Annotated in this window: 57 protein-coding genes and 1 riboswitch (2 of these 58 cut by a window edge); of the genes, 28 read left to right on the top strand and 29 right to left on the bottom strand. The window is 65.6% G+C overall.

Annotated elements, in window-relative coordinates; all coding sequences use genetic code 11:
- From ASF98_RS15615 to ASF98_RS15600, 4 genes are all read right to left on the bottom strand, one after another.
- On the bottom strand, positions 1-120 hold the 5' end (the start) of the coding sequence (locus ASF98_RS15615) for a DUF2087 domain-containing protein (RefSeq protein ID WP_082506878.1). 405 nt of this gene lie to the left of the window's left edge; only the first 120 of its 525 coding nucleotides appear in the window; the start codon lies at positions 118-120; its stop codon lies off the left edge, out of view.
- 81 nt (positions 121-201) lie between these two features.
- Positions 202-600, bottom strand: coding sequence for a nuclear transport factor 2 family protein (locus tag ASF98_RS15610; protein WP_055803459.1), 399 nt, complete (start codon positions 598-600; stop codon positions 202-204).
- 44 nt (positions 601-644) lie between these two features.
- Complete coding sequence (locus ASF98_RS15605) at positions 645-1,754, bottom strand: cytochrome P450 (RefSeq protein ID WP_082506894.1); 1,110 nt, start codon at positions 1,752-1,754, stop codon at positions 645-647.
- A 72-nt stretch (positions 1,755-1,826) separates the two neighbouring features.
- Positions 1,827-2,321 (bottom strand): hypothetical protein, encoded by a 495-nt coding sequence (locus ASF98_RS15600; RefSeq protein WP_156372430.1) that lies wholly within the window; start codon positions 2,319-2,321, stop codon positions 1,827-1,829.
- Between the two features lie 67 nt (positions 2,322-2,388).
- Between ASF98_RS15600 and ASF98_RS15595 the strand changes: the two genes are divergently transcribed.
- Positions 2,389-2,634 (top strand): hypothetical protein, encoded by a 246-nt coding sequence (locus ASF98_RS15595; RefSeq protein ID WP_055803449.1) that lies wholly within the window; start codon positions 2,389-2,391, stop codon positions 2,632-2,634.
- Positions 2,635-2,678: 44 nt separating this feature from the next.
- Here ASF98_RS15595 and ASF98_RS15590 read toward each other — a convergent pair whose 3' ends face one another.
- Positions 2,679-3,389: a maleylpyruvate isomerase family mycothiol-dependent enzyme gene (locus ASF98_RS15590; protein ID WP_055803446.1), complete on the bottom strand. Its 711-nt coding sequence runs from the start codon at positions 3,387-3,389 to the stop codon at positions 2,679-2,681.
- A 372-nt stretch (positions 3,390-3,761) separates the two neighbouring features.
- On the opposite strand from ASF98_RS15590, the gene ASF98_RS15585 reads away from it, so the two are divergent.
- Entirely contained in the window at positions 3,762-4,748 is a 987-nt protein-coding gene (locus ASF98_RS15585) for a dienelactone hydrolase family protein (RefSeq protein WP_055803443.1), read from the top strand.
- Positions 4,741-5,586 (top strand): CPBP family intramembrane glutamic endopeptidase, encoded by an 846-nt coding sequence (locus ASF98_RS15580; RefSeq protein ID WP_082506876.1) that lies wholly within the window; start codon positions 4,741-4,743, stop codon positions 5,584-5,586. The genes ASF98_RS15585 and ASF98_RS15580 overlap by 8 nt, the downstream gene beginning before the upstream one ends.
- On the opposite strand, the gene ASF98_RS15575 is transcribed toward ASF98_RS15580, so the two are convergent.
- Positions 5,482-6,531 (bottom strand): ribonuclease Z, encoded by a 1,050-nt coding sequence (locus ASF98_RS15575; RefSeq protein ID WP_082506893.1) that lies wholly within the window; start codon positions 6,529-6,531, stop codon positions 5,482-5,484. The two genes, ASF98_RS15580 and ASF98_RS15575, sit on opposite strands and share 105 nt — an antisense overlap.
- A gap of 134 nt (positions 6,532-6,665) precedes the next feature.
- On the opposite strand from ASF98_RS15575, the gene ASF98_RS15570 reads away from it, so the two are divergent.
- A complete protein-coding gene (locus ASF98_RS15570; protein ID WP_055803433.1) occupies positions 6,666-7,184 on the top strand; it encodes a DNA alkylation repair protein in 519 nt (172 codons plus the stop codon).
- Here the strand turns inward: ASF98_RS15570 and ASF98_RS15565 are convergent.
- Entirely contained in the window at positions 7,151-7,390 is a 240-nt protein-coding gene (locus ASF98_RS15565) for a hypothetical protein (protein WP_055803430.1), read from the bottom strand. The two genes, ASF98_RS15570 and ASF98_RS15565, sit on opposite strands and share 34 nt — an antisense overlap.
- Positions 7,391-7,430: 40 nt before the next feature.
- Positions 7,431-8,849, bottom strand: a complete 1,419-nt coding sequence (locus ASF98_RS15560) for a polysaccharide deacetylase family protein (RefSeq protein WP_055803427.1) — start codon at positions 8,847-8,849, stop codon at positions 7,431-7,433.
- 379 nt (positions 8,850-9,228) lie between these two features.
- Positions 9,229-9,421, top strand: a riboswitch (cyclic di-AMP (ydaO/yuaA leader).
- Between the two features lie 3 nt (positions 9,422-9,424).
- On the opposite strand from ASF98_RS15560, the gene ASF98_RS15555 reads away from it, so the two are divergent.
- Positions 9,425-10,177 (top strand): NlpC/P60 family protein, encoded by a 753-nt coding sequence (locus ASF98_RS15555; RefSeq protein ID WP_055803424.1) that lies wholly within the window; start codon positions 9,425-9,427, stop codon positions 10,175-10,177.
- A gap of 110 nt (positions 10,178-10,287) precedes the next feature.
- On the opposite strand, the gene ASF98_RS15550 is transcribed toward ASF98_RS15555, so the two are convergent.
- Positions 10,288-10,893 carry a hypothetical protein gene (locus tag ASF98_RS15550; RefSeq protein WP_055803422.1) on the bottom strand — a complete coding sequence of 202 codons (606 nt, stop codon included), beginning with the start codon at positions 10,891-10,893 and terminating at the stop codon, positions 10,288-10,290.
- Between the two features lie 134 nt (positions 10,894-11,027).
- On the opposite strand from ASF98_RS15550, the gene ASF98_RS15545 reads away from it, so the two are divergent.
- Entirely contained in the window at positions 11,028-11,222 is a 195-nt protein-coding gene (locus ASF98_RS15545) for a DUF1918 domain-containing protein (RefSeq protein ID WP_055803420.1), read from the top strand.
- Between the two features lie 79 nt (positions 11,223-11,301).
- On the opposite strand, the gene ASF98_RS15540 is transcribed toward ASF98_RS15545, so the two are convergent.
- On the bottom strand, positions 11,302-11,679 hold the full coding sequence (locus tag ASF98_RS15540; RefSeq protein WP_055803417.1) for a cupin domain-containing protein: 378 nt from the start codon (positions 11,677-11,679) through the stop codon (positions 11,302-11,304).
- Between the two features lie 202 nt (positions 11,680-11,881).
- A complete protein-coding gene (locus ASF98_RS15535) occupies positions 11,882-13,330 on the bottom strand; it encodes a DUF5129 domain-containing protein (RefSeq protein ID WP_055803414.1) in 1,449 nt (482 codons plus the stop codon).
- Positions 13,331-13,443: 113 nt separating this feature from the next.
- On the opposite strand from ASF98_RS15535, the gene ASF98_RS15530 reads away from it, so the two are divergent.
- Together ASF98_RS15530 and ASF98_RS15525 are read left to right on the top strand one after the other, a co-directional pair.
- Positions 13,444-13,908 (top strand): hypothetical protein, encoded by a 465-nt coding sequence (locus ASF98_RS15530; protein WP_055803412.1) that lies wholly within the window; start codon positions 13,444-13,446, stop codon positions 13,906-13,908.
- On the top strand, positions 13,905-15,617 hold the full coding sequence (locus ASF98_RS15525; RefSeq protein ID WP_055803410.1) for a DUF5671 domain-containing protein: 1,713 nt from the start codon (positions 13,905-13,907) through the stop codon (positions 15,615-15,617). Before ASF98_RS15530 ends, ASF98_RS15525 begins: the two co-directional genes overlap by 4 nt.
- A gap of 5 nt (positions 15,618-15,622) precedes the next feature.
- Here the strand turns inward: ASF98_RS15525 and ASF98_RS15520 are convergent, their stop codons facing one another.
- The 7 genes from ASF98_RS15520 to ASF98_RS15490 form a co-directional block, all read right to left on the bottom strand.
- Positions 15,623-17,314: a SulP family inorganic anion transporter gene (locus ASF98_RS15520; RefSeq protein ID WP_055803407.1), complete on the bottom strand. Its 1,692-nt coding sequence runs from the start codon at positions 17,312-17,314 to the stop codon at positions 15,623-15,625.
- A gap of 32 nt (positions 17,315-17,346) precedes the next feature.
- Positions 17,347-18,045 carry an endonuclease/exonuclease/phosphatase family protein gene (locus ASF98_RS15515; RefSeq protein WP_055803404.1) on the bottom strand — a complete coding sequence of 233 codons (699 nt, stop codon included), beginning with the start codon at positions 18,043-18,045 and terminating at the stop codon, positions 17,347-17,349.
- A 179-nt stretch (positions 18,046-18,224) separates the two neighbouring features.
- Positions 18,225-19,808: a carbohydrate-binding domain-containing protein gene (locus ASF98_RS15510; RefSeq protein ID WP_055803402.1), complete on the bottom strand. Its 1,584-nt coding sequence runs from the start codon at positions 19,806-19,808 to the stop codon at positions 18,225-18,227.
- 75 nt (positions 19,809-19,883) lie between these two features.
- On the bottom strand, positions 19,884-20,672 hold the full coding sequence (locus tag ASF98_RS15505; RefSeq protein ID WP_055803399.1) for a polyphosphate polymerase domain-containing protein: 789 nt from the start codon (positions 20,670-20,672) through the stop codon (positions 19,884-19,886).
- Positions 20,669-21,340 (bottom strand): DUF4956 domain-containing protein, encoded by a 672-nt coding sequence (locus tag ASF98_RS15500; protein ID WP_055803397.1) that lies wholly within the window; start codon positions 21,338-21,340, stop codon positions 20,669-20,671. The genes ASF98_RS15505 and ASF98_RS15500 overlap by 4 nt, the downstream gene beginning before the upstream one ends.
- A gap of 75 nt (positions 21,341-21,415) precedes the next feature.
- On the bottom strand, positions 21,416-22,510 hold the full coding sequence (locus ASF98_RS15495) for a bifunctional glycosyltransferase family 2/GtrA family protein (RefSeq protein ID WP_055803395.1): 1,095 nt from the start codon (positions 22,508-22,510) through the stop codon (positions 21,416-21,418).
- 9 nt (positions 22,511-22,519) lie between these two features.
- A complete protein-coding gene (locus ASF98_RS15490; RefSeq protein WP_055803392.1) occupies positions 22,520-23,506 on the bottom strand; it encodes a phosphodiester glycosidase family protein in 987 nt (328 codons plus the stop codon).
- 137 nt (positions 23,507-23,643) lie between these two features.
- On the opposite strand from ASF98_RS15490, the gene ASF98_RS15485 reads away from it, so the two are divergent.
- Entirely contained in the window at positions 23,644-24,447 is an 804-nt protein-coding gene (locus tag ASF98_RS15485) for a thioesterase family protein (RefSeq protein ID WP_055803389.1), read from the top strand.
- A gap of 29 nt (positions 24,448-24,476) precedes the next feature.
- Here the strand turns inward: ASF98_RS15485 and ASF98_RS15480 are convergent, their stop codons facing one another.
- Positions 24,477-24,866, bottom strand: coding sequence for a DUF2177 family protein (locus tag ASF98_RS15480; RefSeq protein ID WP_055803386.1), 390 nt, complete (start codon positions 24,864-24,866; stop codon positions 24,477-24,479).
- 16 nt (positions 24,867-24,882) lie between these two features.
- On the opposite strand from ASF98_RS15480, the gene ASF98_RS15475 reads away from it, so the two are divergent.
- Positions 24,883-25,635 (top strand): lipoate--protein ligase family protein, encoded by a 753-nt coding sequence (locus ASF98_RS15475; protein WP_055803383.1) that lies wholly within the window; start codon positions 24,883-24,885, stop codon positions 25,633-25,635.
- Here ASF98_RS15475 and ASF98_RS15470 read toward each other — a convergent pair.
- Positions 25,632-25,889: a mycoredoxin gene (locus tag ASF98_RS15470; protein ID WP_011692168.1), complete on the bottom strand. Its 258-nt coding sequence runs from the start codon at positions 25,887-25,889 to the stop codon at positions 25,632-25,634. The two genes, ASF98_RS15475 and ASF98_RS15470, sit on opposite strands and share 4 nt — an antisense overlap.
- 170 nt (positions 25,890-26,059) lie before the next feature.
- Between ASF98_RS15470 and ASF98_RS15465 the strand changes: the two genes are divergently transcribed.
- The gene (locus ASF98_RS15465) at positions 26,060-26,806 is read left to right on the top strand and encodes an SOS response-associated peptidase (RefSeq protein WP_082506873.1); all 747 of its coding nucleotides are present in this window, start codon (positions 26,060-26,062) and stop codon (positions 26,804-26,806) included.
- Between the two features lie 48 nt (positions 26,807-26,854).
- Here the strand turns inward: ASF98_RS15465 and ASF98_RS15460 are convergent, their stop codons facing one another.
- Positions 26,855-27,277, bottom strand: coding sequence for a VOC family protein (locus ASF98_RS15460; RefSeq protein WP_055803376.1), 423 nt, complete (start codon positions 27,275-27,277; stop codon positions 26,855-26,857).
- 14 nt (positions 27,278-27,291) lie between these two features.
- Between ASF98_RS15460 and ASF98_RS15455 the strand changes: the two genes are divergently transcribed.
- A complete protein-coding gene (locus ASF98_RS15455) occupies positions 27,292-27,618 on the top strand; it encodes a chorismate mutase (RefSeq protein WP_055803374.1) in 327 nt (108 codons plus the stop codon).
- Positions 27,619-27,656: 38 nt separating this feature from the next.
- Here ASF98_RS15455 and ASF98_RS15450 read toward each other — a convergent pair whose 3' ends face one another.
- Positions 27,657-28,043, bottom strand: coding sequence for a hypothetical protein (locus tag ASF98_RS15450; protein WP_055803370.1), 387 nt, complete (start codon positions 28,041-28,043; stop codon positions 27,657-27,659).
- Between the two features lie 856 nt (positions 28,044-28,899).
- Between ASF98_RS15450 and ASF98_RS15440 the strand changes: the two genes are divergently transcribed.
- The 6 genes from ASF98_RS15440 to pdxS all read left to right on the top strand — a co-directional run bounded on the left by ASF98_RS15440 (position 28,900) and on the right by pdxS (position 37,197).
- Positions 28,900-29,226 carry a DUF6504 family protein gene (locus ASF98_RS15440; protein ID WP_055803364.1) on the top strand — a complete coding sequence of 109 codons (327 nt, stop codon included), beginning with the start codon at positions 28,900-28,902 and terminating at the stop codon, positions 29,224-29,226.
- Positions 29,223-32,723 carry a DNA polymerase III subunit alpha gene (locus ASF98_RS15435; RefSeq protein WP_055803360.1) on the top strand — a complete coding sequence of 1,167 codons (3,501 nt, stop codon included), beginning with the start codon at positions 29,223-29,225 and terminating at the stop codon, positions 32,721-32,723. Before ASF98_RS15440 ends, ASF98_RS15435 begins: the two co-directional genes overlap by 4 nt.
- A 143-nt stretch (positions 32,724-32,866) precedes the next feature.
- Entirely contained in the window at positions 32,867-34,876 is a 2,010-nt protein-coding gene (gene thrS / locus ASF98_RS15430; protein WP_055803357.1) for a threonine--tRNA ligase, read from the top strand.
- Between the two features lie 22 nt (positions 34,877-34,898).
- Positions 34,899-35,489: an HIT family protein gene (locus ASF98_RS15425; protein ID WP_055803721.1), complete on the top strand. Its 591-nt coding sequence runs from the start codon at positions 34,899-34,901 to the stop codon at positions 35,487-35,489.
- Positions 35,482-36,105 carry a phosphatidylinositol phosphate synthase gene (pgsA, locus tag ASF98_RS15420; protein ID WP_055803353.1) on the top strand — a complete coding sequence of 208 codons (624 nt, stop codon included), beginning with the start codon at positions 35,482-35,484 and terminating at the stop codon, positions 36,103-36,105. The genes ASF98_RS15425 and pgsA overlap by 8 nt, the downstream gene beginning before the upstream one ends.
- A 165-nt stretch (positions 36,106-36,270) precedes the next feature.
- Positions 36,271-37,197 (top strand): pyridoxal 5'-phosphate synthase lyase subunit PdxS, encoded by a 927-nt coding sequence (pdxS, locus tag ASF98_RS15415; protein ID WP_011692158.1) that lies wholly within the window; start codon positions 36,271-36,273, stop codon positions 37,195-37,197.
- 145 nt (positions 37,198-37,342) lie between these two features.
- Here pdxS and ASF98_RS15410 read toward each other — a convergent pair whose 3' ends face one another.
- On the bottom strand, positions 37,343-39,355 hold the full coding sequence (locus ASF98_RS15410; RefSeq protein ID WP_055803351.1) for a M3 family metallopeptidase: 2,013 nt from the start codon (positions 39,353-39,355) through the stop codon (positions 37,343-37,345).
- Positions 39,356-39,437: 82 nt separating this feature from the next.
- Between ASF98_RS15410 and ASF98_RS15405 the strand changes: the two genes are divergently transcribed.
- Positions 39,438-40,724, top strand: coding sequence for a CapA family protein (locus ASF98_RS15405; RefSeq protein ID WP_235506038.1), 1,287 nt, complete (start codon positions 39,438-39,440; stop codon positions 40,722-40,724).
- Positions 40,725-41,033: 309 nt separating this feature from the next.
- Here the strand turns inward: ASF98_RS15405 and ASF98_RS15400 are convergent, their stop codons facing one another.
- The 6 genes from ASF98_RS15400 to ASF98_RS15375 all read right to left on the bottom strand — a co-directional run bounded on the left by ASF98_RS15400 (position 41,034) and on the right by ASF98_RS15375 (position 46,261).
- Positions 41,034-41,468, bottom strand: a complete 435-nt coding sequence (locus ASF98_RS15400) for a protein-tyrosine phosphatase family protein (RefSeq protein WP_055803348.1) — start codon at positions 41,466-41,468, stop codon at positions 41,034-41,036.
- A 158-nt stretch (positions 41,469-41,626) separates the two neighbouring features.
- Complete coding sequence (locus tag ASF98_RS15395; RefSeq protein ID WP_156372429.1) at positions 41,627-41,935, bottom strand: hypothetical protein; 309 nt, start codon at positions 41,933-41,935, stop codon at positions 41,627-41,629.
- A 608-nt stretch (positions 41,936-42,543) separates the two neighbouring features.
- Positions 42,544-43,527 carry a S1C family serine protease gene (locus tag ASF98_RS15390; RefSeq protein ID WP_055803343.1) on the bottom strand — a complete coding sequence of 328 codons (984 nt, stop codon included), beginning with the start codon at positions 43,525-43,527 and terminating at the stop codon, positions 42,544-42,546.
- A 110-nt stretch (positions 43,528-43,637) separates the two neighbouring features.
- Positions 43,638-44,147 (bottom strand): NUDIX domain-containing protein, encoded by a 510-nt coding sequence (locus ASF98_RS15385; protein WP_055803340.1) that lies wholly within the window; start codon positions 44,145-44,147, stop codon positions 43,638-43,640.
- A gap of 87 nt (positions 44,148-44,234) precedes the next feature.
- On the bottom strand, positions 44,235-44,975 hold the full coding sequence (locus ASF98_RS15380) for a type 1 glutamine amidotransferase (protein ID WP_055803338.1): 741 nt from the start codon (positions 44,973-44,975) through the stop codon (positions 44,235-44,237).
- Positions 44,972-46,261, bottom strand: a complete 1,290-nt coding sequence (locus ASF98_RS15375) for a Mur ligase family protein (protein ID WP_055803335.1) — start codon at positions 46,259-46,261, stop codon at positions 44,972-44,974. The genes ASF98_RS15380 and ASF98_RS15375 overlap by 4 nt, the downstream gene beginning before the upstream one ends.
- A gap of 90 nt (positions 46,262-46,351) precedes the next feature.
- On the opposite strand from ASF98_RS15375, the gene pdxT reads away from it, so the two are divergent.
- The 9 genes from pdxT to ASF98_RS15330 all read left to right on the top strand — a co-directional run.
- Positions 46,352-47,062, top strand: coding sequence for a pyridoxal 5'-phosphate synthase glutaminase subunit PdxT (gene pdxT, locus ASF98_RS15370; protein ID WP_055803332.1), 711 nt, complete (start codon positions 46,352-46,354; stop codon positions 47,060-47,062).
- Positions 47,063-47,065: 3 nt separating this feature from the next.
- Positions 47,066-47,821 (top strand): YebC/PmpR family DNA-binding transcriptional regulator, encoded by a 756-nt coding sequence (locus ASF98_RS15365; RefSeq protein ID WP_055803328.1) that lies wholly within the window; start codon positions 47,066-47,068, stop codon positions 47,819-47,821.
- Positions 47,822-47,855: 34 nt separating this feature from the next.
- Entirely contained in the window at positions 47,856-48,434 is a 579-nt protein-coding gene (ruvC, locus tag ASF98_RS15360) for a crossover junction endodeoxyribonuclease RuvC (protein ID WP_055803326.1), read from the top strand.
- Positions 48,435-48,526: 92 nt separating this feature from the next.
- Positions 48,527-49,171: a Holliday junction branch migration protein RuvA gene (gene ruvA, locus ASF98_RS15355; RefSeq protein ID WP_055803324.1), complete on the top strand. Its 645-nt coding sequence runs from the start codon at positions 48,527-48,529 to the stop codon at positions 49,169-49,171.
- Complete coding sequence (gene ruvB, locus ASF98_RS15350) at positions 49,164-50,252, top strand: Holliday junction branch migration DNA helicase RuvB (protein WP_055803321.1); 1,089 nt, start codon at positions 49,164-49,166, stop codon at positions 50,250-50,252. Before ruvA ends, ruvB begins: the two co-directional genes overlap by 8 nt.
- A 231-nt stretch (positions 50,253-50,483) precedes the next feature.
- Entirely contained in the window at positions 50,484-50,909 is a 426-nt protein-coding gene (gene yajC, locus ASF98_RS15345; RefSeq protein ID WP_055803716.1) for a preprotein translocase subunit YajC, read from the top strand.
- A 115-nt stretch (positions 50,910-51,024) separates the two neighbouring features.
- Positions 51,025-52,782 carry a protein translocase subunit SecD gene (secD, locus tag ASF98_RS15340; protein ID WP_055803318.1) on the top strand — a complete coding sequence of 586 codons (1,758 nt, stop codon included), beginning with the start codon at positions 51,025-51,027 and terminating at the stop codon, positions 52,780-52,782.
- Positions 52,783-53,805, top strand: coding sequence for a protein translocase subunit SecF (gene secF, locus ASF98_RS15335; RefSeq protein ID WP_055803316.1), 1,023 nt, complete (start codon positions 52,783-52,785; stop codon positions 53,803-53,805).
- 133 nt (positions 53,806-53,938) lie between these two features.
- Positions 53,939-55,916, top strand: partial view of a RelA/SpoT family protein gene (locus ASF98_RS15330; RefSeq protein WP_055803313.1) — the 5' portion only. It continues 416 nt past the right edge of the window; 1,978 of the gene's 2,394 nt are visible here — the first part of the coding sequence; its start codon is at positions 53,939-53,941; its stop codon lies off the right edge, out of view.

Below are 55,916 nucleotides of genomic sequence, written 5' to 3'. Positions count from 1 at the left end.
AGCTTCGGGGAGTTTGGTGCCTAGCACTATCCGGGCGTAAACGGTCCGCGCGTCGTTGTTGGCGAGGGCCGCCATCACTCGCCGCCAGTGCGGTCCGCTATGCCTCGTTCCTCCGGTCACGGCCTTCTCCTCACCCTGTGTGCCGCCAGCGGTGCCCTGTGTGCCGCCAGCGGTCCAAGGCAGCCGAGAAACACATCATCGTCACCCGTTCACGGTGTCGGCGTGCCGATGCGCCACCCTCCACTCGCCGTCCTCGCGGCGATAGATCTGGGTGGCGCGGAGGGTGTAACTGCGTGGCTGACCGTCGACGGAGGTGGAAATATGCTCCAAGCCGGCGGTATAGGCCATGGCGCCGACCACGTCGTAGGCCTGCAGTTCGAAAGTGTAGGACGTGCAGTTGGAGAAGGCTCTCTCGAGGACAGCGAAGGCCTCGTCCACCTCCTGCTGCCCAAACGCATTCCGCCACGCGCCCAGGATGCTCACAGGCTCGTGCCGGGACCAAAGCGCCCGGCGCGGGGCCGAGTCGCCGTTATGGAGGGCCAGTTCCGCCGCATGCAGCGAGGACTTCACCCAGATCAGGAAGTCGTCGGCGTCGCTCATACCTTAGTATGCCTCCGGCCGGGTGCTGATGGCGATCAGCACCCTCAGCCCGCCTCCCACGTCACCGGCAACTCCTTGAGTCCGTAGACGATGGTGCTGTCCATCCGCTCAAGTCGCGTCCCTTCGGTAACCGCCAAGCCGGGCAGCCGCGACAGGATGGCCTCCAGCGCGATTCTGGCTTCAAGCCTGGCAAGAGGGGCGCCAAGGCAAAAGTGAATGCCCTGGCCGAACGCGAGATGCCGGGAAGGGCCACGATCGATGTCGAACTGGTCAGGTTCCGTGAAGTGCCGCTCGTCGCGGTTCGCCGATCCGATCCACGCCACCAGCGGAGCGCCGGCTGAAATCTGAACATCGCCCAAAGCGGTATCGGCAGCAGCGACCCGGTACATGGACTGGACCGGTGAACGGTACCGCAGCACTTCCTCGATCGCCTGCGGCAGCAGCTGCGGCTCGGCGAGGAGCCGTTCGATGGTTCCCGGCACTTCGGTGAAGCAAAGCACAGCGTTGCCGATCAGGTTGGTGGTTGTTTCGTTGCCGGCCACCAGAAGCAGGCTGCAGAAGCCCAGCAATTCGGCCACGCTGAGTTTCTGCCCGTCAATCTCGGCCGAGAGCAAGTTGCTGATCAGGTCGTTTCCGGGCTGCATCCGGCGCTGTTCGATCAGGTCCAGGAAGTACCCGGTCATCTCAACGTTGGTGGCGTGGTGGTCGGCATCCGCCGCCCCGGACCTCGTTTGGCTGACGATGACATCGGACCACTGCTTGAAACGGTCGCGGTCCTCCGGGGGCACACCCATGAGCTCCGCAATGACGATCACCGGCAGCGGGTAGGCCAATCCCTCAATCAGGTCGGCAGTGCCGGCACCAACGATCCCGTCCAGCAACTCGTCCGTCAGGGCTGAGATGCGGGGAGCCAACGCATCCACTGCTTTCGGTGTGAACGCCTGGGTCACCAGCGAGCGCAGTTGCCGGTGCCGGGGCGGATCCGTGGTGATCAGGCTCGCCGCAAACAGCTGGCCTGTCTCCGACGGATCGTCCCCGCCCATCCTTGAGGAGAAGGTGGCATGTTCGGACAGCACCCGCTGTACGTCGTCGTACCGGAAGACATGCCAGCTCCCGGATTGCTGGTCCTGGAAGACGGATGCACTCTCCCTCATCGCCCGGTACTGGGGAAACGGGTCAAGCGATTGCGTAAAGTCCGCTGCAAAGTCCACGGCTGGCCTCTCTGCTCAGCCCGGCAGTCTTTCGGCCCTGGCCGAAGCGTCGGGGCGGGTGGGCCAATGGCCCGTGAGACCCTGAGCATATCCAAGAAGGCCCGGCTCGTCAGTAGCTAAGTGGTCCCATGCTCTCGACGTCCCGGGAGAGCAGCTCAACAGTCCGCACGATCGACGTGCGCCGGCGTACCCCGTCCGCCGTCGGGTGATCACAGCACGCACGTTCGGGACGGCGACCCAGGCGTGGCACAGCGTCACGATGGTCAACAGCAGGTCTTCGGCCGCCGCCTCACTGATGGCCGGGAGCGCGCGGCGGATCTCAGCAGCCTTGTTCGCTGCCAGCAGCGCCCGCCGTTCGGCGTCAATGGGATCGCCGCGCTCCAGCCCTTCCCAGAACGTCAGCCGGGCCAGGCTGGGAAAGCTTGTCGAGAAATCGAAGTACCTCCCCGCGAAGTCGGCAACGGCCTCAGGACCCGAGCCCACCACGGGGAGGTCCTCCAATGCCGTCACGAGCTGCCGCCCGAGTGCGGCAGATGAGACGGACGGGCACCATCATCGACCCCCGGGCCTGGCGTCCATGCACACCAGGGCATTCATCACCTGGGTGGCGATCTTTCCCATGGCGGCGCAGGGAATGTACCTGTTGGGAATCGTCGCGCCGGAATGGCCACCGGTCCTTCGCGCCTTCGTCCTGACCCTGGTGGTGGTCCCCACGGCCGTCTACTTTGCCGTTCCCCGACTGCTGATGGTTCAGGGCCGGGTCAGCAGGGCGGTGCGCAGGCGCAGGCTCCGCCGCGTGGCAAGCCTGCAGTCACGGGTCTGAACCGGCGCACGACGGCGGCTGGTTGCCTTGGGCGCTTGTCCGCCTTACGGCGTAAGAGGCTCCCGCAGAACACGAAGCGCGAGGCCTGCGTCACCGTCGATGGCTGCCGTCTCCTGCAGGCTGGACCGGCCCCAGAGGCCGAGGTACATGTCCGGTAGCGCCGCGGTGACGGATGCCGCAGCGGTGCCGCTGCCCACCGTCCAGCTTCCCGCGCCGGGCACACGAAGGCCGGGCACACGGAACGAAACTGCCTGCTCCTGCGGCCGCATCCGGCCCAGCCTCACTTGGCGCGGGGTGAACATCGCCAGGACCTCGGCAACGCCGTCGATCATGAAGTCCTCGCTCAAAGCCGGCGCCGCCCGTCCGGACGCCTGGCAGGCGTCGATGAGGTGGATGGCGTGCTCGTGCGCCTGGCGCCGGAGCCAGAAGCCTGCCGTACGCGGCGGCGGTCCGAAGTTCCAGCACTGTGCCCCGGGATCCACGGACGTCATCGTCGCGAGGAACGGTTCGGCGCCCTCGATGAACCAGGCGGCCGCACCTGTGGCCGGCGGCGCCGGTTCCTCGACGTATTTCCCGCCACGAACCACCGCGGCCGCCCAGCGTTCGATGGAGCCAAGGTGCCCGAATAGCTGTTCCAGCGTCCACCCTGGGCAGGCCGGTACCGGACGGGACAACACGTCGTCTGGCTGGCGGGCGAGCTCGGTGAGGCGTTCGAGGAAGCGGGCCAGCTCGGCGAGGTAGCGATCGGGCGACATGGCATGAGCCTAACCCGCGGGGCATCTGTTCTCCCCAAGGCAGATGTTGAATCGTCGGAGGTGGACTGCCGGCCTGCGGTGCAGCTGGCGAGCCCTTCCGGCTACAGGACGAAGGTTCATCATGAAGCGCACACGTCTTTCCGCCATCGGCCTCATGGCAGCTGCAGCCCTTGCCCTTGCCGGCTCCGGGTCCACCACGCCATCCGGCTCGACGCCGGCGGGCGGCGCGGACGCGTGGACCGGCTGCTCAACCCGTTCTAGGGCAACGCCCGGAGCCACAGCGCTGCGGTCAATCCTGCGGCAAACCCAGCGGGCCCTTGCCCCAGGATTGACCGCAGGGGAGGATAATTGGCAAACGGCAGGAGGCTCTCCATGACCCAGCAACTCGGCAAATTTGAGAAATACCTGATCGAGGAATTCTTCGACGATTACCGTGCCGGTGCCATGAGCCGGCACACGTTCACGCGACGGGTGGCGTTCATCACCGGGAGCATGGCCGCTGCTGCGGCCGCCATGGCACTGGTGGGCTGCACGCCGCAGGAGCTTCCGCGCAGCACCGATCCGATGCCGACGCCCACCCCGTCCGCGGCGTCGAACGGCACCGGCACAAGCACGGCATCCCCAGGCGCGGTGCCCGGCGCCAAGAGCCCGCTGTCCGTTCCCGAGGGCGCTCCCGGCTTGGTCACCGCAACCGTGCGGTTCCCTGCCGGCGGTACCGACATCAGCGCCTACCTTGCCCGGCCGGAAGGCGGCAAGCCCGGACCCGCCGTGCTCATCTGCCATGAAAACCGCGGGCTGACCCCGCACATCCAGGACGTGGCACGACGCTTCGCCAAAGCAGGCTACGCTGCCCTGGCCCTGGACCTGCTGAGCAGGGAGGGAGGAACGGCGAGCCTGGACCGGGACGCCGTCCCGGGCGCACTGACCCAGGCCGGAGCGAAGCGCCACGTCGGGGACTTCTCGGCAGCCTTCGACTACCTGAACGCACAGGACTTCGTCGATTCCGGGCGGATTGCCATGACGGGCTACTGCTTCGGCGGCGGCATCACCTGGCAGGCGGCGACGGAACTGTCGGGGCTGAAGGCCACCTCGGCGTTTTACGGGCCCGCCCCGGATTTGGAGAAGGTCCCGGCCATCAAACCGGCCGTCCTTGGCGTCTACGCTGAACTTGATGACCGCATCACCGGGGCGATGCCGGCTTTCCGCGATGCCCTTGCCGCCACTGATGTCCGGCACGAGCTGAAGGTGTATCCCGGCGTCGACCATGCGTTCCACAACGACACCGGCGAGCGCTACAACGAGACCCAGGCCACCGCCGCCTGGAACGACACATTGGCCTGGTTTAGCAAGTATGTCTAACCGTTCGCCCGGGGCCGGAACGGGAGCAGGAGCCGGAGTCAGCGTCCGCAGCGGCATGTCGATGAAACTGCTCCCGGCGGCACTGGTGTCGCTCTCCGGCTTTGTCCTGTTCGTCCTGGAACAGAAAATCGCGGGGTACGGCCTCCTGGCGCTGGCCCTCATCACGGCGGGACTGATCGACCGTGCGCTCCTGCGCGACCTGGCCCTGATCGCCGCCGGGCTCGTGGCCATCAGCCTGGTGCCGATCACCACGGACATCAGCACCGAACATATGCTCGTCATGGGCACGGCCATGATCCTCGCGGTCGGCGTTCCTTACACAGTTTCGCGCTTTGTCTACAAGGACCATGCGGTTAAGTTTCCTGTGCTCACCGGCCACCCCTGGACTCGTGCGGAGAAATGGTACCTGGCCGCCGTCGTCGTGATGGGTTACGCGGTGCTTCCGGCGTATATGGTCAACACCGGTGTCTACAGCAATTGGCCCGCGGTGTCCGACCCGGAGGGGATCTTCCGGCTTTTCCTGGGCACCAACGTGCTGGGGATCTGGGATGAGCTCTTCTTTATCTGCACCGTTTTTATCCTCCTGCGCCGGCACCTGCCGCTGGCCCAGGCCAACGTGCTGCAGGCCGTCCTGTTCACGTCCTTCCTCTGGGAACTGGGGTTCCACGCCTGGGCGCCGGTGTTCATCTTTCCCTTCGCCCTGCTCCAGGCGTTCATCTTCACCCGGACAAAGTCACTGTCCTACATCGTGGCCGTGCACCTGCTGTTCGATTTCGTGCTGTTCCTGGTCCTGCTGCATGCCCACAACCGCGCCTGGATCGACATCTTCGTCTACTGACGGTGCAGGGAACGGGCGCGGCGTACCAATCGCGGGCCGAGCCCCGCCCGTACTCCAGGAAGCCCGCTCCCGCCTGGGCAGGGGAATCCTGTCCAGGTCCTCTGCGGCGACGACGGTGGCCCGGCCTGCGCGGGCACCGGCCTGTTCCGCCAACACGCTGACGTCCCCGTACCGGGACGAGAAATGCGTGAGGACCAGCATTCCGGCCCCGGCAGCGGACGCCAGATCGCCGGCCTGCCCGGCGGTGAGGTGAAGATACCGGGAGGCCAGCCCGGCGTCGTCGTCGCTGAACGTTGACTCCGCCACGAGGAGGTCCACGCCTTCGGCGAGCTCCCCGGCGCCGTCGCATTCCGCGGTATCCATCACGAACGCGAAGCTCTGGCCGGGGCGCGGAACGCTCACGTCTTCCAGCCGTACCCCGTGGAGGTTTCCCTCCCGTTGCAGCCGCGTGACGTCTCTTCCCGAGATCCCCGCCGCCGCCAGCCGATCGGGCAGCAGTGTGCGGCCGGCGGGCTCGACTAGCCGGTAGCCGAAAGTCTCAATACGATGCCGCAAGGGCCGCACCTCCAGGCCGGGCGCGATCGGCCCCGGTGCGGAGTGCGGGTGCAGCCGCAGTTCGAGGCCGGGGGAGGCGAGGGACACGAGGGCGCGGACCACCTCGGTGCCGGAGACCGGAAAATGAAGGTCCACCGGGTGCTGCACACCATCGAGCACCATTCGCGACAGTACGCCCGGAAGTCCGAGGCAGTGGTCCCCGTGAACGTGCGTCAGGCAGATCCGCGTCACCTGGCTGGCTGAGACGCCGGCGTGGATCATCTGCCGCTGGGTGCCTTCGCCGGGATCGAAGAGCATGCCCTCGCCGTCCCAGCGAAGCAGGTACCCGTTGTGGTTGCGGTTCCGCGTGGGAACCTGCGACGCGGTGCCGAGAACGACCAGTTCACGCATGGGACCGAGCATCTCACGCCGCAGTACCGGAGGACTACACGACGACGGCATTCCGTTGCGGCTGCTCCAGCTATACCGCACAGAACGCCTTCGGGAGTTCGATCCTCCGCCTGCGGGAACGGCAGAATAGTGGGATGACCGACGCCTGTGACTTCGTGGATGCCTCGCTGCAGCGCGAGAGCTCCTGGCTCCGGGCAGAAGAAGCACAAGCCCGGCTGGGCGACGGGCTTCAGTACTACGGCGCCTCCGTGGGCGCTGTGCGGGGGACCATCCGCGACATGCTGCGCCGCCACCGGGACCTCACACACGATGACATTACCGCGCTCAGCACCGAGCTGTGGTCGGCGCCCGTCTTCGAACGCCGGCTGGCGGCGGTTGTCCTGCTGCAGTCCCGTGTTGCCCTTTTGGACAACTCCGACCTCACCCGGATCGAGGGCTTTGTGCGGGAGGCGCAGCTGGGTGAGCTGGCGGACCCCCTCGCAACCGACGTCGTCCGTCCCTTGCTCGCAGGCCTGGAAGGACAGGCGAGGGTACGGGCGGACGTTGTGCTGGACCGCTGGGCGGGGGCTCCGGATCCGTGGCTGAGGCGGGCAGCCGAGCTGTCGCGGGCGGACGCCCCTCAGCCGCCGGCCCGGCGCTCCACCACCGCGTAGGCCTTGCCCTCCAGGAACTCCCAGTCCGTCACCACCATGAACCCGAGGGCGCTGACGCGGTCGTTGAGGACCAGGACGTCGAAGCCGCCGTCCCGCGGCTCCGCGTCCCACGTCGCCACATGAAGCTCCTTGCCCTCAAGGATCAGGAGCTCGGTATTGACGTCGAAGTCCTCCTGCGGCTGATCGCTCAGCTGGCAGATCGCCACGCAATAGTGTCTCACCTAGTATTCCGCTTCATGCCGGTTCCTACCGCGGGAAGGCGGTGTTGTAGCGGTACATGAAGGCCGCCATGGCCTCCCTGCTCACCGGCTGGACGGGACGGAACGTCTTGGTGCCGTTACTTTCGTCCCAGCCGGTGGAGATGTTCATTGACGCGAGCCAGGTGATCTCCTTGTAGAACTGCGTCTGCGGGCGAAGGTCAGTGAACGGGGAAGCGGCCGGTGCGTTGTAGGCCGGGCTGCTGGCGAAGCGGTACATAAAGGCAGCCATCGCGTCGCGGTTCACTGTCTGCAGCGGCCGGTACGACCTGGCGCCGTTGCCTTCGTCCCAGCCGGTGGAGATACCACTCGACGAGAGCCACGCGATTTCCTTGTAGAACTGGGTCTGTGGCGTGACGTCGACAAATGGGGAGGTGCCGGGTGGTGTAAATGCCGGACTTCCGGCGAGACGGTACATGAATGCTGCCATGGCATCGCGGTTGACGGCGAGCGCCGGACGGTACGTGCTGGTTCCGTTGGCTTCAATCCAGCCGGTGGAAATCCCCTGCGATGCGAGCCAGCTGATCTCCGTGAAAAACTGTGCGTTCGCCGGGACGTCCGTGAACGAGCCCGACGGCGAAGGGGACGGAGAGGGCGATGGAGACGGGGAGGGGGAGGGGGAAGGCGAGGGAGACGGGGAGGGGGAAGGCGACGGGGACGATACCGGGGACTGGCCCAATGCCTGTGCGACTGTGCGGACCGACGTCGTACCGTTTGCTGTCCGCGCGGCAAGCCACGTGACGAATTCCTTGAACAGTGCGGGGCTGATCGACAGGGACGGGTCCGTTCCGTTGGCGATCTCGTGGAAGGTCAGCTGCAGCCAACCGCCGGTTGTCTCGGCGTTGGTGACGGTAGCCTGCAGGTCCGCCAGGCTCCACGTGGCGGCCACCTGGTCCGGAGCCCTGGTGACCATGGGTTCCTGCGGCGGTAGCGTTTCGGCCACAGGGCAGTCGGCGCAGCTGGCAGGAGAGCGTATGTCGCCGAGGCCCCGGGAACTGGCGTAACCGCAGCCGCTGACTGCGGACTGGGCCGTGGCATTCACCGCAGCGAAGGGGTAGGCGAAGTTGCGGACGGTGAAGCCCCAGCCTTCGAGGGTCGACTTGCTGTTGCAGGCCTCCGCGCTCGCGGCCGCTGCGCTGAGCGTTGTCATGTCCGGATGGGTTACGCTGTGGCCGGCGATCTCGTTGCCGTCGGCGGCCAGAGTCTGCAGGTTCGCCCGGGTCAGGAACCCGGACTGGTCCACAAAGGACGTGGTGATGAAGAAGGTTCCCACCAGACCGTGGGCTTTCAGCTCCTGCGCGGCGGCCAGCTGGCTGCCGAGGCCGTCGTCGAACGTCAGGCTGACGATGGTCGGCCCCGCGGCCTTCGATGTGCCGGCGACACCCACCACCGTGCTGACAGCCAGCAACAGCGCTCCCAGGATGGCGACCCAACGCCGGCCGTGCCTACCCCCGGCCGTAGGCTCTGGGTGTTCCGCGACATGACGTGGCTGGTTGTGGACAGAACGATTTGACCAACGCATGATTCCTCCAGGCGTGTGAGTCCCCCCGCAAGAACATGCACGTAGACTACGCCTCGCGGCGTCAATGGAAAACACTCGAATTTGACAAACCGCAGATCCAAGTATATGTGGCGTGCCGCTACCTGCTTGTAGCCGCGCGAGCCGGGCCGCAGCGGTGCCGGGGGAGGGCCCGACGGCCCCGTTACCTTGATGTGACATCCCAACGGTGGCCCGCGTACGGTGGAACGGTGCCCGTTGTCTCAGATACCGGCACTCCCGGGCGGATTGCCTAACCCTGCCGCGGTCCGGGATCCGATCGAAACCATCCGGCAGGGACGGGGAAACCACTTTTGACCGGCAGAGTTCGTGCTGGTCTTCGGGGTGAAGCCGCACGCCATCCGCAACGCGGAAGGGCGCTGCGGCCGGGTGTCTCCCATCCGAATCCGACAGCTAACCTCGCAGGCATCGGGAGAGGTTAATTCATGCTTTCACGCAAACTGCCCGCTCATCATCGGTCAACCGCGCCCACGGGGCGCTCCGGGTCCACATCGGCCGGGGGCCGGAGCAGGGCCGGCCGGCAGGCTGCGGTCATTGCCGCTGCCTCGGGCCTGGTCCTGTCCAGCGGCATGGCGGCCCAGGCCGCTGAAGCCCCGGCGGAACGTGACTCAGCTCCGGCGACGGCCCCCGACATCAATGCCGAAGTGGGTGCCCCGCTCAGCGCTGATTCCCATGTCAGGATCAGCTACGAGCGTCCGGACGTCAGCACCACGCCCGCCCCCGTGGAGGTACCGGTCGAAGAGCCCGTCCCGGCAGTGGCGGCAGCCCCCGCGGCGGCTCCGGCGCCTGCCGCTCCTGCTGTTTCCGTGCAGGTCCAGGCTGCGGTGCCCGCTCCCGCCCCGGCGCCTGTTGCCGGCGGTGTCAACGCCGCCATGGTTTCTGCCGCCTACGCGCAGCTGGGCATCACCCAGGACTGCACCGCCATGGTGGAAAAGGCCCTTGGCTCAGCCGGCATTCCGGTCGGCGACCTGGGACCCATGCAGTTTATGAACTATGGCTCCGTGGTGGGGGAGCCCCAGCCCGGCGACATGGTGGTGCAGTCCGGCCACGTCGGCATCTACATCGGCGACGGCCAGGTGATCAGCGGCGGAATGAACGGCGTAAACGCCACCGTCACGCACCCGCTGTCCTGGCTGACGGCCACCGGCGGCGTGACCTTCGTCCGCGCCGGAGCCTAGCCTCCCCGCCGCCTCCTCAAGCGGGCGAGATGGCCGGCGATCAGCTGTCTTGGGGGCAGCAGGTCGCCGGCCTTCCGCGTATTCGTGGCACAACGGGGCACGCGGGTCCCTCAGGGCGGCGAGATGGTGAGCTGAGCCGTGCTCTCGCCTTCCGCGAATTTGATGCGCAGCAGCGCGTCGCGGGTGTCCGCCGGAAGGGTGAAGCGGACGCCACCCGACTTGCTCGAATCGCCCGCGACCAACTCGTTCAGGCCGGGATCGGGGGAGTAACTGACGCCACCGACGTTCAGCCTGAACGTTGAGTCCCAGAAGTTCAGGTCATACCGGCCGTGGTTGGTGCACCTGAGCGTGAGGGTCAGTGCGATTTTGCCGGACACATCGGGGCGCGCACTGGCGTTGAGAATTTCATATTCGACGTCGGCGGCCCGGTACGTGCGTTCGGCTGGCAGGGCTACCTTCCATTCCGCGCTGTTACCTGTGCCGGACCCGGGGGCGGACGTCGACGCACCAGCGCCCGGCTGTGAGGCGCCGGTGGAAGCGGCCGGGGAACCCATGCCGGAGGCGCTCGCCGTCGAGGCGGCGGGACGGCCGGCGTCGAACATCCCCAGTTGCCCCATCCCGAGCAGCAGCCCCGTCACAGCGGTGATCACAGCTGCTGCAGCGGTCAGCAGGCCGGGCAGCGTAGCCCACCAGTTGTTGGGTTTTTCCTCCGCCATAGCCGTTCCCCCTCGGTCCCGTGCCAAGGTCAGTTCAGTCGTATCCCCGGCCGTACACCCTCGAACTTCCAGTGCGCAACGGCCCTGTTATCCCCGCCCCGAGACTCGTACTCTGGTTCTTGGAGGTGATTGCCATGAAGGCAACCCAGGGAGACCGGATCACTATCCGGGGCAAGACGGTCGGATCGTCGGAGCGGCACGGCCAGATCGTTGAGGTTCACGGCGCTGATGGAGCGCCGCCGTATGTGGTGCGATTCGACGACGGCCATCAAACCACTGTCATCCCCGGCGGGGACTTCGTGATTGACAGGATCCACCCGCAGCAGTGAACCCGCGGTAGTGGCCCCGCAGCCAACCGGCCCGCAGCCAACCGGGCTGTTTCGCGCCCGGTTGCTTCGGCGCGGCCGGTTACTCGGGGGACTTGGCGAACACCGCGGCGCTGACGAACTCCACCCCGGTGAAGGGTTCGTCGCCTTCGACCCACGCGTCATGGCCTGGCGGGATGCTGTAGGAATCATGAGCGGCGATGTTGATCTGGTTGCCGTCAGAGGTCTGGACCACGAGTTTGCCGGAAACGCAAAAACCGACATGGCTGAGCTGGCATGACTCGGTCTTTACGACGGGCTTGATGCACTCGGACCAGCGCCAGCCGGGTTCAAATTTGAATCTTCCGATGGTGTAGGCGTCGACGGATACAAGATCCACTTCCGTCTTATCGGGGCGGCGCTGTTCGTCCGGAGAATTGTGGGACTTAACTGCGAGTTGAGCGACAACATTCGTGGTCATGGCTCTCTCCATCAATCAGAATTGCGGATGGGGCTGTCCGGGCCGCAACGGCGACCGGCCAGCGGAGTCGGCTTGCCAGGCCTGAACCCATGCGGCGAACCGATGTAGCGATCGTCTTACGATGCCCAGCTTCCTCCGATCCCGGATTCTTGTCGAGACCCCATGGCGGAACGCAGCCGGCCGCCCGCCGGCAGCCCTGTGCCTAGAAACTGGACGAACTCCCGGACCCGGAAAAACTGCCGCCACTGGCGCCATAGCCGGTGGTGCTGCCGCCGCCGCGGGCCGAGCTGACGCTGCCCACGCCTGTGCTGAATCCGGTATTGAAGGCCGGGACCGAGAAAAAGTAATACGACGGATAGACCGTGCCCAGGATGCTGGGCTCGTAAGCGCGGCCGTGCTTGGCCTTGGTGCCCGCCTGGGCGTTTTCCATTTCCTCGCGCATCATTTTGGCTTCCCGCTCGTTCTTCGTGAAGCCTGCGATCACTGTGTCCGCGTGGTTCTTCAGCAGTTCGGTCAGGTGCGTCCGGGCATCACGCAACCGGTCCAGGGCAGTTTCGGGGCTGATGGTGCCCTCGGCGAGTTCGGCCGACCAGCGCTCGATGTCACGTTGGCTCTGCTCGCGGAAGGACCGGAGCGCCGCAGCTGTCGCCGAGTCGCCCTCGGCATGGCGCTTGCTGAGCATCTGTTCGATGGCGGCCAGGTCGCTGCGGAACGGCGCCAGCTGCCGGTCCCACGCAGGTGCCCACGCCGATCCGCGGTTCAGCAGGGCGTTGGTGTCGGCTATGACGTCATCGAGCGCATCCAGTTCCGCAGACGCGTCGGCATAATTCCGTGCCAGCTTCAGGTTGGGCCGCCGTCCCATGGCCCGTGGAGTCAGCGCGTGCGCCTGGTTGGACAGCTGGGTGGCCGCGTTGTACTTGGCCAGGAAAGTGCGGTGCTTCTCCAGGACGGTGCTGCCGTACCGTGAGGACTCCGGGATGGTGCCGGCGTTCAGCTCGGTGACTTGTAAGTCCATGCTCACGTTGGCGTAGCTGGCGTCCCCGCGGGCGAGTTCCCGGCGGCTGTCCACCCTGGTCCGCCATCGCACAATCAGCCAGGTGGCGGCGCCAAGGACAGCCGCTGCCACGGCGCTCCAGGCCGTGACCAGGAACGCCGCTGACCGGTACCAGGGCTGGTTGATCAATTCCGCTCCGCGCCGGATGCCGGCGATTGTGCCGTCGGTCCACTGGGCATCCCGCAGTAGATCCTTGGAAGCGTTCTGGATTTCCTCCCGCTGTTCCAGGGACACCTTGCGGTCCTCGCCCATGTACGTGCCCACATGGCGGCCTACCGGATCCAAGGCGAAGATGAAGAGACCATCCGCCCATTTCTGGCCGTCCGTGCTGATCCATTCCGGATGTTCGGCGCGGGCGAAGCGAAGGACTTCCTCGTTGAGGTTGTCCGCCGCCGCACCGCGGTAGGTGAAGACGGCAACGCGGGTGGGTTCGTAGAAGTCGATGGCTTCCACCGCCGGGACCAGCCGGCTGCGGTCCAGCACGCCCGCGCGGTCCTCCACCACGAACTCAACCGGCGGCTCCGCCAGGGCGGCGGCGGCAGAACCGCAGAGCAGGCCGAGCAGGACAAGCAGTACGGCAGCCAGGAGCCTGCGCATGATTCCCTTTTCCCGTGGAGAAACATTTGTCTCCAGCCTTGTTGATGCCCACCACCGGTGATAGGGCCGAAAGTACCGTAGCTAGGGGGTGGGCCGTGCGCCATACTGACCACATGAACGCGGCGGCGGGAAGACCTAACAGGATCCTCGTGGTGATCCTGGCAATTATTGGCGTGCTGGCGGTGGCTGCGCTCGCTGTGGTCTTCTCGCGGGGTGAACCGGCCCTGCTGGATGAGTCCACGCCCCAGGGCGTGGTGCAACGCTACTCTGCAGCTGTCATCGACGGCGATGAGGCGGCGGCCACCGCCTACCTCACGGAAACAGCCCGGACCCAGTGCGTCGACTTTGAGCGGTCGTCCACGGAAAACCTGCGCGTTACCTTGGTGTCCACCACTGAACGGGCGTCGTCCGCGGACGTGAGGGTGCTGATGGTGGTGTCCAACGGGAGCGGACCCTTCGGTAACTCGGAGTACGAAACCGAGGACGTGTTCGATCTCGTCAAAACGGACGGCAAGTGGCTGATCGATTCCGCTCCCTGGCAGCTCCGGGTCTGCACGAACCGTGGAGTGAAGCCGTGACCGCTGCCCAGACGGTGCCTGCGCCCGCAGCCGGATCCGCCCAGCCGACGGTCCGGCGCCTCATCGTTTACACGCTGCTTTTCGCCCTGGTCGTGGTGACCGCCATCGGCCTGAGCGGGCTGTTGGGGAGGCTCCTTGGCGCGGGAACGGTGCTCGTGGCGGGTGACGTGGCAGGCCTGGCGCGCTCGCTCGCGTTCACCCTGATCGGCGGCCCCATGGCAGCTGCGCTCTGGTGGTTCGTGTGGCGGCGGCTCGACGATGCCATTGAGCGGTCGTCCGCGGGCTGGGGGCTGTACCTGACCGGCATGTATGCGGTCTCGCTCATCACGTCGGCCACAGCGCTGCTCAGTGCCCTGGCCGCGGTCATCGGGGGCGAACGGCTGGGCTGGCAGCTATCGCTGTCCAACGGAGTGGTCTGGGCCGCCGTGCTGGCATGGCACCGCTGGATGTGGCGCCATCCGCGGAAGAGCCCCTTGCTGATTCCGGACGTTCCCACGGTTGTGGGGGCGGCTTTCGGGCTCATCATCGGTGCGGGCGGCTCGATCACAGCGCTCGCGAATCTTCTGGACACCGCGATTCAGGGCTTCACCGCGTCCGCGTCCCTCGGGGATCCGTGGTGGAAGCTGGTGCTTCAGGCGCTCGCCTGGGGTCTCGGTGGCGTCGCCATCTGGTGGTGGCACTGGATTCACGACGGCGGACGCCGGCTGACGACTGATTTCGCCGACGTCGCCCTGGTGGTTATTGGAATCCTCGGTGCTGTCCTCCTGACGGTGGGCGGCTTCGGTAGTGTCCTGTTTGTCCTGCTGAGGCTTGCCTTTGACCGCACGGACCCGGTGAGTGAAATCCTGGAGCCGCTCGGCGCGGCGATTGCGGCCGGCGCAGTGGGTTCCCTCGTCTGGGCGTACCACCGGGCCGTCTCCGCAGGACGAATCGGCACCACGCTGCAGGCGGCGAAGCTTGTGACGTCAGGGGTGGGCCTGGCGGCTGCCGCCACCGGAATCGGCATTGTGGTCAACTCAGCGCTCAGCATCGCGGCGACGCCACTGGCCGGCGACGGCATCCGTACCCTGCTGCTCGGCGGAATCAGCGCGCTGGCAGTTGGTGGACCTCTCTGGTGGCTCACCTGGAAACCCGGGGTTCCGCCCGAGCCGACCGAACTCGGACGCCGCGGCCGGCGGGTGTACCTCATCGCCGTGTTCGGCCTGAGCGCGATCGTCGCCGTCATCACCCTCCTGGTGATCGGATACCGGGTCTTCGAATTCCTGCTCGACGACGTCAGCGGCGGAAGCCTGGTGGACCGCACCCGGGCGCCGCTCGGCCTGCTGGTGGCGACGGGGCTCGCTGCCGGATACCACTTCGCGGTCTGGCGTCACGACCGTTCGCTGACTGCTGCTGCCGCGCCCCGGAAGCGTACGGTCAGGAAACTGATCCTGGTGGCCGCGGGAGATCCGGAGCCGCTGGTACGGGTGGCAGCGGAGGTCACCGGTGCGGCTGTCACTGTGTGGAAAAAGGCCGACGCCGGAACCTCCGACGCGGTGGCGTCCGGTACGGCGTCGTCCGGCACTGCTTCGTCCGGCCCCACCGAGGAAGCCGCGGGCGGCTTGTCCGAGCAGCTCGCCCGGGCATTGGAAGGTGTCGCGGCGGACCGTGTCCTGGTGATCACGGGCCCTGGGTCCCGCATCGAAGTGATACCGCTGGGTTTGGACTGACGATCCTAGATTCCGAACGTCCGCTTGTAGGTCCGCACCGCGTTGTTGACCGTGGGGAAGAAGTGGTCCGGGCCGAACCTGCTGCTGACCCCGAACTTGAGCAGGCGGTCCTTGACGGGGCCCTTCAACTCGGCGAAGACCAGGCTGATGCCCTGGCCGGCCAGTTCGTCGTCGAGTTCCACGAGGTCGTCCAAGGCGGTGGTGTCCAGGTCCGTGATGGCCTCCGATGCCACAATGACCCATTTGACCGGTCCCGGGGCGTTCGCAACAAGATGGCGGATGTGCTCCGCAAACACGGCACCGTTGGCGAAGAAGAGCGGGGCGTCAAAGCGGGCGATCACGAGGCCCGGGACACGCTGGCCCTCCGGGTGCCGGCTGAGGTCGTGGTAGCCAGGGACGTCCTCCAGGCTGGCAAGCTCAGTGCGGTACGGATCCCACGCCCGCCGGACGAACGCGATGAGCGACAGCCCGATGGCAATGACGATGCCCTGCAGCACGCCGACGAACGCGACCCCGAGGAACGTGGCAATGAGGAGGGCCGTTTCCATCCGGCTCATCCGGACCAGCCGGAGCATGGTCTTGAAGTCGACCAGCGAGGCTGCAGCCACGATGACGACGGCGGCCAGCGTGGTGGTGGGGAGGAATGCCGTCACCTCGGGCGCCGCCACCATAAAGACCACCACCAGGAGCGCGGCGACGATGCCGCTGAAGGGCGTGCGGGCTCCGGCGTCGAGCGCGATCGGCGTCCGGGAAGAGCTGCCGCAGACCGGAAAGCCGCCGAGCATTCCGCTGGCCACGTTGGCGATCCCCAGTGCCCCCATTTCCTGGTTGCCGCTCGTGTGGATGCCGCGTCGTCCGGCGAGGCTTTTGGACAAAGTGGACGTATCAGCAAATGCGATCAGGGCGATGCCGGCCGCCGGCCCGATTAGCCCGACAACATCGTGCATGGTGATGCCTGCAAGCGCCGGTGCCGGCAGGCCGGGCGGGAGGGCTCCGACCATCGGCATGGCGTCCTTGAGGTCCAGGGCGGCGGCCGCTGCAATGGAGGCTGCCACAGCCAGCAGTACGCCCGGAACCTTCCAGGGAAGGAAACGGCCGGCGACGATGATGGCCACTGTGGCGACCCCGAACAGCAGCGCCACGGGATTGGCGGCTCCACGCAGGACGGCTTCGACGGTCTCCGTCGCCTTCGCCGGCAGCGTGTCGCCGGAGACTGTGATCCCGAGCAGCCTGGGCAGTTGGCTGACCATGATGGCGAGGGCGATGCCATTGAGGTAGCCCACCCGGATCGGCTTGGACAGCAGCCCGGTGATGAAGCCCAGCCTGAAGATCCGGCCGGCGACGAGGAAGATTCCGATCAGGATTGCCAGGACGCCGGCGAGCGCCACGGCATGGGCCGGATCCCGTCCGGCGAGCGGGAGCAGTGCGGCGGCGATCATGGGTGCCAGCGATGAATCAGGTCCCACGATGATCACGCGGGCAGGCCCGAAAACCGCGTAAAACAGCATGGGCACCACCGACGCGTACAGCCCCGTGACCGCGGGCAGCCCTGCCGCTTCGGCGTAGGCCATCCCGGCGGGTATCAGCGCCGCGCTAAGGGCTGCTCCCGCGGCAAGATCGGACTTGAGCCAGGGCAGCTGGTATGTCCGGGCCAGTTGGATGCCCGGAACGGCTTTCAGGATCCAATCGCGGTGCATTGGGGCCTCCCGGGCTGGTGGTCGGCGTCAGGTTACGGTGTGCCCTGGATGGGGCCGTAATCCTGGCCGTATTCGGCCGAGACCAAGATGGGAAGGTGGTCCGAGGCGCCGCGTGGCAGGGTTTCCACGCTTTCGATGTCCAGGCCGAGGGAAGTGGCAAAGTCGAAATGCCCCTTGAAGACCTTGTACCTCGTATAAGTCCGCCGGTCGCTGAGGGAGAGCTCGTACCCGGAGTTCTTCATGTGTTCGTTGAGATTTTTGGTGAAGAACGGGTAGTTGAAGTCACCCACCATGAGCGTCATCAGCCCGCTGCCCATCCCGAGGAGCTCCGCGTGGGCCGCCTTGATCTGCTTGCGGCGCAGAGAATTGGAGGCCGTCAGGGGCGCCGCGTGGAACGAGGCGATCACCAGCTCATGGTCTGTTTCGTTGTCCACCACCCGGGTGCCGATCAGACGCTCATGGGCCGGGGCCAGGACGCGGTCGTGCAATGACTTCTTCAACGCGAAAGTGTTGGTTTCAAAGGCTGTGAAGCGGTCCATCCGGTAGTAGATGGCGAGCCCCAGCCTGTTGCCCTTGGTTGAATCGGCCAGGTGAAGCGGCCCCAGTGTGTCCGGCAGATCCGTGGTGTCGCACTCCTGCAGGCACAAGGCATCTATCCCGAAGTCGCTGGCCAGATCCTGCAGTTCACCGACCGCCGCGTGCTTGCGAAGGTTGTAGCTGATGACTCGTATCAGGGGAATACCTCTTCCGAGCGTAGTAAGGAGAACCGACTCCTGAGTCTAGTCCGTACATGGTGCCGAGCACAGAAGGCCCGCACGGAACGACGCCACGGAAGGGCGGCCGGCGAAAGCGGCCAGGCATGACGGCGGGGGACGCGGCCGCGCCGTCGTCCCCCGCCTGCGTATTGCCTTTAGCGGCCGCCGGGACCGCGTGCGGCGGTGTATTCGCCGGCAGTGACGGTGCCTTGCTCCTGGGCACCGTCAAGTGTTCCTTCTCCGAGGCCGGCAGTGACCTTGGCGGTCCCGCCGGTGTACACCGTGTATTCCTCGCCGGCCGTGATGGCTGCGGAGGAGTAGACCAGCGAAGCTGCCTGCTTGGACGTCACGAACGTCCCCACGACTGCGCCGCTGGAGTCCGCCAGTTGGATGGTGGTGCCGGCCGGAAGGGCCGAGCCGAAGGTGAGCTGGACGCCGGACTGCGCCGAGGACGTCCCCGGGGTGACAGCCATGCCGGAGCTTCCCGCGGCCGCCACCGTTCCGCCGTTGACCACGAGTTCGCCGTTGACGTCCAGTGCGCCGTTGCCATCGTTGGTGGGGCCGTTGACCACGACCGTGCCGCCGGTGATGGTGGCGCTGCCGTTGGAGTCCAGGCCGTCACCCTGCGAATTGATGGTGAGTGAGCCGCCGCTGATTTCCACGGTGTAGTCTCCTGCGGCCATTTCTCCGCCGCCGCCACCCATGCCGCCGCCCATTCCGCCCTGCGAGGTGGTACCCGTGCTGCCCCCGGAAGCGTTGACGCCGTCGTCGTTGGAGGTGACGCTGGCGGTACCGCCCGAGAGCACGATGTGCTGGGCTTCCAGGCCTTCTTCGGACTCTTTCACCGTGGCGGTGCCGGCGGCGATGGAGAGCGTGTTGAAGGCCTTGATGCCGTCGTCGCCGGCACTGACGTTGAGGGTTCCACCGTTGATGAGGACCCAGCCGCGGCCTTCGTCCTCTTCGTTGTCCGACTTGAAGCCGTCGTCGCCGGCCGTCACCTGGTAGGCGCCGTCGAGGAGGACCGCGTAGTCCTTGCCCACGATCCCGTCGTCCTTGGCGTCCACGGTCACATTGCCCGCGGCCAGCACCAGGCCGTCCTTGGCGGAGATGCCGTCGTTGTAGTTGCCGTCCACGGACAGTGAGCCGCTGCCGGCGATGGTGAGGTCGGCCATGGAGTACAGCGCGGCGTTGGGTGCATCGTCGCCCTGGTCGGTGTAGCTGGCGGCGTCGGCCAGGGTGTTGGAGGTGCCCTCTGCCAGGAAGACGATTGCTTCGTTGGCGCTTTGCACCACAAACGGGGATCCGGTGGAGCTGGTCACGTCCGCGCCGTCCAGGATGATGCGCACTACGTCCTCTTCACCGGCGGCAACCACCACCTGCCCGTCCGTCAGCGAACCGCTCAGGCGGTAGGTTCCGGCAGCGCTGATGGTGACGGTATCGCCGTCGACCTTTACCGCGGAGGACGAATCTGATGTAACAGCGCTGGCGCCGTCCGCCAGGGTCACGGCTACTTCGGACGCGGCGTCCCAGGTGAGGTCGTCGGCGTCGTAGTGGGTGTCCGCCGAGAGGGTATCCAGGGAGACGGCCTCGGCCGTTCCGGACGACCCTGACGTTGCTGAGTTGGAAGTGGCGCCGGTGATCGAGGTTCCGGTGGAGGTGGTGCCGGCCGCGGAGCAGCCAGCCAGGCCCACGGCAAGGGCCAGGGCGGTGACGGAGAGGTAAGTGCGGAAGCTTTTCATGGTGTGTGTTCCTTCGGTGAAGTATGTGCGTGAAGCGGGGGGAGGCCGGCGGGGGAAGCCTGCGCGGGAAAGGGTTCAGGCGGCGGGGCGGAGGGCCAGAGTCCGGCGTAGCGTGCGGTTCCAGCGGTTGGCCGGCAGCTCGGGGCAGAGGGCCGCCATTCCTGTGGCGAATTTGGAGATCCTGGAGGGCCGGACGCCGTGGGCCCAGAGGTGCCGGTCCAGCGGACCCGCCGTCGACCCGGACTTGGTCTCCAAAATCACGGCGCCATCCAGGACCCAGGCCTGCTCCCCGGGCCGCTGCCAGGTGACGTCCGTGTCGATGGTTGCCCGGCTGCCGGAGTCCGGCAGGTACAGGGTGGTGCGCTGGTAGCGCGTTTCCAGCACCGGGCCCAGGGGGCTGTCCGGAACGCAGCCCACCGCGGTGGTGAGGGTCTCGCGGACGTAGTCCAGGCCCTCTGCCGTCAGCCGGGCGCGGTCGGTGAGTTCGTAGGGGATGCGTTCCTTGACGGTGGCCTCGCGGGCGCCTTCCGTCTTGACTTCCAGGAAGCTGGTGGCGCTGTCCACATAGGTCCTGGTGCGGACCTTGTAGCGGCGTCGGCGGCCGTAGGCGGCCAGGAGGTAACTGTCCAGCCCGGCCGAGTCGAAATAGACGGAGTCGTACGCGAAGCAGCGGCAGCCGTCCATCTCAAGGACCCGGACATCGGCGTCGAATGTGGTCAGCAGCTCCTGTGCCTGTGCCTCGGGGACCACGTACTTCCGGTCCACGCGGGTCTGCAGTGCGGCCTCCGCGTTCAGCTGGTCCAGCCCGATAGACGGGAGCAGGCGGAGGGAGTCCAGGACGCCGGCCTGCGCCGGGGCGGTCATGCCGCACCGGCCGAGGCATGGACGGGAGCGGAAGCCGGAGCGGAGACGGGGTCGGACAGCTGCGGGACGGTTCCGGGAATGGCCTCCGGGTACGCTGCGGTGAAGGTTGCGGCCGGAAAGGTCGCAGGGACGTAGGCGTAGCGAACATCAACAACCGTCTTGTCGTTGACGAGGTCCAGCTCCTGCACGGTGGCCGAGTGGACCTTGCCGTGGACCACATCTTCGAGCCGGGCGTAGAGTTCCTCGTCAACGGCGATGGCGCGGTCCAGGATCACTATCTGGTGGCGGTACGCGGGCAGGACGCGGGAATGGTCTCCCACGAACATCACCAGCAGGATCATGGCCATCAGCGCCAGTGGCAGCCACACGGGGTCGATGCCGAGGCCGGCGATCAGGCCCAGGGCCAGTGCTGAGAAATAGTAGGCCACCTCGTGCTGCGCCAGTTCGGTGGAGCGCAGCCGGATGATGGACAGGACACCGAAGAGGCCGAGGCCCAGGCCCACGCCGGCGGCCGAGCCGGAGAGTGCGGCCGCAACTGCCATGACGCCGACATTCATGCCGAGGTAGGACACCACCAGGTCGCGGCGCCGGTGCCGGCGGAGGTACAGGGCGAAGGTCAGGATGCTGATGGCGGCCAGGTCGGCGGCGATGAGGATGAGGGGTGTCATGGGATTCTCCGGAATCTGATTGGTGGACTGGTTTTCACGATCCACGCCCAAACTGTGCAGGTGCTGTGACGGAACCTAGGCCGGAATATGAGTGTTTGCCGGGAGTTCATCTGCTGTTTCCGCCGCGGCTTTGCCGTTGACCTTCCCGGCATTCTTCCCGGCAAAGAGGAACCGCTGCTGCACCGCGTAGCTGGTGGCCAGCAGGGCGATTTCGGCAAGGATCTTGGCGGGAAGCATGGCCAGGGACAGCGCTTCAAAGGCGGCGATCAACCCGAAGTTGGCGGCCAGCAGCACCGCGACCAGGGCGAAGTAGCGGACGCCGGTCCGGGCGGCGGGCTTCTCGCGGCCGCGCCGGAACACCAACCGACGGTTGACGGCGAAGTTGACGGCCGAACTTACGGCCCGGGCGCCAACCACCGCCAGGAGCAGGGAGTCGGTGGCCGCGGTGAGGATGAGGAACATCAGGGTGTCCACCAGGAACGCCGTGAAGGAGGACGCCAGGAACTTCAGCAGCGGGGCATAGATCCGGGCGGAGTCCGCCACCGGCCTGAAGTGCGAACCCGCGTTGTGCTCCAGGTACACGGTCGCGATGTCCACGCTGTTGATCGCGTACCCCGCTTGTTTGGCTTCCAGCAGCAGGTTCAGCTCGTACTCGTAGCGCTCGCCGTGGACGGACCGGAGCCAGGGGAGCATCGAGGCGGGGTAGCCGCGGAGGCCCGTCTGGGTGTCGGAAATCCTTTGGCCGGTGGCGAGGGTGAACAGCAGCCGGGTGGCGTTGTTGCCGAACCTGCTGCGGGCCGGGACGTTGCCTGTAAAGCTTCGAGTGCCCAGGACCATGGCCGGTGAGCCGGGTTTCACCGCGGCAGCCACCTTGAGGATGTCCACGATGGTGTGCTGGCCGTCGCTGTCGGCGCAGACCACGTTGCGGCCCGGGAGGTGGTCGGCGATGAAACCGAAGCCGGTCTTGAGCGCGAAGCCCTTTCCCCGGTTGGTGGCGTAGCCGACGACGTGGCACCCGAGTGCCTTGACGCCGTCGAACACGTCCTTGTAGGCGGGACCGCTGCCGTCATCAACCACCACCACCGTGGCCCATGGTTCCGCGTCTCGGATGGAGCGGATCAGGTCGGGCAGCTGCCGGTCAGGCTCGTAAGCCGGGATCAGGATGATCATGTCGGTCTCCTACTGCGCGATGTAGAGGATGTCGGAGGTGCCGCGTTCCTTGTGCTCGCCCAGGGGGTTGTTGACCAGTTCCCCGTTGAAGTACATGGTGGAGGACCCGCCGCCGTCGATGTTGTACGCGGTGGTGGCGCCGAGGCCCTGCATGATTTCCGCCAGCCCGGTCATGGTCACGCCGGCGCTGTAGCCGGGGCTCCGGCCGTCCACCACGACGAAGACGAGGTGGTTTTCGTCGATGATGCCGACGGCGGTGCGGGGCTGTTCGCCCTGGATGGAGTGGTTGCCGAAGTTGGTGTCCACTTCCATGTCCTCGATGCCCGCGGCGACCTCGCCGTCGTTCAACAGGGACGGGCCGAAGGAGAGGGTGTTCCAGACCCCGTCGGCCAGCAGTTGCTCAGCGGTGGTGGCGGTCTCGTCGTAGACCTTGACGGTTCCGTCCCGGTAGAAGGCCAGGCCCTGCCGGGCGCCCTCGTCGCGGAACACCACGCCGTTGCGGATCACGATGCCGGTGTAGCGGAAGCCGTAGTAGTCGCCGTTGATGGCAAACACGGCGTTGTTGGCCTCGGCGATGGCGGACGTGGTCTCGGTGATGTTTTCGCCGAAGCTGTCATTGGCGAACGCCGACTGGAGGGTGGTGGCGTCGTCCAGTACGACGTCGGCAACGTAGTACGTGACGGTGCTGTCGCCGCTGCCGGTGGTCACCGTGGAGATGTTGATGTTGGAACTGCCGGAAACATAGGACGTGTCGGTGGTGACCGCGGCGGTGGTGCCGCTGGATTCGGCGGTGGATTCGGTCGTGGTGTCGGCCGCGGTACTGCTCTGGCTTGCCTGGTAGGCGGAGACCTCCGAGATTTCCACGTGCTGGACTACAAAGCGGTCCAGCGCCCAGGCGGTGGCTCCGCCGGCGGAAAGGGTGAGGGCGACGGCCCCGGCGACGACGGCGCGCCGGATGCGGCCGCCTTTGCGTTTTTCGTTCGTGAGAGGAGTCATGCATTTATTTCTAGGCTTCGGACTTATGCCGGCCATGAGGCCTTGTTATGAGGAAGCTGTGAGGACAAAGGCAAGCTGTGAGCCGTCTAGCGATAGTGTGTTCTGGGATCATCACCAGCCATGCGAAAGGGTCGACGTTGACTGCAGCACTTCCGGAACTCGCCGAGGGGGAGTTCTACTACGAGTCATTGGGCGGCGGGCAGTTCCGTTCCACGATCCACGCCCAGGGTGCCTGGAACGTGCATGAGCAGCACATGGCGCCCGCATCCGGGATCATGGCGGACTGCCTGGAGCGGCATGCCCCGCGGGACGACGTCAGGATGGCGCGCCTGAGCTACGAGATACTGGGACTGATCCCCGGCGGCGATTTTGAGGTCGTCACCACCACCCTCCGCCCGGGCCGCACCATCGAACTGCTGCAGGCCGAACTCGTGGCTGGGGGGCGCGTGGCCATCCGCCTCACCGCGTGGCGGATGATCACGTCCGATACTTCGGCGGTCGCCGCCGTCGAAGATGCCTGCATTCCCGGACCGGAAAAGTGCTCTCCGTACGACGCCGCGAGCGTCTGGCCGGGAGGATACATCCGGTCCCTGGAAATGCGTGTTGCCGACGGACACCGCCCGGGCTCCGGGACAGTCTGGATCCGAACCGCGCACCCGCTGACGGACAAGGCCGACAGTGGCGACCTGGCGCGGCTCATGGGCCTGGTGGACACCGCCAACGGAATAGCGGCGCGGGTACCTCCGGGGAAGGACAGCTACGCGTTCCCCAACCTGGACCTGCAGATCCACATGTACCGGAAACCCGCCGGCGACTGGCTGGGCCTCGACAACGCCGTCTCCTTCGGAGCCGACGGCATCGGACTGACGTCCACGGTGCTCCACGACCTGGACGGGCCCTTCGGCCGGGCAGAGCAGATCCTGACGCTCCGCAAGACGTAGTTTGCCGCGGAACCTGGCTCCTGCGGCCGCTAGTTCTTGTGGAACACCAGCCAGCCGGCCAGGGTGGCCAGGGCAGTCAGCGCTGCGCCCCAGAGGATGTCCACGATGATCAGCTGCAGCGGCCAGGTCTTCAGCGTCGCGGCGTTGGTGAGGTCGTAGGTGGCGTAGGCGAAGGCGCCCAGGGCGGCACCGTAGCCCACCGCGCTAAGCCAGCTGCCGCCGTCGAGCGCGGGTCGCAGGGCGAAGAACACAATGCCGGCAATGTACATCACGTAGAAGACCACCGCGTACCCTAGATTGGGCCGGTCGGCCAGCAGTTCACCAATCTGTCCGCGGTAAAAGGGGTTCATCGTCTTGAGCCAGATTGCGTCAATGACGGCGAAGGCGGCGGCGACGACCAGGAATTGCAGAATGACCATAAGGGAGCTTAGCAAGATGCAGCATACGGCCGGCGCACCCGCCACGCTGACCATTGTCCGGCAGGAGCAGTCGCTGGGCGCGGCGCGTGACCTGGAATTCGGCATTGAGCTGCTGGGCATGGCCAAGACCGGGCGGATCGGCCCGACGCTCAGGCTGTACCGCCCGGCTCCGACGGTCGCCTTTGGCCAGCGCGACGCGCACCTTCCCGGCTTTGAGGCGGCAGCGCAGGCGTGCCGGGAGCTCGGATTTGAGCCGCTGGTCCGGAAGGCGGGCGGCCGGGCTGCGGCCTATCACGAGGGAACGTTGATCGTGGACCATGTGGAGCCCCATGCCGATGCCATCGCCGGCGCCAAGGGGCGCTTTGCCTTTTTCGGCGGGATGCTGGCCGACGCGCTGCGGAACGCCGGAGTCCAGGCCGCCGTCGGCGAAATCCCGGGGGAGTACTGCCCCGGGGAGTTCAGCGTCCACGGCCTGGACCCGGCAGATCCGCTGCACCGGGTCAAACTGATCGGCACCGCCCAGCGGGTGGTGTCGGGTGGCTGGCTGTTCAGCTCGGTGATCGTGGTGGAGAATTCCGCGCCGATCCGCAAGGTCCTCGAAGCCAGCTACGCGGCCCTCGGGCTTGACTGGGACCCGGCCACTGCCGGTGCCGTTGACGACCTCGTCCCCGGGCTGGACGTGGCCGCCATCGAAACTGCGGTCATCAACACCTATGCCGGGTATGCGCAGCTGGACTACGCGGATTTCGCCAGCCTGCGAGCGGGCTAGGCGGCGAGCCGGCTCTTCACTTCGGCTGCCGACGGGTTGGTGGCCGCGGTACCGTCCGGGAAGAGGACGGTGGGTACCGTGCGGTTGCCTCCGTTGAGCTGCTCCACGAGGTCGGCAGTGCCTTCGACTTCTTCGATGTTGATCTCGGTGTAGCCGATGCCCTGGGCGTCCAGCTGCTTCTTCAGACGGTTGCAGTAACCGCACCAGGTAGTCGAAAACATGGTGATGGTGCCGGATTCGGGAGTGAAATCCACAGAGTTCTCCTCAGTATCGTTAGTGCTCGTCGTTATCAAAGCAGCTGTCTTTTCACTCAACGGTAACCCGTCGGCCGGTATTCCCCGGGCGCCGGGGCACCGCACCCCTGTCCTTGCCCCCTCGGGTTACGCCGGGTGACACTGCATCGGGGCGGTGGCATGCTGGTGCCATGTGTGGACGCTATGTGATGGCCAGGGCTGTCGGGGACCTGCTGGCAGAGTTTGACGCCGAACTGGAAGAGGAACTGGTGGTTCCACCGTCGTGGAATGTTGCTCCGACCGCCGATGTGCCCATCGTGCTGGAGCGGCTGGTGGACGGCAGTCCGGTCCGGCAGCTCCATGTGGCCCGGTGGGGGCTCGTGCCGTCCTGGGCCAAGGACCCTTCAATCGGCTCGAAGATGATCAATGCGCGAAGCGAAAGCGTCCTGGAGAAGCCGGCCTTCCGCAAAGCGACCCGGTCCCGGCGCTGCGCGGTGCCGGCCGACGGCTATTACGAATGGAAGGGTGAAGGGCGCGGCAAGCAGCCCTACTATGTGCACCCGAAGGACGGCCGGCCCCTGGTGTTCGCAGGACTCTACGAATGGTGGAAGGACCCGTCCAAGCCCGAGGGCGACCCGCACCGGTGGATGCTGTCCACCTCAATCATGACTACGGACTCGCCGCCCGAAGGCTATGCCGGCGGAATGCTCGCCGAACTCACCGCACTGCACGACAGGGTGCCGCTGCCCATGAACCGCGAGACCATGCAGGCGTGGCTGGATCCGCAGGCGGATGACGCTGCCGGCCTGGTGGATCTGGTTCGTGCGGGTGCGCACGACGTCGCCGAAGGCTGGACCATTGATGCCGTGGGCACCGCCGTCGGGAATGTAAAAAATGACTCGCCCGAGCTCATCCAGCCGGTGGGCAGCCTGTTCTAGCCGGCCACCGGACCCGTGACTCCAGACTGTGGCTCCGGACCTGTGACTCTAGACTGTGACGTTGCCGCCGGCGTCGACGGTCCACGTGGGATTGAAGGCGATTTCCCAGCGGAAGCCGTCGGGATCGGCGAAGTACCCCGTGTAGCCGCCCCATGGCTGGGTTTTCGGCGGCGCCACCACGGTGGCGCCGGACGCCTTTGCTTCCGCCATGACCCGGTCAACGTCCGCCGCGCTGCCCACGTTGTGGCTCAGCGTGACGCAGGGGACCCCGGCGGGGCTGCCCACTGACGCCTCGGCCTGCATCTGGCCTGCGTCCCAGAGGGAAAGAATGAGGCCGTGGTTGGCCTGGATGAAGACCACCTCGCCGGGGACTTCCCGGTGGACCGGCCAGCCCAGGCCGTCCACGTAAAAGGCGCGGGAGGCCTCGACACTGCGGACGCCTAATGAAATGAAGTCGACTCGAGGCTGCATTCTTAGATACTGTCATGCACATGCCCACAAATCACGGACACGACAAAGACGCCCAGGCCGACAGGGAGCAGCTCGCAGCTGTCCGCGTGGCCGTCGATGAAGTTGATGAGCAGATTGTCACCCTGATTGCCCGCCGTGAACGTCTGATCCGGATTTCCGGCACGTTGAAGGGTGATGACGCGGAGGTCAGGGCTCCGGGCCGCGTGGAGAAAGTCATCGAACATGTCCGCGCCGCCGCCGAGAAAAAAGACATCGACCCGGACATTGTGGAGAAGACTTACCGTGCGATGATCACGGCTTTCACCGAGCTTGAGATGAAAGTGCACAACGCCAGCAGCTAGCGGCTCAGAGCGATTCCTCCGTCAGAGCGATTCCTCCGTCAGAGCGATTCCTCCACGGGAACGTTCGCCTGGTATTCCCGGCCGTCGGCGTCGCTGAAGGCTGTCATCAGGTGACCCTTCTCCAGCCCCAGGACCGTGCTCATGGGAAAGTTGCCGGTAATGGTGCTGCCGGAATGCGAAACGCCGCTGAGGTCGAAATTCTCCTCGGTGCCGTCGTGGCTGAAGCAGTAGAAGGACACAGCTTCGCCGTTCATGAACTCGATCCCCATTCTTCGTTGATGGGAATGATCCGGTGTGGCTGCGACGAGGCCAACGACATAGGCGCCCGCCCCGGGGATATTGCCGTCTATATCAAAAGTCGCCACCAAGGTGGAATCCTTGGCGGCGATGGCTACGTGCTTCAGGAGTGCGTCATGGGAGCTCATGGCTCAATCCTGCCCCCCTCGCCCGCGTCCGTCCACCCCTGATTCAGGTTTTGTCAGGGCTCCGGCGCAGACGTGAATCATTAGAAGATACATTCGAATGTTTGCGGCATCGGGGCGCTCGGATCACCCGTCGATCTTCACGTCCAAAGCCGGCGGCGGTACCGTGGGGGCCCATGACTTCTGCGGACCAATTTCTGGCGGCATATGACCGGCAACTCCGGACGGACGCGGAGGCCCAAGGTGCGCTCGCCGTCGAGCGGCCGGGGCTGTTGCTGCTTTGCACCTTCGCGGGCGGCCGGGGTTTCGTGACGTATCGAAATCTCGATGGAGCCGGTTGCCAGGCGATTGACCGGTGGGTGGTGTAAGCGCTCGCGTACTTCCGCGGGGATCCGGCAGTTGTGCGGGTGGAGTGGAAAACCCATGGTCATGACTATGCACCCGGGCTCCATGGCAAGGGTTCGGACGAGAACGCCGAAGCGCTCCTCCGTCGCGTGGCGCGGCCAAGGGATATGCCGTGCAGTCACCGCGGCCCGCGCTCAGTCCGCAGTGAAGCTGGGCAAGAAACTCATCCACAGTGATTCGACCGGATACTCGCGGCCGATCCTGGAGCGCTACGGGTTTCTCCGGGTGTCAACAACCACCCCGTACTGCTGGCGGCGCTGAAGCCCGGCTGTCCGGCAAAGCTCCCCGCTTCGGCTTCGAGAAGGCCTGTATAGGTTTTGTCCCGGCTCCGGCGTAGACTTGATTATTCGAAGATATATTCGAAAGAATTGTTTCGAACGAATCATTTCAGATTTCCCCTGCGCCGTTGCGCCCACGCGTGGCGGTCGGGGGAGTGCACTTCCGGGAGGCGCCGATGGGCTTGTTCAGCGAGGGTGTCGACGTCGTCTGCACACCCGCCGGCCAGCCATCGACGCTCACCTGGGCTGGTCGCCATTACACGGTTTGCGCAGAGCCCGTGCGCTGGTTTGAGCGCAGGCAGTGGTGGGCCGAAGAAACCCGCGCACCACTGGGAACCGGCCCGGGACTGGTGGACCACGAGATCTGGCGCGTCCAGGTCCGGCCCGCTGATGTGGAGGCGGCGCCGGATGAAGCCCTCACCCTCGACCTGACCAGGAGCATCGGCAGCGGCCGGTGGAGGCTGCTTAAGATCCACGATGCCCTGAGGCCGCGATCAGCATGAGCTTCACCCATCTTCACGTTTCCACCGCCTTCAGCGCCCACTATGGGGTGTCCTGGCCGGATGAGCTTGCCCAGGCGGCCGCCGCGGACGGCGCCACCGCGCTTGCCTGCACTGACAGGAACGGCCTGTACGGCACTGTCAAACACCTCAAAGCCTGCATGGCGGCGGGACTGGATCCCGTCGTCGGGGTTGACCTTGCGGTCTATGACGACGACGGCGACCTCCGCACCCAGCTCGCGGGCCGCGTCGTTGTACTTGCCCACGGACACAACAAAGGTGCCGGCTACCGGGCCCTCTGCCGCCTGATTTCAGATGCCCATGCCCGTACGTCAGGCAAGGCCGGGGGAGTAGTGCCCGTTGCGGTGACCCGCGCCGAAATCGCTTCCCGGGCACTGCACCCGGAAACACTGGAACCGGTGCTGACTGTGCTGGTGGGGCCGGATTCAGACGTTGGCAGGGCAATGAGCGGCCGCCGGTACCTTCGCCCCCGCACGTTGTTCAAACAATGGCTGGACAGCATGCCGAAGGGAACCGTGGCAGCAGAAGTGGTGTCCCACCTCAGCGCTCCCGGGGAGCCGCTGAGCACTGCCCATGCCGTGCGCATGCTCAAGCTTGCTGCCGAGCACGGGGTTCCGGCCGTCCTGACCAACGCCGTGCGGTATTGCGCGGAAGACGGGGCTGCAACGGCGGATGTGCTGGATTCTGCCCGCACCTTGAAATCCCTGACCGAACTGACTGAGGAGCCGTTGCTTCAGCCCAACGGCCGGGGGTGGCTGAAGACCTCCGCCCAAATGCTCGAACTCGGCAAGGAGGTCATCCATGCCGCGGGCTACGGCGCCACCGACCTCACCAGGTTGCTCGGCCAAACCGAGGCGCTCGCGGACCGCTGCCGGATGGACCCGGTCGCGGACATGGGGTGGAAGCAGCCGGTGGTTCCCGAAGCTTCGGTCATCGGCATTGATGGCGATCCGCTGGTTGAGCTGACCAGGCGCTGCGAGGCCGGCATCAGCCGGCGGTTCCCGGGGATATCAGGGCGGGCCGAGGCGGAAATGCGGGCACGGCTGGAGCACGAACTGAGGATCATCGCCAACCTTGGCTTCGCTTCCTACTTCCTCACGGTGGCCGAGGTGTCCCGGATGATCCTGGACATGGGGGTCAGGGCCGCGGCGAGGGGCTCCGGGGCCTCCAGCCTGGTGAACTACCTGATCGATGTCAGCCAGGTGAACCCGCTGCAGCACGACCTCATTTTCGAGCGGTTCCTTTCCCGCGACAGGGCAACGCTTCCGGACATCGACATCGACGTCGAAAGTGCCGAGCGGCACAACGTGTACCGCCGGATCTTTGACCGCTTCGGGGCGGAACGCGTCACGCTCATGAGCATGCAGAACGGCTACCGCGCTCGCGGTGCCGTCCGGGATGCCGGCCACGCACTGGGCATGGACGACGGCGACATCGGCGAGATCGCCAAGCAGTTGTGGCGGTTCTCGGCAAGGAACTTCCGTGAAGCCCTGGTGGAAAAACCCGAACTGAAGGAATTCGCAGGAAGGGTGGAGCAACGCGAATTCGCGGAAAACCAGCAACTCGACCTGCTCGTTGACCTGACAGAGAGGCTCGACCGCCTGCCACGGCACATCTCCATGCACCCCTGCGGCGTAATCCTTGGAGACGCCACGCTGCTGGACCGGACCCCCGTCCAGCCCAGCGGCCTTGGCCTGCCCATGAGCCAGTTCGATAAACACGACATGGATCCGATGGGGATGCTCAAGCTGGATGTCCTCGGCGTCCGAATGCAGAGCGCCATGGCCTTTGCCGTCCGTGAGGTCATCCGGCTGCACCCCTCAAAGGCAGAGGTGGTGGCTGCCGGTGCACATCTTCCCGGACCGGACGGCACGGGGCCGGACTTCATCTCGGCAGACGGGCACATCGACCTCAACGCCGTACCACTCGATGACGAACCAACCTACGAGCTGATCCGGAGCACGCATACCCTTGGCTGTTTCCAGATCGAATCTCCCGGCCAGCGGGAACTCATCGGCAAAATGGCACCGCGGGAATTCAACGACCTCATTATCGACATATCGCTGTTCCGCCCGGGGCCCATGAAATCGGACATGGTCCGGCCCTTCCTCGAACACCGGCACGGATTCGCGCCGGAGGTCTATCCGCATCCGGACCTCAAACCTGTGCTCCAGGAAACCCACGGCGTGACGGTCTTCCACGAACAGATCCTGAAGACGTTCGACGTCATGACCAAGTGCGGCCTGGCCCGGGCTGATGAATTCCGCCGTGCCCTGGGAAACGAACTCCAGGAACCCGTAGTGGAGGAATTTTTCCGCAGGGAAGCCCGGGCACGAGGTTACACCCCGGAGGTCGTGGACAAGGTCTGGGGAACACTCAAGGCCTTTGGCAGCTTTGGCTTCTGCAAGGCACACGGAGCAGCCTTCGCCGTGCCCACCTATCAGTCGGCCTGGCTGAAGGCCCACCACCCGGAAGCTTTCCTCGCCGGGCTATGGGAACACGATCCCGGCATGTATCCCAAGAGGCTCCTGGTGGCCGAAGCTCGGCGGCTGGGGATCCCCATCCTGCCCCTGGACATCAACAGGAGCCAGGCAGAGTACCGGGTGGAGCGGGTCGGATCCGGGCCCGACCGCGGGAAGCTGGGCATCCGGCTCAGCCTGAACGGCATCTACGGGCTTTCCGGGGCCGAACTCAAAAGGATCGTTGCCGGCCAGCCCTACGACTCGCTGGCAGACCTGAGGGCCCGCTCCAGGCTGAGCAAGCCCAGCATCAAGCGGCTTGCCCAACTCGGAGCATTCGACGCGCTGCACCGGGAATCCGGCGGAGCCGCCAACCGGGCAGACCTCGTCCAGCACCTCCAGGCCCTCCAGAACCGCCCGGGTAAGAAAGGCGTTGAGGTCATCGAGGGCCAGCTGTCCCTGCCCCTGGGTGATGTTGAACTCAAGAACCTGAAGGCCGAACTTCCAGCTCCGAGCATGATCGAAAACGTGCGGGCAGAACTTGACCTGATGGCGGTGGATGTCAGCGAACACCTGATGGCCAGCCACAGGCCCCTGCTCGACCGGCTGGGCGTCACCACCGCGGACAAGCTCCTGGGGCTCCGGAACGGCACCGAAGTGCTGGTGGCAGGGGTCCGGATTGCCACGCAGACACCGCCGATGCGCGGCGGGCGCCGGGTGGTGTTCATCAGCATCGACGACGGAACCGGCTGTGTGGACTCCGTATTCTTCCATGAGGCCCAGGAACTGGCAGGACCGTTGCTGTTCGGCACCCGCCTGCTCCTGATCCGTGGCAACACCCGCAGGACCGGTCCCCGCGGGATCAGCATCAGCGCCACCATGGCCTGGGACCTCAGCCGCACCGAGACCCTGCCGTACCCGGAAAAGCAATCCACCGACACCTGGGAACCTGACCTCCAACTACGGGGGCCGTTGGACGGAATCAGCCGCAGCCTGGCCATCACGGGGCTTGGCAGCTGAACCTCAACTCCGGATGGGTCAGGCGCGCGGGCCGGCCGCGCCGCTTTGGTCGGCCTCTCTCCCAACCGATAGCATGGACGAGGCTGGCTGTGGTCCCCGTACGCCACAAGCTACGAAGCCTTAACTTTGAATAGGAGACACCCGTGTCAGATGCCCAGCAGATCACCCTCATCGTCGACGGCGAAGAGACCAAGGTGACTACCGGGACCACCGGCGCGGAACTCTTTTTTGAGCGCCGCGACGTCGTTGTTGCCCGAGTAAACGGCGAACTGAAGGACCTCGACCAGCCGCTCCCCGAGGGCGCGGACATCGAAGGGGTCACCATCGATTCCCCGGACGGCCTTAACGTCCTCCGGCACTCGACTGCCCACGTGATGGCCCAGGCCGTGCAGCAGCTTCGCCCCGACGCCAAGCTCGGTATCGGTCCCTACATCACTGACGGCTTCTACTTCGACTTCGACGTCGCCGAGCCGTTCACCCCGGAAGACCTGAAGGCCCTGGAAAAGATGATGCTCAAGATCATCAACCAGAACCAGAAGTTCGTCCGCCGCGTCGTCTCCGAGGACGAAGCCCGCGAGGCCATGAAGGACGAGCCCTACAAGCTGGAACTGCTGGGCAAGAAAAACAACGCCGCAGACGCCGGTGAAGGTGTGAATGTTGAGGTCGGCGTCGGCGATATCACCATCTACGACAACGTGGACCGCAAGAGCGGGGACAGCGTCTGGTGCGACCTGTGCCGCGGGCCCCACCTGCCCAACACCAAGCTCATCTCCAACGCCTTCGCCCTGACCCGGTCCTCGGCCGCCTACTGGCTGGGCAACCAGAACAACCAGCAGCTGCAGCGCATCTACGGCACTGCCTGGCCCACCAAGGACGCACTCAAGGCCTACCAGGAGCGCATCGCCGAGGCTGAACGCCGCGACCACCGCAAGCTCGGTGCCGAGCTGGACCTGTTCTCCTTCCCGGACGAGCTGGGCTCCGGCCTGCCGGTGTTCCACCCCAAGGGCGGCATCATCCGCAAGGCCATGGAGGACTACTCCCGCCAGCGGCACGTGGATGCAGGGTACGAGTTCGTCTACACCCCGCACATCACCAAGGGGCACCTTTACGAAGTCTCGGGCCACCTGGACTGGTACAAGGAGGGCATGTTCCCGGCGATGCACATCGACGCGGAACTGAATGAGGACGGCACCGTGCGCAAGCCCGGCCAGGACTACTACCTGAAGCCGATGAACTGCCCGATGCACAACCTGATCTTCCGCTCCCGCGGACGTTCCTACCGCGAACTTCCCCTGCGGCTGTTCGAATTCGGTTCGGTGTACCGCTACGAAAAGTCGGGCGTGGTGCACGGCCTGACCCGTGTGCGCGGCATGACTCAGGACGACGCCCACATCTACTGCACACGCGAGCAGATGAAGGACGAGCTCACCACCACGCTGAACTTCGTACTGGGCCTGCTCAAGGACTACGGCCTGGACGACTTCTACCTGGAGCTCTCCACCAAGAACGAAGACAAGTTCGTGGGCGACGACGCCACCTGGGAGGAAGCCACCCGCACCCTCGCCGAAGTTGCTGAAGCCTCGGGTCTGGAGCTCATTCCGGATCCGGGCGGAGCTGCGTTCTACGGCCCGAAGATCTCCGTCCAGGCGAAGGACGCCCTCGGCCGCACCTGGCAGATGTCCACCATCCAGCTGGACTTCAACCTGCCCGAGCGCTTCGAACTCGAATTCCAGGCCGCCGACGGCACCCGCCAGCGCCCGGTGATGATCCACCGTGCCCTGTTCGGCTCCGTGGAACGGTTCATGGGTGTGCTGACTGAGCACTATGCCGGCGCCTTCCCGGCATGGCTGGCGCCCGTGCAGGTGGTGGGCGTCCCCGTGGCAGAGGCCTTCAACGACTACATGTTCGACGTCGTGGGCCAGCTCAAGGCCGCCGGTATCCGTGCGGAGGTGGACATCTCCTCCGACCGGTTCCCGAAGAAGATCCGCACCGCCAGCAAGGACAAGATTCCGTTCGTCCTGATTGCCGGCGGCGAGGACGCCGAGGCCGGGGCAGTCTCCTTCCGGTTCCGCGACGGCAGCCAGGACAACGGCGTGCCGGTGGCCGAAGCCGTCCAGAGGATTGTCGACGCCGTCCGCAACCGGACCAGCTAGCGGAAGCGGAATGGCAGGCGACGTGCAGGAGAACACAGGCGCTGGCGGAGGACATCCGGGCGACGGCGACGTGACCGATGAATTCGGTCTGGCCGGAGTTCCGGACGCTTTCCAGCGCCTGTGGACCCCGCACCGCATGGCCTACATCAAGGGCGGGCAGCACCAGTTCAAGAACGAGGATGACTGCCCGTTCTGCGTGGCCCCTGCCCGCAGCGACGAAGACTCCCTGATTGTCTACCGCGGGCGCACCGCATACGTGGTCCTGAACCTTTTTCCCTACAACCCGGGCCACCTGCTGATCTGCCCTTACCGGCACGTTCCCGATTACACGGACCTGACCGTGGAGGAAACCGCGGAATTCGCAGCGCTGACCCAGACCTCCATGCGGGTCCTGCGCAAGGTGTCCAACCCCGGGGGCTTCAACCTCGGGATGAACCAGGGCGTGGTGGGCGGGGCCGGGATCGCCGGCCACCTGCACCAGCACGTCGTTCCGCGCTGGGGCGGGGACGGTAACTTTTTCCCCATCATCGCCCAGACAAAAGCAATCACGCAGACGCTCGGCGAAGTCCGCCAGCAGGTCGCCGAGGCCTGGCCGGAGGACGAGCATGCTTAACCGGCATGCCCGCGGGTTTTTCACCGCACTGTTCTCCCCGCTTGCCCGCTGGCTCCTGAAGATCGGTGTTTCGCCGGATGCCATCACCATCGTGGGAACGGCAGGCGTGGTGGTGGGCGCACTGGTGTTCTACCCGCTGGGTCAGCTGTGGTGGGGGACGCTCTTCATTACGGCCTTCATTTTCTCCGACGTCCTTGACGGCATCATGGCACGCATGCAGGAGCGGGGCGGGCGCTGGGGCAACTTCCTGGATTCCACCCTGGACCGGGTTGCTGACGGCGCCCTGTTTGCCGGACTTGCCATCTGGTACTTCACGGGAGGCGCGGACCGCGCGATCGCCATCGCCGCCGTCGTGTGCCTGGTGCTCGGCATGGTGGTCTCCTATGCGCGGGCCAAGGCCGAGGCTCTCGGCTTCCACGCAAACGTGGGCATTGCCGAGCGCGCAGAGCGGCTGGTTTCTGTTCTGGTGGTCACCGGATTCACCGGGCTCGGGCTCCCCAGTGTGGTCCTGCTGGTGACACTGACCCTCCTGGCTGCCGCCAGCCTGGTGACCGTCGTCCAGCGGATCGCCACCGTGCACCGGCAGTCGCTGGAAGAGACGGGACTGCCGGGGTAACCCGAATTCAGCAGCGTCGCAGCGTGGGACTAGTATTAGCTGTACCTGGTCATTGGATCCGGTAATCCGGTGTGCGCGCGGCGTGGGCTTCCCGTCTGTGCTGCCGCCTGCGCCGGGACCGAGAGACCGGATCTACGTAACATCTAGCTACCCATAGGGGTTTTTGTGTCTACACCTGATGTAAGCAGCGAAGCCGGCTCGTCCGCCAACAGCGTCACGGGCAGCAACCGCGTCAAGCGCGGCATGGCCGAGATGCTCAAGGGCGGCGTCATCATGGACGTCGTCAACGTCGAACAGGCCCGCATCGCCGAAGACGCCGGTGCCGTGGCCGTGATGGCGCTGGAACGCGTTCCGGCAGATATCCGGGCCCAGGGCGGCGTGTCCCGCATGTCCGATCCGGACATGATCGACAAGATCATCGAAGCCGTGTCCGTGCCGGTCATGGCCAAGGCCCGGATCGGCCACTTCGTCGAAGCCCAGGTCCTGCAGTCCCTCGGCGTGGACTACATCGACGAGTCCGAGGTCCTGACGCCGGCCGACTACGTCAACCACATCGACAAGTGGAACTTCAAGGTTCCCTTCGTCTGTGGCGCCACCAACCTCGGTGAGGCCCTGCGCCGCATCAACGAGGGCGCGGCCATGATCCGGTCCAAGGGCGAGGCCGGCACCGGAGATGTCTCCAACGCCACCGGCCACATGCGCCAGATCCGTTCCGAGATCGCCAAGCTCGCGGCCCTGCCCGAGGACGAGCTCTACGTTGCGGCCAAGGAACTGCAGGCCCCGTACGAACTCGTCAAGGAAGTTGCTGCCGCAGGCAAGCTCCCCGTGGTGCTGTTCACCGCGGGCGGCATCGCCACCCCGGCCGACGCCGCGATGATGATGCAGCTCGGCGCTGACGGCGTGTTCGTCGGCTCCGGCATCTTCAAGTCCGGCAACCCGGCCCAGCGCGCCGCCGCCGTCGTGAAGGCCACCACCTTCTTCGATGACCCCGACGTCATCGCCAAGGCCTCCCGCGGCCTGGGTGAAGCCATGGTGGGCATCAACGTGGACGAGATCCCGCAGCCGCACCGCCTCGCCGAGCGCGGCTGGTAACAGCTTCACAAGCAGTACGACGCCGGGCGGTCACCTTGTTGGTGACCGCCCGGCGTCGTTTGTTAACTCAACTGACTCGCATTTAACGTCCTGAAACGCGCTTTTCACGACGTTAAGTGCGAGTCAGTTGGGGAGGGGAAGGGGATTACTCAAGCCCGCGGCGCTTCAGCAGCGGCTCCAGCCTCGCGTCGCGGCCGCGGAAGGAGCGGAACGAGTCCAGCGGTTCGCGGCTGTTGCCGCGGGAGAGCAGTTCATTGCGGAAGAAGTCGCCGTTGGCCCGGCTGAGTCCGCCGTTTTCCTTGAACCACTCCACCGTGTCCGCATCCAGCACCTCGCTCCAGATGTAGGAGTAATAGCCTGCGGCATAGCCGTCGCCGGCGAAGATGTGCTGGAAATAGCCGGTCCGGTACCGCGGCGGAATCAGGTTGTGGGCCACCCCGGCCGCCGCGAGGGCCTTGGCTTCGAACGCCAGGACATCCGCCGGGACCCCGGATTCGTCCAGCACATGCCAGGCGAGGTCGAGGAGCGCCGCGCCCAGGTACTCCGTGGTGCCGAACCCTTCGCCCCACAGCTGCGATTCGTTGAGCTTGTCCACGATGTCCTGGGCAAGGGGCTCGCCGGTCACATGGTGGCGGGCATAATTGGCCAGCACCTCAGGCCACATGATCCACATTTCGTTGACCTGCGAGGGGTATTCCACAAAATCGCGTGGAACGGCGGTACCGGAGAACCGGGGGAAGGTCACGTTGGAAAACAGTCCATGCAGGGCATGGCCGAATTCGTGGAACGCGGTCCGGAGCTCGTCCAGGGTCAGGAGCGTGGGCTCGCCCGCCGGAGGCTTGGAAATGTTCAGGTTGTTGATCACCACCGGCTTCGTACCCAGCAGCGCGGACTGATCCACCAGCGAATTCATCCAGGCGCCGCCGCGTTTGGATTCGCGTGCATAGTAGTCGCCCAGGAAGAGGCCCAGTTCGGAGCCGTCCTCGTTGCGGACCTCCCAGACCCGGACGTCGGGGTGGTAGCCCTTGAGGTCGGGCCGCTCGTGGAAGGTGACACCGTAGAGGGAAGTCGCGGCGAAGAAGACACCGTCATGAAGGACCCGGTCCAGTTCGAAGTACGGGCGTAGGGCCTGCTCGTCCACGCTGTACCGCTCCCGCCGCACTTTCGCGGAATAGTACGCCCAGTCCCAGGCCTCGAGCGGATGGCCTGCCACCTCTGCAAGGGCGGCCGCCTCGGCGTCGGCATTCCGTACCGCGGCGGGCGCCAGACGGTTCATCATGGACTGTACAGCTGCGAAATCGGGGGCCGTCTGCCGGTCCACGGTGAGCTCGGCATAGTTGGCGAACCCCAAAAGCCGGGCCTTCTCGGCGCGGAGGGCAACCATGGACTTCACCAGATCCAGGACGTCGAGGCTGCCGCCGCTGCTTCCGCGGCTGATCGACGCCTGGTAGAGGCGGCGCCGGACGTCGCGGTCTTCCAAGGATGCCATGGCCGGCTGATTGCTCGGCTGGATGAGCGTGAGCAGGTATTTCCCGTCGTGACCAGCCTCGCGTGCTGCCTCGGCGGCGCTGGCGACGTCGTCCGCCGGCAGCCCGGCCAGCTCTGCGGCATCGTCGAGCAGCAGGGCCGAAGTCTTCATGGCTTCCTTGACGCGCTGCCCGAATTCGGTGCCCAGCCGGGACAGCTCCGCGTTCACCGCCCTGAGCCGGTCCTGGCCGGAATCATCGAGCTGGATGCCGGACTGGCGGAACTCCTTGAGGTACTCCTCCACGAGCCTGGCTGATTCATCATCGAGCCCGGCAGTGTCCACGGCGGCGAACCGGTCGAAGAGCCGCCGGTTCATGTAAACGGCATCCTGATGGGCGGAAAACTCCGGGGACAGCTCGGTCTCAAGGGCGCGGATGCCGTCCGAGGCATCCGCCGAGACCAGGGTGAAAAACGAAGCGGCGGCGCGCTGGAGGAGCTGCCCGGAGCGTTCCATCGCCAGGACCGTGTTCTCGAAGGCGGCAGGTTCGGTGTTGTCCACAATGGCCTGAATTTCAGCCAGGTGTTCCGCCAGGCCGGACCGGACCGCTTCGGAATAGTCGGCCTCGTCGATCTCGGCAAACGGGGGGAGCCCAAACGGCAAAGGACTGGGAGTCAGGAGGGGGTTGGTCATGAAGCAACACTTTCATGTAACTGGACGGTTCTCAATGGTGATTTGACGGGTTGCCGGGACTGGCCGCCGTAGGATGGCGCCTATGGGGGAACTCGCGAGGATGGTACCGAAAATCCACCGGGGACGGGGAGCCACGGTGTTCGCCGCGGCCGTCCTGCTGTTCAGCCTTACGTCGTGCGGCGTCATCGCCGAACAGGGCACCGGCCAGCGCCCGGCCGGCGCAGCACGCACGACGACGGCCGTGGCACCGCCGTCGTCAACTGTCCCGGAGGTGCCGGCCCCCTCTGCGGAACCCACGCCGGAACCCACGCCGGGCAAAGGCCCGGCCTGCGCTGCGGTCCGGTGCACGTCGGTCCTGGTGACCGGGGACATGCTGGTGCACGCCCAGCTGTGGGACCAGGCACGCGCCGACGCCGCTGCCCTCGGAAAGCCGGGCCTGGACTTCACCCCGCTGCTCGAGGGCCAGCGGGCGTACATTGGGGAAAGCGATCTCGCCATCTGCCATCAAGAAACTCCGGTCGCGGACCCAGACGGTCCCTTCTCGGCCTATCCGTCCTTCAACGTGCCGCCTCAGATCGCCGCGGCAGCCAAGGACGTTGGCTACCAGGCCTGCACCACCGCCAGTAACCACACCATCGACCAGGGAACCGGCGGCCTCGTTCGTACACTGGACGCCCTGGACGCAGCGGGTCTGAAGCACACCGGGTCCTACCGGACCGAGGCGGAATCGCAGGGGATCCTGATCCTGCAGACGGAAGCTGCCAAAATTGCGGTGATCGAAGCCACCTATGGCCTAAACGGGCAATATCCCGAGTACGCCTGGCAGGTGGACATGCTGGACGTCGGGGACATGGTCGCCAAGGCAAAGAAGGCGAGGGCGCTGGGTGCGGACATCGTGCTCGGAACCATGCACGCCGGTGACGAGTACGCCGGCGTCCCCAATGCCCAGCAGCAGGACACGGCCCATGCCCTGGTGGACAGCGGCGAGTTCAGCATGATTTACGGCCACCACACGCACTCGGTTCTGCCCGTTGAGAACTACAAAGGGACGTGGATTGTTTACGGGCTGGGCAATGGCGTCACGGAACAGTCCCCGTGGTACCAGGTAAACAATGAGGGCCTGCTGGTACGGGCCCAGTTCAGCCAGGACCCGGCCGGGAAATGGTCGGCCTCGGATCTTGCCTGGGTGCCATCTGTCATAGTCCGCGATCCGTACCGGTGGTGTTCCGTGGCGGCCGACGCGCCGCAGGGGCCGTGTGCCGGGGCGGAGGCCGATGCAGCGACGCGTCTGCGCACCCGGACCGTCGTGGAATCGATGGGCGCAGCCGCTGCGGGTGCCCGGGAGCTGATCCTTTCCAACAAACCGTGAAGTCAGCCGCAGCGGGATTGGTTAGCCGTGGCACGGCCCAACTTTGTGCCGCCCACCGGCCGGGACGATAGCAGCCCCTATGGCTGTCAAAACCGTGTTGCGGGCTGCCGTATTGCGGCGGATCCCGACGGCAGCCATTGGTGGGAAATTGCGGCGCTGGAACGCGAACCGGGATGGCTTTCAGCCGCTCAGGAGCGTCGTGGTCCTGGAACCCTCGCACTGGGTGATGCAGGCCCGGCAGTCCGCCAACCTCAAGCGGCTGTCTGAAGGCGGACAGCGTCTCACGTCATCCGTCGCACGCGATCCGTCTCACTTGATCCGGCGGGCAACATGCCTGACGTACCAGTGCTGCCAGGGGGTCTCCACCGCCGGCCCGTAGTGCTGCCGGACGTAGGACACAGCCTGTCCCGGTGCGACGCCGTCCATGATGGCGATGCAGGCAAGGGCCGTGCCGGTCCTGCTGTGGCCGCCCTGGCAGGCAATTTCAACGCGCTCCGATTCTGCCCGCACCCATGCTTCCCCCAGGGCATCCATGGCGTCGTCTTCGTTGAGGGGCAACCAGAAGTCCGGCCAGCGCACCCACCGTTGTTCCCATGGGGTCCGGGCCGGGCGCCTGCCCAGGAGGTAGACCGCGAAGTCGGGGTCGGGACCCGGTGGAAGTGGCCGGCGAAGTGGCCGGCCTCGGATTCGCCGGCCGGAGGGAAAACCGACGACGCCGTCATCACCTGGATCCCATATGCTCATGGATTGACTCTGGCATCGGATTGCCGGCACGGGAAGGGCGTACTGCCCGAGGCGGGCGAAAAGGGGCGTAAAGGGAGGGACATCGCGGCGAGCGATGCCCCTCCCTGCCGCCTCGCACCGGTTCTTGCAGACCGGTTGGTCAGGCGGCGGCTGGCCGCCTAGTTGTAATCGTAATGATCCCGATCGTGGCGGCGGTCACGGTCACAATCGCTGTGCCAGTACCAGTGATGGTGGTAGTAGTGCCAGTGACCATGCTTGTAGCACTTGCGGTGGTCGCGGTCACGATCGCGGTCGCGGTCCCGGTCACGGTTGTAGTGGTCCGTGTAACCCTGGTAGTTCTCAGCCGAAATCGTGACGGACTTCAGTCCCGTATCCGCTGCGGCAGGTCCGGCAGCCATTGCCGTACCCCCAACACCGAGTCCTGCGGCCAGCAGGGTGGATGCGAGCAATCCCATTGACCTCTTCATGAGATCTTCCTATCTTGTGGTTCATTCCCAGGTGTAGGCCGCAGACGGCGGGCATGCGGAATCGCCCATAGTCGATCAGTGTGGGTTCCAGCGCGCCACGCTGATGGCGGCGCCGGATAGGATTCCAGTCGGACGTTGTCTGCGGTTGATGGCCCCAAATTTAAGCGGCGATACGTTCCGTGAATCGGCGCATTGCCCCATTTTTGCAGTGACTGATTCAAGCGGCGGCGCAGAGCCCCAGCCGCATTTGGGAACCTCCGTGCCCCACGGTGCGTGTGATAAGCGCACGGAGAACGATATGAGGGCACCCCCCGTGCCTACCCCAATATCCACAATCCCGGCTCCGGCAACTCTAATCCGGCGGCCGGGCTGTAGTGCTGGAACAAAACCCGTCCGCCACGTCTGTGTGATTGGGGGGCTTGTTCACCAACAACGATAGCGCGATGGCCGAAATCAGAATAGGCGCAATGGGTTATTTTTTGCGCAAATAGCACTGCCTTCTTGCTGGGACGCACCTCTAACGCCCCCTGCGGCATCCGTGTTTCGTGCGATGCGACACTGCCAGCGGGACGGGAATATGACCGTCGCCGAGCCCCCATTGTTTCGGACTAGCCCTTGTCGGTCATTTCTTCCGGGACGGCCACTACATGCAGTTCCGTTCCGTCCCGGAGTGCCGAAATGTCCAACGGCGCCCCGATGGCCTCTGAGAAGAGCAACTTCTGGAGGCTCTCCGCGTTCGAAACTGACTTCCGGCCGACACTTAGCAGCACGTCCCCGGCGCGGAGGCCTGCACGGTCGGCAGGCGATCCCGGAAGGACTTCCACCACCAGGAGTCCATCACGGTGACCGGTCCGGACCACCGAGCTCACCGGAAGTTGCACCGGGGTGTTCACCAGTCCGAGGTAGGCGCGCCGGACCCGTCCGTCCGAGAGGAGCGAGGCGATGATCCGCCGCGAGGTGGCATTGATCGGAACCGCGAGCCCTAGTCCCGCTCCGGCGACGGCCGTGTTGATGCCCACGATCCGGCCGCGGGCGTCTGCCAGTGCCCCTCCGGAGCTGCCGGGATTTAGCGCGGCATCGGTCTGGATGACGTCCTCGATCACGCGGCGGTTGCGTCCGGACCACACCGGTATGGAACGTCCCAGGCCGCTGACGACACCCGCCGTCACGGAGCCAGAAAGCCCGAGCGGGTTGCCCACAGCGATCACCAGTTGACCGACCTTGAGTAGTTCGGCGTCGCCGAATTCGGCCGGCTGGGCAATCGGTGCCTTGCCGTGGACGATAGCGAGGTCGGACAGGGGATCGGCGCCCACCACTTCCACGGCCGTCCGGGTGCCGTCGGCAAAGACCGCGTGGCCCGTTCCCGCCGAGCCCACCACGTGGGCGTTGGTCACCAGGTAGCCGTCGGACGTGAACAGGACTGCCGAGCCTGCGCCCGCGCGGTACCGGCCGTTGCGCCCATTGCCGGTCATTTCGACGGCGGCCACGTGCGGGGTGACGGTTTCGGCCACGCGGATAACCGTGGCGGAATAGGAATCCAGGGGGTCTTCGGTAGCGTTCGCTCCGTTGAATCCGCTGCTGACTGCCTCCATGGTGCACCTCCTGACAAGATTCTTACCTATGTCAACGGTTCGGCACCCGGGGGTAGTCCGGCTGCTGCTACGCCTTCAGAGAAATCCGTCAGGGGAATCCGCCTGAGGAATCAGCGGTGGTCCCGCTGCAGCCGCCGCCAGAGGTCCGGCCAGGCCGTTGCGAACGCCGGGTGCAGGTCCCTGTCTTGAACGGAACCTGCCGGAACCCACTTCAGCTCAATGCTCTCTGCATCGTTGATGGCCGGGTCGAAGGATTCAACGACGCGGACGGCCACCGTGGTGTAGGACCAGTACCCGACGTCGAACACGGACGTGAACAGCACGCGGACGTTCTCCGGGGGCACGGCGGCTTCTTCGTGGGCTTCGCGCAGGGCACCCGTGATGGCGTCTTCGCCGTGGTGGAGGGCACCGCCGGGCAGGCCCCAGGTTCCGCCATGGTGACTCCACGCGGCCCGGTGTTGCAACAGGATGCCTTTGGCAGGATCCTGGACCAGTAGGCCGGCTGATCCGAAGCGGCCCCAGAATTTGCCCACTGCGCCTTCGACCCAGGCATCGCCAGGATCGCGCGGGCCGGACGGGTGGCGGAGGTGTTCCGGGAGGCTGGCGGCTGCAGTGTCCATGGGACCAGTTTCCCACGGTCCGTTGTCCGGCCGGTCACAAAGCGTCACCGGTAGGTCGTTGCAGGTGCGTGGAAGAACCGTAGGGTTCTAGCGGGGCCGCCGGGCAGCGTGTTCCCGCGCCAGCACGGCGTAGCGGTCGTCCGGCGCGCCGGCGCTGAAGCTTCCGTACTTGCGCTCGACGGCGGTGCGGATCAGGAAGTCGGCAATGGCCGGGTTCTTCGGCAGGAGTGATCCGTGGAGGTAGCTCGCCACGATATTCCGGTAGCGCGCCCCTTCCTTCCCGTCGCTGCTGTTGTTGCCGGTGCCCTTGGGGGTGGTGCCCAGCGGCTGGACACCTGGGCCCAGCGTCGTCTGGCCGCTGTGGTTTTCGTAGCCCAGGATGTCCCCGAACTCGGGAGAGGACACCGTGACATTGCCGATCAGGCGTTCGTCGGTGCCGTGCGTCTCGACGTCCAGCACGCCGATGCCCGGAATGACCGATCCCGTGCGGGTCTTGAAGAACCGTCCGAAAAGCTGGTAGAGCCCGCAGATCAGCAGCATGGGCGTTCCGCCTTCGGCCAGCTCCTTGAGCGTCGATTCACGGGAGAGCAGGTCGTCCTGGATCACCAACTGTCCGCTGTCCTGCCCGCCGCCGCCCACGATCAGGTCCACGTCGGACGGAAAGTCGTCGCCGACGTTGTATTCGAGAAGTTCCGGGGTGTACCCGTGCCAGCGGAGGCGCTGCTGGAGGACCAGGGCGTTGCCCCAGTCACCGTAGATGTTCATGTCGCGGGGGTAAAGCTGCAGGACCCGGATGGTTCCCTTGCTTTCTTCGGACGCCGGGCTCATGAGACCACCTCCACTGTGGTGATTTTGGACAGCTCGCGGCGGATGGCCAGCATTGCCGTGTAGGTGCAGAAAATGCGCTTGGGCTTGTCTTTGGCACCCTGGATGAATGCGGCAAGTGCCGGCGCGATCTCCGGGTTCACCGCGCCGATTGCCACCTCGTCGTACTGCAGCCGGAGGGCCATGTCGTAGGCCCGGGAACCGGACAACTGGTCCACGCCGCCTTCACGCAGGGAATCAAACTCCACGTCCCAAAGCCAGGACATGTCGCGGCCGTCGGCGTAGTTGTCATTGATGGCCACCATCGTGGCGTAGCCGCCGGCCGGGAAAGACTTCAGGCCCAGCCGGAAGCCGCTGGGGTTCTTGACCAGCACCAGGTCCAGCGGCAGCCCGTCAACCACCAGGCTCTCGCCGCGGCCGAAGGCGGGCGCAACCTCGGACAGGGCCTTGAGCAAGCCGTCATGATCCGTCGGCGCGGCGCCGTTCCCGGCGATGCAGCGTGCCAGGACAAGCGCGGCTGCAGCGTTGAAGATGTTGTAGACGCCGCGGAGCTTCATCCCGGTGGTGACCGTGGCGCCGTCGTACTCAAAATCGGCGTCATCGGTGCCCACCCGGCGCAGCACGACGTCGGCGTGCGGCTTTGCGGGGAGCGCCGGCACCGGGCTGCCGGGCCCGGCGCGGAGGTCGTCGTCGTTCGGGAACGTGCTGAGCAGGGAATCGTCGAGGCCGAAATAGCGGACCTCGGGTCCGTCCAGGGTGTCCGCAATGCGGGCGACGCGCGGATCCTCCCGGTTCAGGACGACCGTTCCCGTGGTTTTGGAGGCGATGTGCTGCAGGAGCTGGGCGGTTTTGTCGATCTCGCCGAAGCGGTCCAGCTGGTCACGGAGCACGTTGAGCAACAGGCTGTAGCGCGGCGGAACCCTGTTGACGAAGTGCACTGCGTGCGCCTCATCCAGTTCCAGCACCGCGATGTCCGCGTCGAGCCGGCCCCGCCAGTCCACGTCGCCCAGCAAGGCTGCGGCGACTCCGCGCGTAAAGTTGCTTCCGGTGCGGTTCGTGAAGACCTTCAGCCCCTGGCTCTCCAGCAGCTCGACCACCATTTTGGTGGTGGTGGTCTTGCCGTTCGTCCCGCTGACCACGGCTACACCCAGGGGCAGCGTGGACAGCGTCCGCTGCATGAAACCGGGGTCGATTTTCTCCACTACGAGGCCGGGGAGGGCAGAGCCTCCGCCCCTGAGCCGGGAAACCCGGCGGACGAGCTTGCCGAGCGGAACGCTGAAGTAAAGCATGCTCTGAATATATCCCAGTCACGGCATGGAACCCGGCCGGCCGGCCGGGTGCGGCAAGCCTCCGGCCATGGGGAGCACTATGCTGATTGGATGACCAAACCCCCTTCCACGGACTATTCCCGCGCGGGCGCAGGCCTGCGAATCGGTGTCCTGGCGCTCCAGGGCGACTTCCGGGAGCACCTGCGTGCGGCAGAAGCAACCGGCGCCACCGGCGTCGGAATCCGGCGGCCATCCGAACTTGACGGCATCGACGGCCTGATCATTCCCGGCGGCGAATCCACCACGATCGACAAGCTCGCCCGGGCCTTTGAACTCGCCGACCCCTTGCGCAAGCTCATCGCCGACGGCCTGCCCGTCTACGGCTCCTGCGCCGGCATGATCCTGCTCGCCGACGAAATCGCGGACCCCGCCACCGACCTGGCGGGCAATCCGCAGCAGACGTTCGGCGGCCTGGACATCACGGTCCGCCGCAACGCGTTCGGCCGCCAGCGGGAATCGTTTGAGACCGACCTCGAATTCAAGGGGCTTGAGTTCAGTGACACGGGCGCCGGTGTCGCTCCGGTGCACGCGGTGTTCATCCGCGGTCCGTGGGTGGAGCGGGTGGGCCCCGGCGTGGAGGTCCTGGCACAGGTGGAACCCGCGGATCCGGCGCATGCTTCGCATGCGGCTGCCCTGCAGGGGACGGCTAGAATTGTTGCAGTGCGTTCCGGCCACCTGCTGGCCACCTCCTTCCACCCGGAAGTGACGGGGGAGAAGCGCGTGCACGAACTGTTTATTCGAATGATCAGAGGAGAAGCGTAAAGCATGTCAGGCCACTCCAAATGGGCGACGACCAAGCACAAGAAGGCCATCCTTGATAGCCGCCGGGCAAAGTCGTTCGCCAAGCTGATCAAGAACATCGAAGTAGCGGCGCGGATGGGCGGCCCGGACCTGTCCGGCAACCCCGGGCTGGAGCTCGCGGTCACGAAGGCCAAGAAGACCTCGGTCCCCGCCGACAATATTGACCGCGCCATCAAGCGCGGCGCCGGCCTCACCGGCGAGGTCGTGGACTACACGGAGATCATGTACGAATGCCGCGGCCCGCAGGGTTCGGCGCTGCTGATCGAATGCCTCACGGACAACAAGAACCGTGCTGCCTCCGAGGTCCGGCTGGCCATTTCCCGCAACGGCGGCACCATCGCCGATCCTGGCTCCGTCAGCTACCTCTTCTCCCGCAAGGGCGTCGTTACGCTGCCCAAGAACGGGCTCAGCGAAGACGACGTCCTGATGGCCGTCCTCGACGCCGGTGCAGAAGAAGTCAAGGACAACGGCGACACCTTCGAAATCCACTCGGACCCGAAGGACCTCCAGGCTGTCCGCGACGCGCTCAAGGACGCCGGGATCGACTACGACACCGATGAGGCAGAGTTCGTTCCTTCCATGGAGGTGCCGCTGGACCTCGACGCCGCCAAGAAGTTCATGAAGCTCGTGGACGCGCTGGAGGAGCTCGACGACGTCCAGAACGTCTACAGCAACGCAGACCTGAGCGACGAAGTGCAGGCCGCACTGGAAGCCGAGTGATTCGGCAGCCCTGCTCTAAAACTGAGGCCCGGCCTTGACCCTCCGCGTTTTGGGAGTCGACCCGGGCCTCACCCGTTGCGGCATCGGTGTCGTGGACGTGGAGAAGAACCGTCGCGCCACCTTGGTGGCGTTCGGCGTCGTGGGAACCTCGCCGGAGGAGAGCCTGGACCAGCGGCTGCTCCTTATCGCCACGTCCATCGACGATTGGCTGGACCGCTATGAACCGCACGTCCTCGCGGTGGAACGGGTGTTCTCCCAGCTGAACGTCAGCACCGTCATGGGCGTCGCCCAGGCATCCGGCGTGGTGATTGCCGCCGCCGCACGCCGCGGTATCCCGGTGGCCCTGCACACGCCGTCGGAAGTCAAAGCCGCAGTGACGGGGAGCGGAACATCCAACAAGGACGCCGTCACCAAACTGGTCACGAAAATCCTGCGCCTGGACGCGCCGCCCCGTCCGGCCGACGCCGCCGACGCTCTGGCGCTGGCCATCACGCATGCGTGGCGGGCCGGCAGCGGGGCTGCCATCGCAACGACCGGCCCAGGCAGCCAGTCGCTGACCCCTGCCCAGCGGGCCTGGGCAGAGGCGGAGGCCAAGGCGCGCCGTGCACGGTGAATGTCCGGGCTCCTTGCTAGGGTATTCGTAGATATGTTCGGATAGCCGGTTTCAAGCCGGCTGCATTTTGCTGTAGACCCAGGAGCCCGGCCTTGATCAGTTTTCTCCGCGGAACCGTAGCGCACGTCGGGTTGTCCTCCGCCGTGATCGATCTCAACGGCGCCGGCATGAGCGTAAATGCCACACCCCAGACCCTCAGCGGGCTGCGCATCGGTGAAGAGGGCAAGCTGTACACCTCGCTTATCGTCCGTGAGGACTCACTGACGCTGTTCGGCTTCTCCAGCGACGACGAACGCGAGGTGTTCGATGTCCTGCTCAGCGTGAGCGGCGTCGGACCGCGCCTTGCACTGGCCGTACTGGCTGTTCACGACCCCGAGGCAATCCGCGTCGCGGCGCACACCGGCGACGGCAAGGCCTTCACCAAAGTCCCCGGCATAGGACCCAAGGTCGCCGGCAGGATAGTCCTGGAACTCGCCGGGAAACTCGTGCCGCACGGTACCGGTTCGGCGGCAGCGCCCGCAGCAGCCGCTTCCGCGCCATGGAAGCCTCAGGTGGTGGCAGCAATGACGAGCCTCGGCTGGTCCGAAAAGGATGCCACTGCCAGCATCGACAAGGCACTGTCGGATTCTCCGGAACTCGAAGCAGGCGGCCAGGTGGCCGAAATCCTGCGGGCCACGCTGCGCTGGCTTGGCCAGGACGGCGCGCGCGCAGGCAACCGGGTAGGCAGCCGTGGCTGAGCCCACCCTGGTTGGCGGGGGAGAGGAACCGGAAGAGCGGGTCATAGAGGCGGCCCTCCGGCCCAAGAACCTGCACGACTTCGTGGGCCAGCACCGTGTCCGCAAGCAACTGTCGCTGGTGCTGGAAGCATCGCGAATGCGCGGGCGCAGCGCCGACCACGTCCTGCTGTCCGGCCCCCCCGGCCTCGGCAAGACCACGTTGTCCATGATCATCGCCGCCGAAATGAATGCTCCGCTGCGGATCAGCAGTGGTCCGGCCATCCAGCACGCCGGCGATCTTGCCGCCATCCTTTCCTCGCTGTCGGAAGGGGAGGTCCTTTTCCTGGATGAGATCCACCGCATGTCCCGGCCCGCAGAAGAAATGCTGTACATGGCCATGGAGGACTTCCGCGTGGACATCGTGGTGGGAAAGGGTGCGGGCGCGACGGCAATTCCCCTCGAGCTGCCTCCGTTTACGCTCGTAGGCGCCACCACCCGTGCCGGCCTCCTGCCAGGACCGCTGCGGGACAGGTTCGGCTTCACCGGCCACTTGGAGTTCTATTCCGTTGAGGAACTGGAGCTCGTCCTGAGGCGTTCGGCCGGGCTGCTGGACCTCAAGGTCAACTCGGCGGGCTTCAGCGAAATCGCGGGCAGGTCCAGGGGTACACCCCGAATTGCGAACCGACTGCTCCGCCGCGTCCGCGACTGGGCACTCGTCCACGGCATTGAACAAATCGATGCGCGGACGGCCTCGGCTGCGCTGGACATGTACGAAGTGGACAAGAGGGGCCTTGACCGGCTGGACCGGTCCGTCCTGGAAGCCCTGATCACCAAGTTCGGAGGCGGGCCGGTGGGACTTTCCACACTGGCCATCGCCGTGGGCGAGGAGCCGGAAACGGTGGAGACCGTCGCCGAGCCCTACCTTGTCCGCGAGGGGCTCCTGGGGCGGACGCCGCGGGGCAGGATCGCGATGGCACCGGCCTGGACCCACCTGGGCTACGCGGTTCCGGACGGGGTGTTCGGCCAGGAAGCGCTGGCACTGTTCGAAACGGACGACCTCAGCGTCGAGCCGGTGGCAGGATGGCTGCCGAACAGCCAATAGCAGCGTCCGGCTGACTTTCCCTTTAGACTGGTATGACGCTCGGCACGTTCGGGTCTTTGTTTCTGTGGGCGGCTCCGGCCGCCGTTGGCTGGGCATGGTTATTCTGCCGGGTGGGCCGAAACGAAGCCGACGTTGCTGTAAATCAGCTACGCAAGTACAGAACGGAAACTTCCTGTGTTCGGACATATTACTGCCCAGGCCCAGCCGCAGGCCGGCGGCGGCATCGACATCATGACCATCCTGCTCTTCGTGATGCTCGGAGTCTTCATCTTCATGATGTTCCGCCGCAACAAGAAGACCCAGCAGCAGCAGGCAACGCTTCAGTCGCAGTTCGCCCCGGGCGTGGAGGTCATGACGAGCTTCGGTCTCTTCGGACGCATCGTCTCCATCAATGATGACGAAAACAAGGTCGTCATCGAACTGTCCCCGGGCAACCTGGCCACCGTGCACCGCCAGGCCGTCACCAAGATCGTCGAGCCGGTTGTTGCTCCCGAGGAGCCCACCGTGGTTCCGGACGACGCCTCCTCCCTGACCGGGCACGACGCCGACCGCGCCGACGCCGTCAACCGCCCCGAGGCCGTTCGCACCGATGCTGTTAACGAGACGCCGGAAGAATCGCTGAAGCGTCTCAACGACGAAGGCAAAAAGGACAGCTAGTCTGGCGTTTCCGCCAAGTCCCGCTAAGTAGAATTAACGACGGTAGCGGGCTGCCGCCGGTGTGTGGGCCGAGCTCACCCCGGCGGCTCCTCCGTAAACAATAGAAAGATCGACAATGGCACGTACTGGTCCCAAAAACTCAGCACTCAGGGTGCTGGTCTGGCTCGGCGTTATCCTCGCCGTCATGACTGCCGTGCTCGCCGGCGGCTCCATTTCCGGCCAGGCCAGCTGGGCACCAAAGCTTGCACTTGACCTTGAGGGCGGAACCCAGATGATCCTGGCGCCCAAGGTCGAGGGCGGCTCGGACATCAACGAGGATCAGCTCAACCAGGCCGTTGCGATCATTCGCCAGCGCGTGGACGGCTCGGGCGTCGCGGAAGCGGAAATCAGCACGCAGTCCGGCCGCAACGTGGTGGTAAGCCTTCCGGGTACCCCTTCCAAGGAGACCCGCGCCCTCATCCAGGCTTCGGCCGACATGAACTTCCGGCCGGTGCTCCAGGCCGGAGCGGGCGCCGCCGTGCCGACGGAATCACTGACTCCGGACGACAAGTTGCCCAAGCCGACAGCTGAGCCGACCAACAGCAGCGACGTCAACTGGGTCACGCCCGAGGTGTACAAGAAGTTCGAGACCCTGGACTGCGACAACCCTTCGCAGGACAAGCAGGAGCGCTCGGACCCCGCCAAGCCGCTGGTGACCTGTGAGCCTGCGACTGCCACGTCCCCGGCCATCAAGTACATCCTGGGTCCGGTGGAAGTGAAGGGCTCGAACATCAAGTCCTCGTCCTTCCAGCTGCAGCAGGGTGCGCAGGGCGCTGTCACCAACGAATGGGCCGTGAACATCCAGTTCGACGAGCAGGGAACCGCCAAGTTCAAGGAAGTCACTGAACGGCTGTACCAGTTCTTCGTGGCCGCCGGCGGGGAATCGGGCAACGATCCCAAGGCCCAGTTCGCGATTGTCCTCGATGACCAGGTCATCTCCGCCCCGCGTTCCCTTGCGGTGATCACCGACGGCCGTCCCCAGATCACCGGCGGATTCACCGAGCAGTCCGCAAAGGCATTGTCGGACCAGCTGCGCTTCGGTGCACTCCCCATCAGCTTCGAGATCCAGAGCGAGCAGCAGATTTCCGCAACCCTGGGCGGTGAGCAGCTCAAGATGGGCCTGCTCGCAGGCGTGATCGGCCTGCTCCTCGTGGTGGTCTACTCCCTCTTCCAGTACCGTGCGCTCGGATTCGTCACCATTTTCTCCCTTGTGGTGGCCGGAGCACTGACCTATCTGGCGATTGCCATCCTGGGCTGGACCGAGAACTACCGCCTGTCACTCGCCGGCGTCGCCGGCCTCATCGTGGCCATCGGCCAGACGGCCGACTCGTTCATCGTCTACTTCGAACGAATCCGTGATGAACTGCGTGAAGGCCGCGGGCTCGTCTCCGCCGTGGAGAACGGCTGGAAGCGTGCCAAGCGCACCGTCCTGGCCTCCAAGGCGGTGAACCTGCTGGCGGCACTGGTCCTCTACTTCGTCGCCGTGGGCAACGTGCGCGGCTTTGCGTTCACCCTTGGCCTGACCGCCATCGCCGACCTCATCGTCGTGTTCATGTTCACCCACCCGACGCTGCAGCTCCTTGCCCGCACCAAGTTCTTCGGCGAGGGCCACCGGTTCTCCGGCCTTGACCCCAAGCGCCTCGGTGCCGTGCCGCTCTACCGCGGTGCCGGCAGGCTCCGCACGCCGGAAGAGAAGCCGGGTGTGGTGCGTGCCAAGAACACCGGCGCCGCAGCTGAAGCCGAGCGCCGGATGACCATTGCAGAACGCCGCCTGGCGGAAAAGCAGGAGCAGCTTGCCGGTTCCTCCAAGAGCACGTCCAAGGAGGGCAAGTAAATGACCACGAATTTTGCCACGTTCGGCAATGAGCTCTACACGGGCAAGCGCTCGTACAACTTCGTCGGCTCCAAAAAGATCTGGTTCATCATCGCGGCCGTCGCCGTGGCGCTGTCCATCCTCCTCCCGGTGGCCAAGGGCGGATTCAACCTCGGCATCGAATTCCGGGGCGGGTCCGAATTCACCGTGTCCAACGTGAAGACCACGGAAGCGTCCCTCGGCGAGAAAGCCGTCCAGGACGTCGTGGAGGGCAGCATTCCACGCGTGGCCAACGTGGCCGGCAGCACCATGCGGATCCAGACGGACAAGCTTACCGATGACGAAACCCTCCGCATCAAGGAAGGGCTGACCACCGCCTACGGTGTCACGGACAACGAGGTGACCTCCACGTTCGTGGGTCCCACCTGGGGTGCTGACGTCACCAAGCAGGCTCTCCTGGGCCTGGTGATTTTTGTTGTCATTGCGGCCGTCCTGATGGCGCTCTACTTCCGAACCTGGAAGATGTCGCTTTCGGCGTTGGTGGGCATGCTCGTGACCATGTTTGTCACTGCGGGCGTCTATGCCCTCAGTGACTTCGAGGTCACGCCGTCCGCCATTATCGGTTTCCTCACGGTCCTCAGCTACTCGCTGTATGACACGGTGGTGGTCTTCGACAAGATCCGCGAGAACACCGCAGACCTTGATGCCTCCACCCGCCGCACGTTTGCGGAAGAGGTCAACCTTGCCGTCAACCAGACGCTGGTCCGGTCCATCAACACGATGATGGTTGCCATTCTTCCCGTTGGGGCCATCTTGTTCATCGGCGCCGGCCTCCTGGGCGCGGGCACCCTTCGCGATCTGTCGCTTGCCCTGTTCGTTGGCATCCTGATCGGCACGGCGGCGACCATCTTCATCGCGGCCCCGCTGTATGCCTGGCTGCGGCAGGGCGAACCCGCGCTGGTCAAGCAGGCGGAGCGAGTTGAACGCCGCCGCAGCGAGTCGGCCGCGAAGGCAGCCGCTGCGGCTGAGACTGCCACAGCCTAAACTGTTTGGCTGCGAAGGGCCGGGCTCCGTCATTCGTGACGGGGTCCGGTCCTTCGCATCTGCGTCCCGGTTACGGAAGTGTCCTGCCGCGGGAATAGACTGGGATAATTAACGGGTCGTGAGGGGTGCTTCATTGGAAGAACGTTCGACGTCGGCGCCAACGGCCGACGGTGGTGAAGGTCCGGGCCAGGGTCCGCAGACCGGTTTGGTCGCGTCCGGGCACCCGGATGCAGGCGTGCCGGTTGACAGTTCAGGGTTCCGTCCCACCTTCCCCGGACGCCGTGAACGCACCAGGTCCAGGCTCGCCCGGCTGACCGGCCGCGGAACGGCTACGTACTCACCCATCCTGGAACCGCTGCTCCGCACCGTTCGGGCCAACAATCCCAAAGAGGATTTCGACCTCATCCAGCGGGCCTTCGTGGTGGCCGAACAGAGCCACCGGGGACAGAAACGCAAGAGCGGCGATCCGTACATCACCCACCCCGTCGCGGTGGCCACCATCCTGGCCGAACTTGGACTGAGCGGCACCACATTGGCGGCCGCCCTCCTGCATGACACGGTTGAAGACACGCCCTACACGCTTGCGGACCTTAAGAGGGACTTCGGCCCCGAGGTTGCCATGCTGGTTGACGGCGTGACCAAACTGGACAAGGTGAGCTTCGGCGAAGCCGCACAGTCTGAAACCGTCCGCAAGATGGTCGTCGCGATGGCCAAGGACATCCGCGTGCTGATGATCAAGCTCGCGGACCGGCTGCACAACGCGCGCACCTGGCGGTTCGTGTCGGCGGAGTCCTCGGCCCGCAAAGCACGCGAAACACTGGAAATCTTCGCACCGCTGGCACACCGGCTCGGAATGAACACCATCAAGTGGGAACTTGAAGACCTGTCCTTCGCGGCCCTGTACCCGAAGGTGTACGAAGAAATCGTGCGCATGGTGGGGGACCGGACCCCGGAGCGCGAAAAGAGCCTGAGTGTCATCCGGAACCAGATCACCGACGATCTTCGGACGGCCAAGATCAAGGCCACGATCACGGGCCGGCCTAAGCATTACTACTCGATCTACCAGAAGATGATTGTCCGCGACAAGGACTTCGACGACATCAACGACCTCATGGGTGTCCGGGTCCTGGTGGACTCCGTCCGGGACTGTTACGCCGCCCTGGGCACGCTGCATTCGCGCTGGAACCCGCTTCCGGGCCGGTTCAAGGACTACATCGCGATGCCGAAGTTCAACATGTACCAGTCCCTGCACACCACAGTCATCGGGCCGGGCGGCAAACCCGTGGAGATCCAGATCCGCACCCACGAGATGCACCGCCGCGCCGAGTACGGTGTGGCGGCGCACTGGAAGTACAAGGACCAGCCGAACAGGACGGCCGCCGGCCCCGGAAGCCCCCGTGACGGCGACATGGGGTGGCTGCGGTCCCTCGTTGACTGGCAGCAGGAAACGTCCGACCCCGGCGAGTTCCTGGACTCCCTGCGGTTCGAAATCAATGCCCGCGAAGTGTTCGTGTTCACGCCCAAGGGCGAAGTCATGGCCCTTCCGGCCGGATCGACGCCCGTGGACTTCGCCTATGCCGTCCATACCGAAGTGGGCCACCGGACCATCGGAGCAAGGGTCAACGGCAAGCTGGTTCCCCTCAACAGCGAACTCAACCACGGCGACTGGGTGGAAATCTTCACCTCCAAGGCGGAGGGTGCCGGCCCCAGCCAGGACTGGCAGCACTTCGTCAAGAGCGCCCGCGCCCGCAACAAGATCCGGCAGTGGTTCAGCAAGGAACGCCGCGAAGAGGCAATTGACCGTGGCAAGGAACTCCTGACAAAGGCGATGCGGAAGCAGAACCTTCCCCTGCAGCGCCTGATGACCCACGACGCCCTGGCCGAAGTCGCCGAGCACTTCAAGTATGTGGACATCTCCGGCCTCTACGCCGGGGTGGGCGACGGGCACACGTCGGCCCAGTCCGTCATGGAGCGGCTTGTAGAGACCCTCGGCGGCAACGAGGGCCCGGAGGATGACCTGACAGAGGTCAGCATCCCCACTCAAGTGAGCAAGACGAAGTACTCCGACTCCGGCGTGATCGTCCGCGGCGTGGGTGACGTCTGGGTCAAGC

It is taken from the genome of Arthrobacter sp. Leaf337 (assembly GCF_001423745.1).
Lineage (GTDB): Bacteria > Actinomycetota > Actinomycetes > Actinomycetales > Micrococcaceae > Arthrobacter.
The sequence above is the reverse complement of the archived record's forward strand: the minus strand, read 5'-3'. Positions and strand labels throughout refer to the sequence as shown.

Coding starts and splice junctions, on each gene's coding strand:
- ASF98_RS15610 (WP_055803459.1), bottom strand. CDS start 600: ATGAGCGACGCCGACGACTTCCTGATCTGGGTGAAGTCCTCGCTGCAT.
- ASF98_RS15605 (WP_082506894.1), bottom strand. CDS start 1,754: ATGAGGGAGAGTGCATCCGTCTTCCAGGACCAGCAATCCGGGAGCTGG.
- ASF98_RS15595 (WP_055803449.1), top strand. CDS start 2,389: ATGCACACCAGGGCATTCATCACCTGGGTGGCGATCTTTCCCATGGCG.
- ASF98_RS15590 (WP_055803446.1), bottom strand. CDS start 3,389: ATGTCGCCCGATCGCTACCTCGCCGAGCTGGCCCGCTTCCTCGAACGC.
- ASF98_RS15585 (WP_055803443.1), top strand. CDS start 3,762: ATGACCCAGCAACTCGGCAAATTTGAGAAATACCTGATCGAGGAATTC.
- ASF98_RS15580 (WP_082506876.1), top strand. CDS start 4,741: ATGTCTAACCGTTCGCCCGGGGCCGGAACGGGAGCAGGAGCCGGAGTC.
- ASF98_RS15575 (WP_082506893.1), bottom strand. CDS start 6,531: ATGCGTGAACTGGTCGTTCTCGGCACCGCGTCGCAGGTTCCCACGCGG.
- ASF98_RS15570 (WP_055803433.1), top strand. CDS start 6,666: ATGACCGACGCCTGTGACTTCGTGGATGCCTCGCTGCAGCGCGAGAGC.
- ASF98_RS15555 (WP_055803424.1), top strand. CDS start 9,425: ATGCTTTCACGCAAACTGCCCGCTCATCATCGGTCAACCGCGCCCACG.
- ASF98_RS15550 (WP_055803422.1), bottom strand. CDS start 10,893: ATGGCGGAGGAAAAACCCAACAACTGGTGGGCTACGCTGCCCGGCCTG.
- ASF98_RS15545 (WP_055803420.1), top strand. CDS start 11,028: ATGAAGGCAACCCAGGGAGACCGGATCACTATCCGGGGCAAGACGGTC.
- ASF98_RS15540 (WP_055803417.1), bottom strand. CDS start 11,679: ATGACCACGAATGTTGTCGCTCAACTCGCAGTTAAGTCCCACAATTCT.
- ASF98_RS15535 (WP_055803414.1), bottom strand. CDS start 13,330: ATGCGCAGGCTCCTGGCTGCCGTACTGCTTGTCCTGCTCGGCCTGCTC.
- ASF98_RS15530 (WP_055803412.1), top strand. CDS start 13,444: ATGAACGCGGCGGCGGGAAGACCTAACAGGATCCTCGTGGTGATCCTG.
- ASF98_RS15520 (WP_055803407.1), bottom strand. CDS start 17,314: ATGCACCGCGATTGGATCCTGAAAGCCGTTCCGGGCATCCAACTGGCC.
- ASF98_RS15510 (WP_055803402.1), bottom strand. CDS start 19,808: ATGAAAAGCTTCCGCACTTACCTCTCCGTCACCGCCCTGGCCCTTGCC.
- ASF98_RS15505 (WP_055803399.1), bottom strand. CDS start 20,672: ATGACCGCCCCGGCGCAGGCCGGCGTCCTGGACTCCCTCCGCCTGCTC.
- ASF98_RS15500 (WP_055803397.1), bottom strand. CDS start 21,340: ATGACACCCCTCATCCTCATCGCCGCCGACCTGGCCGCCATCAGCATC.
- ASF98_RS15495 (WP_055803395.1), bottom strand. CDS start 22,510: ATGATCATCCTGATCCCGGCTTACGAGCCTGACCGGCAGCTGCCCGAC.
- ASF98_RS15490 (WP_055803392.1), bottom strand. CDS start 23,506: ATGACTCCTCTCACGAACGAAAAACGCAAAGGCGGCCGCATCCGGCGC.
- ASF98_RS15480 (WP_055803386.1), bottom strand. CDS start 24,866: ATGGTCATTCTGCAATTCCTGGTCGTCGCCGCCGCCTTCGCCGTCATT.
- ASF98_RS15475 (WP_055803383.1), top strand. CDS start 24,883: ATGCAGCATACGGCCGGCGCACCCGCCACGCTGACCATTGTCCGGCAG.
- ASF98_RS15465 (WP_082506873.1), top strand. CDS start 26,060: ATGTGTGGACGCTATGTGATGGCCAGGGCTGTCGGGGACCTGCTGGCA.
- ASF98_RS15460 (WP_055803376.1), bottom strand. CDS start 27,277: ATGCAGCCTCGAGTCGACTTCATTTCATTAGGCGTCCGCAGTGTCGAG.
- ASF98_RS15455 (WP_055803374.1), top strand. CDS start 27,292: ATGCACATGCCCACAAATCACGGACACGACAAAGACGCCCAGGCCGAC.
- ASF98_RS15450 (WP_055803370.1), bottom strand. CDS start 28,043: ATGAGCTCCCATGACGCACTCCTGAAGCACGTAGCCATCGCCGCCAAG.
- ASF98_RS15440 (WP_055803364.1), top strand. CDS start 28,900: ATGGGCTTGTTCAGCGAGGGTGTCGACGTCGTCTGCACACCCGCCGGC.
- ASF98_RS15435 (WP_055803360.1), top strand. CDS start 29,223: ATGAGCTTCACCCATCTTCACGTTTCCACCGCCTTCAGCGCCCACTAT.
- pgsA (WP_055803353.1), top strand. CDS start 35,482: ATGCTTAACCGGCATGCCCGCGGGTTTTTCACCGCACTGTTCTCCCCG.
- ASF98_RS15410 (WP_055803351.1), bottom strand. CDS start 39,355: ATGACCAACCCCCTCCTGACTCCCAGTCCTTTGCCGTTTGGGCTCCCC.
- ASF98_RS15405 (WP_235506038.1), top strand. CDS start 39,438: ATGGGGGAACTCGCGAGGATGGTACCGAAAATCCACCGGGGACGGGGA.
- ASF98_RS15400 (WP_055803348.1), bottom strand. CDS start 41,468: ATGAGCATATGGGATCCAGGTGATGACGGCGTCGTCGGTTTTCCCTCC.
- ASF98_RS15395 (WP_156372429.1), bottom strand. CDS start 41,935: ATGAAGAGGTCAATGGGATTGCTCGCATCCACCCTGCTGGCCGCAGGA.
- ASF98_RS15390 (WP_055803343.1), bottom strand. CDS start 43,527: ATGGAGGCAGTCAGCAGCGGATTCAACGGAGCGAACGCTACCGAAGAC.
- ASF98_RS15385 (WP_055803340.1), bottom strand. CDS start 44,147: ATGGACACTGCAGCCGCCAGCCTCCCGGAACACCTCCGCCACCCGTCC.
- ASF98_RS15380 (WP_055803338.1), bottom strand. CDS start 44,975: ATGAGCCCGGCGTCCGAAGAAAGCAAGGGAACCATCCGGGTCCTGCAG.
- ASF98_RS15375 (WP_055803335.1), bottom strand. CDS start 46,261: ATGCTTTACTTCAGCGTTCCGCTCGGCAAGCTCGTCCGCCGGGTTTCC.
- pdxT (WP_055803332.1), top strand. CDS start 46,352: ATGACCAAACCCCCTTCCACGGACTATTCCCGCGCGGGCGCAGGCCTG.
- ASF98_RS15365 (WP_055803328.1), top strand. CDS start 47,066: ATGTCAGGCCACTCCAAATGGGCGACGACCAAGCACAAGAAGGCCATC.
- yajC (WP_055803716.1), top strand. CDS start 50,484: ATGACCATCCTGCTCTTCGTGATGCTCGGAGTCTTCATCTTCATGATG.
- secD (WP_055803318.1), top strand. CDS start 51,025: ATGGCACGTACTGGTCCCAAAAACTCAGCACTCAGGGTGCTGGTCTGG.
- secF (WP_055803316.1), top strand. CDS start 52,783: ATGACCACGAATTTTGCCACGTTCGGCAATGAGCTCTACACGGGCAAG.